This window comes from Clostridium fessum, assembly GCF_027698965.1.
In the GTDB taxonomy this organism is placed as follows: domain Bacteria; phylum Bacillota; class Clostridia; order Lachnospirales; family Lachnospiraceae; genus Otoolea; species Otoolea fessa.
The window spans coordinates 346,030-403,700 of sequence record NZ_JAQEQF010000001.1; the positions used below are offsets into that span (position 1 = coordinate 346,030).

General features: G+C 51.9%; 46 protein-coding genes, 3 tRNA genes, 2 riboswitches and 1 other annotated feature (1 of these 52 running past the window's edge). Of the genes, 12 read left to right on the plus strand and 37 right to left on the minus strand.

Features of this window, described 5'->3' with window-relative positions; translation table 11 throughout:
- Nucleotides 1-66: 66 nt before the first annotated feature.
- Nucleotides 67-1,731, minus strand: coding sequence for a hypothetical protein (locus PG862_RS01700; protein WP_270706255.1), 1,665 nt, complete (start codon nucleotides 1,729-1,731; stop codon nucleotides 67-69).
- A 254-nt stretch (nucleotides 1,732-1,985) separates the two neighbouring features.
- Nucleotides 1,986-2,065, plus strand: a riboswitch (ZMP/ZTP riboswitch).
- A gap of 93 nt (nucleotides 2,066-2,158) precedes the next feature.
- Here PG862_RS01700 and pflB point away from each other — a divergent pair.
- The gene (gene pflB / locus PG862_RS01705) at nucleotides 2,159-4,453 is read left to right on the plus strand and encodes a formate C-acetyltransferase (RefSeq protein ID WP_408639986.1); all 2,295 of its coding nucleotides are present in this window, start codon (nucleotides 2,159-2,161) and stop codon (nucleotides 4,451-4,453) included.
- A 2-nt stretch (nucleotides 4,454-4,455) separates the two neighbouring features.
- On the plus strand, nucleotides 4,456-5,268 hold the full coding sequence (locus PG862_RS01710; protein ID WP_270706258.1) for a radical SAM protein: 813 nt from the start codon (nucleotides 4,456-4,458) through the stop codon (nucleotides 5,266-5,268).
- Nucleotides 5,269-5,604: 336 nt separating this feature from the next.
- On the opposite strand, the gene PG862_RS01715 is transcribed toward PG862_RS01710, so the two are convergent.
- The 19 genes from PG862_RS01715 to PG862_RS01805 form a co-directional block, all read right to left on the minus strand.
- A complete protein-coding gene (locus PG862_RS01715) occupies nucleotides 5,605-6,294 on the minus strand; it encodes a response regulator transcription factor (RefSeq protein ID WP_022359471.1) in 690 nt (229 codons plus the stop codon).
- A gap of 49 nt (nucleotides 6,295-6,343) precedes the next feature.
- Nucleotides 6,344-7,819 carry a sensor histidine kinase gene (locus PG862_RS01720; RefSeq protein ID WP_118569976.1) on the minus strand — a complete coding sequence of 492 codons (1,476 nt, stop codon included), beginning with the start codon at nucleotides 7,817-7,819 and terminating at the stop codon, nucleotides 6,344-6,346.
- A gap of 268 nt (nucleotides 7,820-8,087) precedes the next feature.
- Entirely contained in the window at nucleotides 8,088-9,275 is a 1,188-nt protein-coding gene (gene metK, locus PG862_RS01725) for a methionine adenosyltransferase (RefSeq protein WP_022359473.1), read from the minus strand.
- Between the two features lie 78 nt (nucleotides 9,276-9,353).
- A riboswitch (SAM riboswitch) is annotated at nucleotides 9,354-9,497 on the minus strand.
- A gap of 96 nt (nucleotides 9,498-9,593) precedes the next feature.
- Nucleotides 9,594-10,886: a UDP-N-acetylglucosamine 1-carboxyvinyltransferase gene (locus tag PG862_RS01730; RefSeq protein ID WP_022359474.1), complete on the minus strand. Its 1,293-nt coding sequence runs from the start codon at nucleotides 10,884-10,886 to the stop codon at nucleotides 9,594-9,596.
- Between the two features lie 290 nt (nucleotides 10,887-11,176).
- Nucleotides 11,177-13,657, minus strand: coding sequence for a hypothetical protein (locus PG862_RS01735; protein WP_270706259.1), 2,481 nt, complete (start codon nucleotides 13,655-13,657; stop codon nucleotides 11,177-11,179).
- Nucleotides 13,658-13,992: 335 nt separating this feature from the next.
- On the minus strand, nucleotides 13,993-15,288 hold the full coding sequence (locus PG862_RS01740) for a hypothetical protein (protein ID WP_270706260.1): 1,296 nt from the start codon (nucleotides 15,286-15,288) through the stop codon (nucleotides 13,993-13,995).
- Between the two features lie 195 nt (nucleotides 15,289-15,483).
- Nucleotides 15,484-16,404, minus strand: coding sequence for a nucleotidyltransferase family protein (locus tag PG862_RS01745; protein ID WP_270706261.1), 921 nt, complete (start codon nucleotides 16,402-16,404; stop codon nucleotides 15,484-15,486).
- Between the two features lie 294 nt (nucleotides 16,405-16,698).
- Entirely contained in the window at nucleotides 16,699-17,940 is a 1,242-nt protein-coding gene (locus PG862_RS01750; RefSeq protein ID WP_117796524.1) for a glycoside hydrolase family 10 protein, read from the minus strand.
- 142 nt (nucleotides 17,941-18,082) lie between these two features.
- Nucleotides 18,083-18,754, minus strand: a complete 672-nt coding sequence (locus PG862_RS01755; RefSeq protein ID WP_118637750.1) for a V-type ATP synthase subunit D — start codon at nucleotides 18,752-18,754, stop codon at nucleotides 18,083-18,085.
- Between the two features lie 113 nt (nucleotides 18,755-18,867).
- Nucleotides 18,868-20,241 (minus strand): V-type ATP synthase subunit B, encoded by a 1,374-nt coding sequence (locus PG862_RS01760; protein ID WP_118637748.1) that lies wholly within the window; start codon nucleotides 20,239-20,241, stop codon nucleotides 18,868-18,870.
- Entirely contained in the window at nucleotides 20,242-22,011 is a 1,770-nt protein-coding gene (locus PG862_RS01765) for a V-type ATP synthase subunit A (RefSeq protein WP_270706263.1), read from the minus strand.
- A gap of 24 nt (nucleotides 22,012-22,035) precedes the next feature.
- Entirely contained in the window at nucleotides 22,036-22,356 is a 321-nt protein-coding gene (locus tag PG862_RS01770) for a V-type ATP synthase subunit F (protein ID WP_107000826.1), read from the minus strand.
- Complete coding sequence (locus tag PG862_RS01775; protein WP_270706264.1) at nucleotides 22,349-23,323, minus strand: V0D/AC39 family V-type ATPase subunit; 975 nt, start codon at nucleotides 23,321-23,323, stop codon at nucleotides 22,349-22,351. The genes PG862_RS01770 and PG862_RS01775 overlap by 8 nt, the downstream gene beginning before the upstream one ends.
- Before the next feature lie 27 nt (nucleotides 23,324-23,350).
- The gene (locus PG862_RS01780; protein WP_270706265.1) at nucleotides 23,351-23,944 is read right to left on the minus strand and encodes a V-type ATP synthase subunit E; all 594 of its coding nucleotides are present in this window, start codon (nucleotides 23,942-23,944) and stop codon (nucleotides 23,351-23,353) included.
- A 45-nt stretch (nucleotides 23,945-23,989) separates the two neighbouring features.
- Nucleotides 23,990-24,457 carry a V-type ATP synthase subunit K gene (locus PG862_RS01785; protein ID WP_022358667.1) on the minus strand — a complete coding sequence of 156 codons (468 nt, stop codon included), beginning with the start codon at nucleotides 24,455-24,457 and terminating at the stop codon, nucleotides 23,990-23,992.
- 2 nt (nucleotides 24,458-24,459) lie between these two features.
- On the minus strand, nucleotides 24,460-26,475 hold the full coding sequence (locus PG862_RS01790) for a V-type ATP synthase subunit I (RefSeq protein ID WP_118469032.1): 2,016 nt from the start codon (nucleotides 26,473-26,475) through the stop codon (nucleotides 24,460-24,462).
- Between the two features lie 19 nt (nucleotides 26,476-26,494).
- On the minus strand, nucleotides 26,495-26,866 hold the full coding sequence (locus PG862_RS01795) for an SPFH domain-containing protein (protein WP_270231146.1): 372 nt from the start codon (nucleotides 26,864-26,866) through the stop codon (nucleotides 26,495-26,497).
- A 273-nt stretch (nucleotides 26,867-27,139) separates the two neighbouring features.
- The gene (locus tag PG862_RS01800) at nucleotides 27,140-28,081 is read right to left on the minus strand and encodes an AEC family transporter (protein ID WP_107000831.1); all 942 of its coding nucleotides are present in this window, start codon (nucleotides 28,079-28,081) and stop codon (nucleotides 27,140-27,142) included.
- Nucleotides 28,082-28,504: 423 nt separating this feature from the next.
- A complete protein-coding gene (locus tag PG862_RS01805; protein ID WP_118481960.1) occupies nucleotides 28,505-29,377 on the minus strand; it encodes a methionyl aminopeptidase in 873 nt (290 codons plus the stop codon).
- Between the two features lie 295 nt (nucleotides 29,378-29,672).
- On the opposite strand from PG862_RS01805, the gene PG862_RS01810 reads away from it, so the two are divergent.
- Nucleotides 29,673-30,938: a sensor histidine kinase gene (locus PG862_RS01810; protein WP_118469030.1), complete on the plus strand. Its 1,266-nt coding sequence runs from the start codon at nucleotides 29,673-29,675 to the stop codon at nucleotides 30,936-30,938.
- Nucleotide 30,939: 1 nt separating this feature from the next.
- The gene (locus PG862_RS01815; RefSeq protein ID WP_118469028.1) at nucleotides 30,940-31,650 is read left to right on the plus strand and encodes a response regulator; all 711 of its coding nucleotides are present in this window, start codon (nucleotides 30,940-30,942) and stop codon (nucleotides 31,648-31,650) included.
- 297 nt (nucleotides 31,651-31,947) lie between these two features.
- Here the strand turns inward: PG862_RS01815 and PG862_RS01820 are convergent, their stop codons facing one another.
- The gene (locus PG862_RS01820) at nucleotides 31,948-32,757 is read right to left on the minus strand and encodes a hypothetical protein (RefSeq protein ID WP_107000835.1); all 810 of its coding nucleotides are present in this window, start codon (nucleotides 32,755-32,757) and stop codon (nucleotides 31,948-31,950) included.
- Between the two features lie 206 nt (nucleotides 32,758-32,963).
- Nucleotides 32,964-33,905, minus strand: a complete 942-nt coding sequence (locus PG862_RS01825) for a DMT family transporter (protein ID WP_270706266.1) — start codon at nucleotides 33,903-33,905, stop codon at nucleotides 32,964-32,966.
- A gap of 139 nt (nucleotides 33,906-34,044) precedes the next feature.
- On the opposite strand from PG862_RS01825, the gene PG862_RS01830 reads away from it, so the two are divergent.
- The 3 genes from PG862_RS01830 to PG862_RS01840 all read left to right on the plus strand — a co-directional run bounded on the left by PG862_RS01830 (nucleotide 34,045) and on the right by PG862_RS01840 (nucleotide 36,138).
- Complete coding sequence (locus PG862_RS01830; protein ID WP_270706267.1) at nucleotides 34,045-34,677, plus strand: YitT family protein; 633 nt, start codon at nucleotides 34,045-34,047, stop codon at nucleotides 34,675-34,677.
- Between the two features lie 150 nt (nucleotides 34,678-34,827).
- A tRNA-Gly gene (locus PG862_RS01835) sits at nucleotides 34,828-34,900 on the plus strand.
- Nucleotides 34,901-35,004: 104 nt separating this feature from the next.
- Nucleotides 35,005-36,138, plus strand: a complete 1,134-nt coding sequence (locus PG862_RS01840) for an SLC13 family permease (protein ID WP_118569982.1) — start codon at nucleotides 35,005-35,007, stop codon at nucleotides 36,136-36,138.
- A gap of 334 nt (nucleotides 36,139-36,472) precedes the next feature.
- Here the strand turns inward: PG862_RS01840 and PG862_RS01845 are convergent.
- Nucleotides 36,473-36,543: transfer RNA gene (locus PG862_RS01845), tRNA-Gly, on the minus strand.
- Nucleotides 36,544-36,565: 22 nt separating this feature from the next.
- Nucleotides 36,566-36,638, minus strand: a tRNA-Phe gene (locus PG862_RS01850).
- Between the two features lie 286 nt (nucleotides 36,639-36,924).
- Nucleotides 36,925-37,175: a binding site (T-box leader), on the plus strand.
- Nucleotides 37,176-37,364: 189 nt separating this feature from the next.
- Here PG862_RS01850 and PG862_RS01855 point away from each other — a divergent pair.
- The 3 genes from PG862_RS01855 to PG862_RS01865 all read left to right on the plus strand — a co-directional run bounded on the left by PG862_RS01855 (nucleotide 37,365) and on the right by PG862_RS01865 (nucleotide 40,293).
- Nucleotides 37,365-38,411 (plus strand): ABC transporter substrate-binding protein, encoded by a 1,047-nt coding sequence (locus PG862_RS01855; protein WP_270487331.1) that lies wholly within the window; start codon nucleotides 37,365-37,367, stop codon nucleotides 38,409-38,411.
- A gap of 167 nt (nucleotides 38,412-38,578) precedes the next feature.
- Complete coding sequence (locus tag PG862_RS01860; RefSeq protein ID WP_118691613.1) at nucleotides 38,579-39,499, plus strand: ABC transporter permease; 921 nt, start codon at nucleotides 38,579-38,581, stop codon at nucleotides 39,497-39,499.
- On the plus strand, nucleotides 39,493-40,293 hold the full coding sequence (locus PG862_RS01865) for an ABC transporter ATP-binding protein (protein WP_022358462.1): 801 nt from the start codon (nucleotides 39,493-39,495) through the stop codon (nucleotides 40,291-40,293). The genes PG862_RS01860 and PG862_RS01865 overlap by 7 nt, the downstream gene beginning before the upstream one ends.
- Before the next feature lie 92 nt (nucleotides 40,294-40,385).
- On the opposite strand, the gene rsmA is transcribed toward PG862_RS01865, so the two are convergent.
- From rsmA to metG, 3 genes are all read right to left on the minus strand, one after another.
- On the minus strand, nucleotides 40,386-41,243 hold the full coding sequence (rsmA, locus tag PG862_RS01870) for a 16S rRNA (adenine(1518)-N(6)/adenine(1519)-N(6))-dimethyltransferase RsmA (RefSeq protein WP_118522242.1): 858 nt from the start codon (nucleotides 41,241-41,243) through the stop codon (nucleotides 40,386-40,388).
- A gap of 69 nt (nucleotides 41,244-41,312) precedes the next feature.
- Complete coding sequence (locus tag PG862_RS01875; RefSeq protein ID WP_270706269.1) at nucleotides 41,313-42,080, minus strand: TatD family hydrolase; 768 nt, start codon at nucleotides 42,078-42,080, stop codon at nucleotides 41,313-41,315.
- Between the two features lie 21 nt (nucleotides 42,081-42,101).
- Nucleotides 42,102-44,093, minus strand: coding sequence for a methionine--tRNA ligase (gene metG / locus PG862_RS01880; RefSeq protein ID WP_270706270.1), 1,992 nt, complete (start codon nucleotides 44,091-44,093; stop codon nucleotides 42,102-42,104).
- Between the two features lie 222 nt (nucleotides 44,094-44,315).
- Here metG and PG862_RS01885 point away from each other — a divergent pair, with 222 nt between their 5' ends.
- Nucleotides 44,316-46,160 (plus strand): DUF885 domain-containing protein, encoded by a 1,845-nt coding sequence (locus PG862_RS01885; RefSeq protein ID WP_270706272.1) that lies wholly within the window; start codon nucleotides 44,316-44,318, stop codon nucleotides 46,158-46,160.
- Nucleotides 46,161-46,233: 73 nt separating this feature from the next.
- On the opposite strand, the gene PG862_RS01890 is transcribed toward PG862_RS01885, so the two are convergent.
- From PG862_RS01890 to PG862_RS01905, 4 genes are all read right to left on the minus strand, one after another.
- The gene (locus tag PG862_RS01890; protein WP_270706273.1) at nucleotides 46,234-46,767 is read right to left on the minus strand and encodes a GerMN domain-containing protein; all 534 of its coding nucleotides are present in this window, start codon (nucleotides 46,765-46,767) and stop codon (nucleotides 46,234-46,236) included.
- 111 nt (nucleotides 46,768-46,878) lie between these two features.
- Nucleotides 46,879-47,319 (minus strand): MarR family winged helix-turn-helix transcriptional regulator, encoded by a 441-nt coding sequence (locus PG862_RS01895; RefSeq protein ID WP_408639984.1) that lies wholly within the window; start codon nucleotides 47,317-47,319, stop codon nucleotides 46,879-46,881.
- Between the two features lie 238 nt (nucleotides 47,320-47,557).
- Nucleotides 47,558-48,094 (minus strand): spore maturation protein, encoded by a 537-nt coding sequence (locus PG862_RS01900; protein ID WP_270706275.1) that lies wholly within the window; start codon nucleotides 48,092-48,094, stop codon nucleotides 47,558-47,560.
- A 164-nt stretch (nucleotides 48,095-48,258) separates the two neighbouring features.
- The gene (locus tag PG862_RS01905) at nucleotides 48,259-48,900 is read right to left on the minus strand and encodes a nucleoside recognition domain-containing protein (protein ID WP_117796537.1); all 642 of its coding nucleotides are present in this window, start codon (nucleotides 48,898-48,900) and stop codon (nucleotides 48,259-48,261) included.
- Between the two features lie 280 nt (nucleotides 48,901-49,180).
- Here PG862_RS01905 and PG862_RS01910 point away from each other — a divergent pair, with 280 nt between their 5' ends.
- Nucleotides 49,181-51,055: an ABC-ATPase domain-containing protein gene (locus tag PG862_RS01910; RefSeq protein WP_117796538.1), complete on the plus strand. Its 1,875-nt coding sequence runs from the start codon at nucleotides 49,181-49,183 to the stop codon at nucleotides 51,053-51,055.
- A gap of 117 nt (nucleotides 51,056-51,172) precedes the next feature.
- On the opposite strand, the gene PG862_RS01915 is transcribed toward PG862_RS01910, so the two are convergent.
- The 6 genes from PG862_RS01915 to fabD all read right to left on the minus strand — a co-directional run.
- Nucleotides 51,173-52,279, minus strand: a complete 1,107-nt coding sequence (locus tag PG862_RS01915; RefSeq protein ID WP_107000849.1) for an NAD(P)H-dependent flavin oxidoreductase — start codon at nucleotides 52,277-52,279, stop codon at nucleotides 51,173-51,175.
- Nucleotides 52,280-52,340: 61 nt separating this feature from the next.
- The gene (gene accD / locus PG862_RS01920; protein WP_118651585.1) at nucleotides 52,341-54,233 is read right to left on the minus strand and encodes an acetyl-CoA carboxylase, carboxyltransferase subunit beta; all 1,893 of its coding nucleotides are present in this window, start codon (nucleotides 54,231-54,233) and stop codon (nucleotides 52,341-52,343) included.
- Between the two features lie 20 nt (nucleotides 54,234-54,253).
- The gene (fabZ, locus tag PG862_RS01925) at nucleotides 54,254-54,676 is read right to left on the minus strand and encodes a 3-hydroxyacyl-ACP dehydratase FabZ (RefSeq protein WP_022359380.1); all 423 of its coding nucleotides are present in this window, start codon (nucleotides 54,674-54,676) and stop codon (nucleotides 54,254-54,256) included.
- A gap of 124 nt (nucleotides 54,677-54,800) precedes the next feature.
- On the minus strand, nucleotides 54,801-56,045 hold the full coding sequence (fabF, locus tag PG862_RS01930; protein ID WP_118493605.1) for a beta-ketoacyl-ACP synthase II: 1,245 nt from the start codon (nucleotides 56,043-56,045) through the stop codon (nucleotides 54,801-54,803).
- Between the two features lie 159 nt (nucleotides 56,046-56,204).
- Nucleotides 56,205-56,945 carry a 3-oxoacyl-[acyl-carrier-protein] reductase gene (fabG, locus tag PG862_RS01935; RefSeq protein WP_118538959.1) on the minus strand — a complete coding sequence of 247 codons (741 nt, stop codon included), beginning with the start codon at nucleotides 56,943-56,945 and terminating at the stop codon, nucleotides 56,205-56,207.
- Nucleotides 56,939-57,671: the 3' portion of an ACP S-malonyltransferase gene (gene fabD, locus PG862_RS01940; protein WP_270706279.1), read on the minus strand. The gene runs 200 nt beyond the window's last position; 733 of the gene's 933 nt are visible here — the last part of the coding sequence; the start codon falls outside the window, past its right edge; the stop codon is at nucleotides 56,939-56,941. Before fabD ends, fabG begins: the two co-directional genes overlap by 7 nt.

A 57,671-nucleotide genomic window follows, 5' to 3' on the forward strand; every position in this document is an offset into this window, starting at 1 on the left:
CCATAAAAAAGATACTGAAAACGGCTTATTTCAGGCTGTTCCCAGTATCTTTTTTATCTCAAAACATCATTCTTTCCCGGCACCTGTCACGTCTAAAAACACATCCGCCACTCTTTCCATCCCCAGATACGCATACGGCAGCAGCAGCATAAAATACACCACCGAATACTGCCCCTTCGCCTCCCAGACCAGATGGAACAGGAATCCCCCAATAAACACGATTCCCGGAAGCAGCATCCCCCATCTGTCCGGTTCTCCACGTTCCTGCCTCTCCCAGACCGTTTCCATTCCCTGTTTTTTCACAGCTTTCACAGTTTTTTCTGCCTTTTCTGCTTCTATCCTCTTTTCCCATGTTCGTTTCGTCAGGACATGCTTACTTCGGCTTCCTTTGGCACTCATCCCGGCAATCACCCATACACATGCCATCGCATACACAAACGTCTGCAACAGATTCGCCGCAAAAACATAGAGCCGGTTCAGACTCCCTTCTTCCTTGAAAAGCTCCCATGGCGGGCTTCCCTCCGCCCAGGAGGTATTTCCCACCTCCTGGATCCAGAGACTCTGAAAGGTCGGTTCCGCCCAGATTGACTCGATCTTCCGAACAAAGAAATCAGCGGCTTTCGCCGGTTCCTCTGCCATATCTGAAATCGTTCTCCGCAAATCTGCCTGCGCCCATGCGGCCGCCAGATCCGCATCCCCATCTGCCTTCTGAAAGAGTTTTACCTGATAGCCATTGTACCAGCCCGGTCCACGTTTGCTCTCCTCCAGTCCCATCTGCACCCAGGCAATCATCGGCGCACCGTCCGATACCGTGCGTCCGGTCACGGAAGAAATTCCTGTCTGAATCCCCCGGTTTCCAATCACATACACTGTAATCAGAAGCACCGCTGCCACCAGCAGGCGTGCTTTCCTTCGAAAGACTCCCGAGGATGCCAGATACAAAAACAGCGCCACCAGCACAATCTCATAATTCGACTTGAGGATTACCGCCGCCGCTACTGCTGCCGCACCAATCCAGAAGTCTCTTCCCCGCCCCTCTTCCACATACCGCACCAGACGTTCCATCGCCAGACACGAAAGTCCAAATCCTGGCATCGTGCCGTACACGAAGAGGATATAGAAAGAAAATGGCAGACAGCACGCCATCCACAAAAGCAAGCTGCACCTTTCGTTTCCCCGGACCGTCATCCGCTGCAGGCTCACGATTCCCAGAATAAAAAATCCGATATTTAAAATCTGGAAAACTACATACGCCACATCCCCAAAGAAAAATGCCAGCACTGTCATATAGAGAATCAGCCCGTTCTGAGACGGATAAGTGTACGCATACCCAAGCGGTCCTTCCGCTGTCCCATATGAATACGCCACCGGCTCCCAGGCGCTGAAATCGCCCTGCAGAAGTCCCTGCGCGGACGCCATACACTGATGGGAGTCAGAACCGCCCCAGGACGGGACAAGGAGAATCCAAAAAAGATAGGCAGCAGCAGCAGCAGCTAAAAGAAGCCACTGGTTCTTCCGGCACTTTCGTTCCTTTCTCCGCCTGTAAAACACCGTCAGTCCAATCACACCCGCACCAAAAAACAGGTGCAGAAACAGACTGTCCCTTCCATACTGTACAATCTCAGAACCTCCATAGACCCGGCAGGTCACAACCGCGCTGAGCAGTGTCAGGAAAAAAAGAATTCCTCCCAACAAAATCCGCACCAGCCCGACACAAAATTTTTCCAGCATTTCCTTCCTCTCTTCTGTCATTTCTGTCAAATTCAGGTTTCATCATTACTGTTCAAGCATCGTGCCCAGCAACTTTTTATCCCTTTTTCATTCCCATCTCCCCTAAAACTTCACTCATTTTATCAAGTCATTTGCCAAATGTCCACTCTTTCCGGCACTCTTTTTGTTACTGTGAACAGCTACGGATTTGAACCGTTACCTCTTCCCCAAAATATAGCTTGACATTCCTCTTCGGTTCTGATATATCTTAAACATAGCAGTCATACAACTGACGGATAAGTGGATCAACCACATGAAGTATGACTGGAAATTGCCGACCGTCTGGGCGTCACAGCACAGACCGTGGGTATTTTTTTTACTTTTTTTCACTCTCACTGTCTCTGCTGGGATCGAAATTTTTCAACCAGGAGGGAAACACATGTCTGCTATGTATCAAACATTCCAAAACACACCTATCTTTCAAACGGCCTGGAGAGGTTTTCTGGGCTCCAAATGGAGCGACGAAGTGAACGTCCGCGATTTCATCCAGAACAACTATACGCAATATGATGGCGATGAAAGCTTTCTCGCTGCCCCAACCAGTGCCACTCATCTGCTCTGGGAACGCCTTCAAAAGCTTCAGAAGGAAGAGCACGAAAAGGGCGGTGTGCTCGAATGCGAAACTGAAATCGTATCCAGCCTGACTGCCTATGGTCCGGGATATATCGATCCGGAGCTTAAAGATCTGGAACGCATCATCGGACTTCAGACCGACAAACCACTCAAGCGGGCATTTATGCCATTCGGCGGAATCAAGATGGCGGAGGAAGCCGCCAAAACCTACGGCTACCATGTCAATCCAAAATTTCATAAAATCTTTACCGAATACCATAAAACCCACAACCAGGCCGTCTTCGATGCATATACCCCGGAAATGAAAACCGCCCGCCACTGCCATATCGTCACCGGGCTTCCGGATACCTATGGACGCGGCCGGATCGTAGGCGACTACCGCCGGATCGCCCTGTACGGAATCGATTTCCTAATTCAGGAAAAGAAAAAGGATCTGGAACGCTGTGGAAATGGCGCCATGTTTGATGACATCATCCGCCAGCGGGAAGAGATCGCCGAGCAGATCCGCGCTCTAAAGGGCATTCAGGAGATGGCTGCCATCTATGGTTTTGATATCTCCCGTCCGGCTTCCAATGCCAAAGAAGCCGTCCAGTGGCTCTACTTCGGTTACCTCGCTGCCGTTAAGACCCAGAACGGTGCCGCCATGAGTGTCGGACGCGTTTCCACCTTCCTTGATATCTACATCAACCGGGATTTAACAGAACAAACACTGACCGAAGCCGAGGCGCAGGAATTAATCGACCATATGACAATGAAATTCCGCATGGTAAAATTTGCCCGGATCCCATCCTACAACCAACTTTTCTCCGGCGATCCGGTCTGGGCGACGCTGGAGGTTGCCGGTCTGGGACAAGACGGGCGTCCGATGGTAACGAAAAACGATTTCCGCTTTTTACATACGCTGGAAAATATGGGACCGTCCCCGGAACCAAACCTGACCGTCCTTTACTCTTCCCGCCTGCCAGAGGCATTTAAGAAATATGCTGCCAAAATCTCCATCAACACATCCTCGATCCAGTATGAAAACGACGATGTCATGCGTCCGATCTGGGGGGACGACTACAGCATCTGCTGCTGCGTCTCCGCCACCCAGACAGGCAAGGAAATGCAGCTGTTCGGCGCCCGTGCCAATCTTGCCAAATGCCTTCTCTATGCCATCAACGGAGGCAGAGACGAGAAATACACTACCAAAGACGGACGCCCAATGCAGGTTGGTCCGGCGTATGCGCCGATCACATCCGAATACCTCGATTATCAGGAAGTCATGCATAAATACGATCAGATGCTGGACTGGCTGGCGGGCATTTATGTGAATATCCTCAATTTGATTCACTATATGCACGATAAATATTACTATGAGTCCGCTGAGATGGCGTTGATCGACACGGATGTCCGGCGTACCTTTGCCACCGGAATCGCCGGTTTCTCCCACGTGGTCGATTCTCTCTCCGCGATCCGGTATGCAAAAGTGAAGGTCATCCGTGATGAATACGGCATCGCCCGCAAGTTTGAGACAGAAGGCGATTTTCCACGCTACGGAAATGATGACGACCGCGCCGATGAGATTGCCGTATGGCTGTTAAAAACCTTTTTACATAAAGTAAAAAAATACCACACCTACCGGAATTCCGAGGCAACCACCTCGATCCTCACGATCACCTCCAATGTTGTATATGGCAAGGCAACCGGCGCACTTCCGGACGGACGGACGGCATTCACCCCATTTGCCCCGGGCGCAACTCCTTCCTACGGCGCAGAGCAGAACGGTCTGCTCGCTTCTTTAAACTCGGTCGCAAAGCTTCCATATGAATATGCGCTCGACGGCATCTCCAACACAGAAACGATTGCACCGGGGGCGCTCGGTCACTCCGAGACAGAACGGAAAAACAACCTGGTTCACGTCCTGGACGGATATTTTGATCAGGGCGCGCATCATTTAAATGTAAATGTCTTTGGAATCGAAAAACTGAAAGACGCGATGGAACACCCGGAGAAACCGGAATATGCCAACTTCACCATCCGTGTTTCCGGATATGCCGTTAAATTTATCAATCTGACCAGAGAACAGCAGCTCGACGTGATCGCCCGTACCTGCCATGAGGTGTTGTAACGATGCATACCGGTTATATTCATTCCATCGATACCTTCGGCTCCGTAGACGGTCCCGGTGTCCGCTTCGTGGTATTCATGCAGGGCTGTCTCATGCGCTGCCGCTACTGCCACAATCCGGATACATGGGTACTGCCAAAGGGACTTCCCCTCCCGGACGCCTCCACCCGCACTTCCGGCGCATCCGCTCTTTCCGAAGGTGTTTCTTGTCCATCTAAACACACCGGTTCGCAGGAAATCACCCCGGAAGCACTTCTTCGCCAGGCACTCCGCTACCGGAGTTACTGGCGCGGGGGCGGCGGCATCACCGTCAGCGGCGGAGAACCGCTCCTTCAAGCTGACTTTTTGTGTGAATTTTTCCAGCTTGCCAAAGAACAGCACATTCACACCACACTGGACACCGCGGGACAGCCATTTACCACCGCCGAACCTTTCTTTTCCCGCCTGACCACGCTTTTAGAGCACACCGATCTTGTTATTCTGGATCTGAAACACATCGATCCGGAAAAACATCGTCTTCTGACTGGGCACTCCAACGAATCCATTCTTTCCTTTGCCCGGTTTTTAGACCAGATTCATAAGCCCATGTGGGTCCGGCATGTTTTAGTCCCCGGCATTACCGATGATCCGGCCAACCTGCATGGAATCCGTGCATTTCTGGACACACTTTCAAATGTGGAAAAGGTAGAAATTCTCCCCTACCACACGCTCGGCATCTATAAATGGGAAACGCTTGGCATTCCCTATTCCCTGTCCGACATCCGTATCCCGGACGAGAACGATCTGAAGCGGGCAAACCAAATCCTGTTGGGATGAAAAAGAATGTGCCTTGGCACATTCGGGCGTCTCGCGCGGTCGCTTGCGACATGTTTCTGCTTCGCGCGAGTGCGTATCCTCGCGGAGCATTTTATATGTTACTGTTCACGCATACGTGCCCAGTAACGGAATTTGCCGTGGCTTCGCATTTAAATACGGCAAATTCCTGCTGCCACCACGTTTTCTTACGGCACTTTCGGTTCCAAAAGTGCCTACCCGTGAACAATAACTTTTATATTTCATAGGACGCAATTTCTTATGAAATATAAAACGGCCCTTGGAAAGCGCTCCTGTTTGCGTTTCCCAAGGGTCGTTTTTATGTGGCTTACCCAGTCATCAGACTTTAAACCGGTATCCAACGCCCCATATCGTCTCAATATACTGCGGTTTCGCCGTGTTGAACTCGATCTTCTCACGGATCTTCTTAATATGCACGGTAACCGTCGCGATATCTCCCAACGACTCCATATCCCAGATCTCGCGGAAGAGTTCTTCCTTGGTAAATACATGGTTCGGGTTCTGTGCTAAAAAGGTCAGCAGGTCAAATTCCTTCGTCGTGAAGTTCTTCTCCTCGCCGTTGATGTAAACGCGGCGGGCAGTCTTATCAATCTTGAGTCCCCGGATCTCAATGATCTCGTTTTCCGGCATACCGCTGCCGATCAGGCGCTCATAACGCGCTAGATGCGCCTTGACACGCGCCACCATCTCGCTCGGACTGAATGGTTTCGTGATATAATCGTCCGCGCCCAGTCCCAGACCGCGGATCTTGTCAATATCGTCCTTTTTCGCAGATACCATGATGATCGGTGTGTTTTTTACTTCCCGGATCTTCTTGCAGATCTCGAAGCCATCGACCCCTGGTAGCATCAGATCAAGAATCAGAAGGTCAAAATCTTCCTCCATGCCGCGTTTCAGTCCCGTTTCTCCATTATTTTCTATCTCAACCTCAAAACCAGAAAGCTCCAGATAGTCTTTTTCCAGCTCTGCAATACTCTCCTCGTCTTCTACGATTAATATTCTGCTCATCTGTGAATTCCTCCTGCTGTTTTTATTTAAACGACCAAACTTCAAATCACTATGCCCCGACATACTTGCGCAAAACGAAATGGATCTCCGTTCCGATGCCTTCCTTGCTGGTCGCCCAGATGCGTCCGCCGTGATCTTCGATAATCTTCTTTACGATCGAAAGCCCGATGCCGCTGCCGCCCTTGGACGAATTTCTCGACGAATCCGTCCGGTAGAAACGGTCGAAAATATACGGCAGATCTTTCGCCGCGATTCCCTTTCCGTTGTCCTCGATGATGACCTGGATAAAATCGCCGTCATCCTTGATGCGGATATTTAAAATACCCTTTTTCTTGTCCAGATATTTGAGCGAATTTCCGATAATGTTGTTGATCACTCGCTTCATCTGCTCCGCGTCCGCGATCACGACCACATCCTCGTCCACATAGTTGAAATATCCCAGCTCGATGCCGCGCGTCTCCATATCCAGACCAACTTCCTCAACACAATCACCAAAATATTCCGCCACATTGATCTTTGAAAAGTTGTACGGAATCTTGTTCGTATCAATCTTCGAATAGAACGTCAGCTCGTCAATCAATCGATCCATATCGTTTGCTTTATTATAAATCGTCCGAATATATTTATTCAATTTCTCAGGTGAAGAAGCCACGCCATCCTGAATGCCTTCCACATACCCCTTGATCGCCGTGATCGGAGTCTTCAGATCATGGGAAATATTGCTGATCAGCTCTTTGCTCTCCTTGTCGTACTGGAGTTTTTCTTCCTGCGATTCCTTGAGACGCAGGCGCATCTCCTCGAAATCCTGGCAGAGCATTCCGATCTCATCTTCATCATCCACATCGAGCGTAAAGTCCAGATTTCCATCCCGGATCTGCTTGGTCGCCTCCTGCAGCTTGTGCAGCGGACGCAGCAGAGAACGGTAGATCCACATGATCAGCAGACCGCCCATAAAACTGATGATCAGCACGCCGAGAAGCAGCATCTCTCCGAGCAGCGCCTTGATCTCCGGCACATAATCCCCGACGTTCGTCACGATGAACACACTGCCCTGTGAATCATCTGAAAACCGGAAATCGATCTGTTTGACCAGATGCTGTTCCTCGCCATCCATGTAAATACTGCCTGCCATACTTCCCTGATCACCGTACGGCGCCAGCCGTTCGCAGAGCTCGCGTCCATCCTCGCTTCCGCAGAATGTGATGTCCTTGCCCTTGCGGATGACCAGATACGAATATTTATCGCGCAGTTCTTCATTGACCTTGCTCAAATAAGCCGGTTCTTCAAATAAATCTGTATTTTTCCCGACCGCCTCGCGGATCTCCTCCTGGATTCCCTGCGTCAGCCGGTTAAACACCTGTGTCTGATTGCCGGAGAGCAGATCGATCTGCTCCGACAGCCCGTATGTTTTCTGAAACAGATGCTCCTGATAGTTTACGAGTCCGAACGCCGCCACAAATATGAGCACAATCGGAACGACCGTAATCGTCACAAAAGCAATCGCCAGACGTGTGCGTATCTTCATCCTATTTCCTCCAGTCATTGCCCGGTCTGATACCAGATTGCCCCTACAAAAATCCTCCCGCAAAACTGCGTCGGACTTCTGCGCTTTTGCTCCTGATATCTTCCACAAATAGTGTATCATATTTTGCAGATTACGTCTCTAAAAGTATTATAAATAAAAAAGCATGTGCCTTTTTGTGTAATAAAAGAGACTACCGCAAAAGCGGCAGCCCCCTCGTTCTGATCTTATGATTTTTTACGGGCAGATATCCCTGCAGCGTTTCCTACTTTTACAGATACGCCTTTAATTCATCCACCTTATCCAGCTTCTCCCACGGAAGATCCAGATCGTCGCGGCCGAAATGTCCGTATGCAGCCGTCTGTTTGTAGATCGGGCGGCGCAGGTCAAGCATCTTGATGATGCCAGCCGGACGCAGGTCAAAGTGCTTGCGGATCATCTCAACCAGCTGATCCTCACGCAACTTGCTGGTTCCGAATGTATCTACCATGATGGAGGTCGGCTGTGCAACACCGATCGCATAGGAAAGCTGAATCTCACATCTGTCTGCCAGTCCAGCTGCTACGATGTTTTTCGCAACATAGCGGGCTGCGTATGCAGCAGAACGATCCACTTTTGTGCAGTCTTTTCCGGAGAATGCGCCGCCGCCGTGACGCGCCATGCCGCCGTAGGTGTCCACAATGATCTTACGTCCGGTCAGACCGCTGTCTCCGTGCGGACCGCCGATAACGAAACGTCCGGTCGGATTGATAAAGAATTTTGTATTCTCATCAACCATCTCTGCCGGCAGAATCTCGTCAAATACATATTTTTTAATATCCTTATGGATCTGCTCCTGGGTTACTTCCTCGTCATGCTGGGTGGAAAGAACCACTGCATCCAGACGGGATGGTTTGCCGTTCTCATCGTACTCTACGGTTACCTGTGTCTTGCCGTCCGGGCGCAGGTAGCGCAGGGTTCCGTCTTTGCGGACCTTGGTCAGCTGGCGTGCCAGTTTGTGTGCCAGATAAATCGGATATGGCATATATTCATCCGTTTCGTTGGTCGCATAACCAAACATCATACCCTGATCGCCGGCACCGATTGCCTCCAGCTCCTCGTCGGTCATCTTGTTCTCTTTTGCTTCCAGCGCTTTATCAACTCCCATCGCGATATCCGGGGACTGCTCGTCCAGTGCCACGATCACGCCGCAGGTATCACAGTCAAAACCGTATTTCGCACGGTCATAACCGATCTCACGGACGGTATTGCGGACTACCTTCTGGATATCCACATAGCCTTTCGTTGTGATCTCGCCCATAACCATAACCAGACCGGTTGTCGTCGCCGTCTCACAAGCCACACGGCTCATCGGATCCTGCTCTAAGAGCGCGTCCAGAATCGCATCGGAAATCTGATCACACATTTTATCCGGATGTCCTTCGGTTACTGATTCAGATGTAAAAAGTAATCTCTCCATATTTCCTCCTTTGATAAGTTTGTCGTAAGACATAAAAAAAGTCCGCAGCAACACGGACTTGATTATCTCGATCAAATCCTCTTATTGCTCGATAAACCGATCTCCCGGTTCCTCGCTCAGGCTGGCACCTTCCGTTCCCTGCTGAGACCAATTTTCAGTCCCATGTAACGGGGTTGCCGTGACTTCATAGATCCTTTGTATCTCCATCACTCTGAATAAGGGATATATACGAACTTTTTAATTGTTAAAAGTTTCAACAGTACGATAACATACTCCGCGGTGTCTGTCAAGCAATATGTGACACCGCATTCTTTTTTATCAGCCCACTTTGAGTCTGAACTTCTGCGCCTCTTTCTCGGAATCGACTTTCTCGATCACCGCGCCAAGTCCTTGCAGCTTCTTCTCAAAATGCTCATAGCCTCTCTGGATATAACCGATCTCATCAACGGTCGTATATCCTTCCGCTGCCAGCCCCGCAATGACCAGGGCAGCGCCTGCGCGCAGATCTGGTGCCTCCACCTGTGCTCCGGTCAGCTTCTTCACGCCGGTAATGATCGCGGTATTGCCCTCTACCTTGATGCGTCCACCCATACGGGCAAGTTCGTCCACATATTTAAAACGGTTTTCAAAAATACTCTCGGTCACTACACTGGTTCCCTCTGCCAGTGCCAGTGTCACAGTGATCTGCGGCTGCATATCAGTCGGAAATCCCGGATACGGAAGTGTCTTGATATCGGTATGCACATGGCTCGGGCGTCCCACAACCCGAACCGCCTCATCAAACTCCGTCACCTCACAGCCCATCTCGATAAGCTTCGCAGAAATTGCTTCCAGATGCTTCGGAATGACATTCTGTACCATCACGTCGCCGCGGGTGATCGCTGCCGCACACATAAATGTACCTGCCTCGATCTGGTCCGGGATGATCGAATATTCGGTTCCATGCAGCTTGTGGACGCCGCGGATGCGGATCACGTCGGTTCCGGCACCCTTGACATTGGCTCCCATGCTGTTTAAGAAGTTCGCCACATCGACGACATGCGGTTCTTTCGCCGGATTCTCGATGATCGTCTCGCCCTCTGCCAGCGTCGCTGCCATCATGATATTGATCGTCGCGCCGACCGACACCATATCCAGATAAATATGGGTACCAACTAAATCAATCGCATGTGCGAGCACCGCGCCATTTTCCACCTGCACCTTCGCACCGAGGGCACGGAAGCCCTTTAAATGCTGGTCGATCGGACGGCTGCCGATGTTGCATCCGCCCGGAAGCGGAACCTGTGCGCTTTTGTACTTGCCAAGCAGGGCGCCAATAAAATAGTAGGAAGCTCGGATCCGGCGGATGTACTCGTCATCCACATGGATCGCATGAATCCCCTTCGCATTGATGCGGACAGTGTGCCGGTCAATCCGGTCTACCATCGCGCCAATCTCCGAAACAGCCTCCAGAAACACGTTGATATCACGCACGTCCGGCAGATTTTCTATTAAAACATCCTCGTCAGTCAGAATCGATGCCGCCAAGATTCCCAGCGCCGCATTCTTCGCTCCGCTGATAGTCACTTCGCCTACCAGCGGATTTCCGCCCTTCATAATAAATTGTTCCATTCTGCACCTCAAAATCTATTATCTTACGATACTTACACGCGCCAGACGGCGCCTCAAATCTTTAATATTTTCTTAAATTTATATCATGTTATCTACATGATTATATCATAACATCTCAATTTGTAAAGCACTGGCTTTCCGTTTATTACTGTTCACGCATATGTGCCCAGTAATGGAATTTGCCGTGGCTTCGCATTTTAATACGGCAAATTCCTGCTGCCACCACGTTTTCTTACGGCACTTTCGGTTCCAAAAGTGCCTACCCGTGAACAGTAATTTCCGTTTTTCCCTTAATTGGCAAGGAAACAAATGAAATCATTGCCTCCGTTTCCCTCGAAAAATGCCGCTGCATCGTTGAGTCCCATCTTATCCGTGTAGGCAAATTCCGTGCCCGGATACCATAGACAGGAGATGTTGTACGCGTCGTATCCACAGATCAGACCATAGCTTCCGTCTCCCAGATATGCCACCACCGGCATGCCCGCGTAGACAAAGTAGAGAATCTGGTTCAGCGTCAGCCCGCGTGCGTCGATTAACTCTGTGCCATCCGAAGAGGTCGTCTTTCCGTCCGCCATATCCGACAGATAGCGGCTGACGGTTCCCGCCATATTCTGAACGTCGCGGATCGTCTTCGCGTCGCTCCGGTTTGCTCTCACCCAGACAACCCGGTCATTTTCATCCGTTACGAGTCCCATGCCATCGTAAGCTGCCTGCACCGCGCTGGAAAATTCCGCATATGAGCCTTTCAAGCGTCCCTCGCTGTAGGCACTGTAAATCCGCTGTGCGGCCGCGCCATTGTTCTGAAGCACAATCACATCATTTTCTTCTGCTGCCACCTGCTTCGGAACATGCACCTTCGTGCTCCGTGCCGTCTTGCCTGCATCCAGCTTGACGCAGTAGAGACGCCCCTTTGCACTGTCATTTAACGTAGCGATTCCATCCAGTGGATCTTTCGACACTTCCTCATTACAGACCAGCGTGTCCTCGTCCATCGGCTGATAGCCGCTTCCTATCTGGCGCATCCGTGACAGATGAACCCGGCTGTCCTGAATCCGCACATCCACCAGGCTGACACCCGGCTTCTCATAGCGGGTCTCCATCTCCATATTGCTGCCGACGATCTCGACCGCATACAGCGGAAGCCCCGTCACGCGTCCATCCATCGTAAGCTGCTCGTTCGGATGGGCAAGCCCGTAGACTAAGTCGGTTCCGACAAATCCGATCAGCCGGATCACGGTCTGATCCGGGAAGGAAATCTCATCCTTCTTGCCTGTCTCCAGATTCATGACATGCAGCTTGGTCGAACGGTAAATATCCGCCCCATCCTGCCACGCAATCCGGGAGGCATCCGTGCTGACTGCAAAATTTTCCTCCGTCAGGCCATCTGCCACCACCATGTACTCTTTTCCCGTCAGATCGACACTGTAAACCGCATGGTTCATCAGCACATACAGCGTCTGCCCGCCGCTTAAGTAGCACAGCTGGTTGATATCCTGGCGCAGGTTGCCGTAATCGGTCGATGCCGGCAGATACAGCCGCTCTGTCAGGGCATTTCCCGCAGTCTCATAGCGGTATAGCGCGATTCCCGTCGTTCCCTCGTGGTTACCGCGGCTCATATAGCCGTACACGGCAAAATCAATCTGGCCTGCCTCGCTCACATCCAGAATCTTGATTCCGTAGGTATCATAATTGACCCTCGTATCATTCTCGCTCTTGCGGAACGCAAATACCTTTGTGCTCTCTTTTTTTCCTGTATCATAAATCCAGAGCGCCCGGTTTGCCACAAAGGCACGGTATTTCCCCGCTTCATCCTGCATCGACTGCAGATCCTCCGCATCCGAAACCCCCAGCTGAATCCGGTCGCCAGAATAGGCGCTGCTCTCCCCCGTAAAAATCTGGTCCGCGCGGCGGTCATAATTCATCATGTAGATGCGCTGTGCGCCCAGCTTCATCGTGAAGCTCTCGATCACATCGTAATAAGCAGCCGCCTTGCCATCCTTCATCTCACTTACAACATACTTTAAATCGATCGTCCCAATGATGCCCTGCAGCTCCCGCAGATGAATTTCCGGTTCGCTGACCCGCTCCATCGAAAGCCCTTTCCAGGTCAGCTGGCTGAAATCGCTTTTTAACGTCACATGTCCCAACGAACTGTTATCCGCATTCGGATCCGTCTCCAGATAGGTCGTCAGCTCCCTCGCTGAATCATAATCAAACGTCTTTTCAGAAAAGGACACCGCCAGATCGACCATCTCCTGCACACGGCTCTCCTGCTGCCACATCACGCGCGTGTAAAAATAGATCGCCGGGTGCTTTTCCGTCGCGATCGCAATCGTTAAGCGGTATTCGCTTTCCTCCGTCAGAAGGTTCTGGATCGGAAGCTCCGCAGAAACCTCTTCCCCTGACTGTTCCCAGTGGTCAAGCGTTGTCCGTTCTACCAGACGTTCGCCGTCCAGACTGCGAATCTCATACTGCATCCCCGTAATCTGGGAGTCCAGCTTGTCGATCGTCACCGACAGTTTCCGGTCTGCCGGAAGCAGCGTCAGATCCCCGCGTCCAGCCGCTTTCTGGCTGTCCTCCACGAAACCGTCCAGCTCGTTCATCCGCCGCCCCAGAATATTCACATAAGCGACTGGAAGGTTCGCGTCCTCAATCGAGGTATAGACCGCCCCATCCTCCCGCAGCTGCATCCAGGACCAGGTAAAATAACCGGCTACTGCCAGCACAAATAAGATCAGTAAAATCAGTATCTTTTTCAGGTTTTTCTTCATATATCAAATCAATTCCTTTTATCTCTCCACCATACCAGTTCCGTATCTTCACAGGTACAGGAAAATCTACCCGCCGAACTGTTTCCGTTTTGTCATGCACGCCAAAAACTGCCGCAGGCACCCATCTGTCCCGGCGGCAGCCTTTGTTTCAGTATAACACAAGCAGGCTTCAAATTCCAGAATTTCTATGATTCGTAAGAACTCCGATTGTGTTACTGTTCACGCATACGTGCCCAGTAACCCGATTGTTCTTTTTCCAAATCGGTAAAATTCGTTGTCACACCTGGATGTTACCGCATTTTAATTTAAAAAATTTACACCTGAAAACCGCAATTTCAGCACTTCCGACACCGTCTTCGCTCCTGCAGCTCATTCATTAATAAAACCTGAAGAAAATCCTGAAGCGGCACTCCCCACGGATTCCCCGGTCTCCCCGGACGCGGTTCCGGCGGCGGGGGCGGCGGTCCCCACGGATTTCCTGGTCCTCCCGGGCGCGGTCCCGGCGGCGGGGGCGGCGGTCCCCACGGATTTCCCGGTCCTCCCGGGCGCGGTCCCGGCGGCGGGGGCGGCGGTCCCCACGGATTTCCTGGTCCTCCCGGGCGCGGTCCCGGCGGCGGAGGCGGCGGTCCCCACGGATTTCCCGGTCCTCCCGGGCGCGGTCCCGGCGGCGGGGGCGGCGGTCCCCACGGATTTCCTGGTCCTCCCGGGCGCGGTCCCGGCGGCGGAGGCGGCGGTCCCCACGGATTTCCCGGTCCTCCCGGGCGCGGTCCCGGCGGCGGGGGCGGCGGTCCCCACGGATTTCCTGGTCCTCCCGGGCGCGGTCCCGGCGGCGGAGGCGGCGGTCCCCACGGATTTCCCGGTCCTCCCGGGCGCGGTCCCGGCGGCGGGGGCGGCGGTCCCCACGGATTTCCTGGTCCTCCCGGGCGCGGTCCCGGCGGCGGAGGCGGCGGTCCCCACGGATTTCCCGGTCCTCCCGGGCGCGGTCCCGGCGGCGGGGGCGGCGGTCCCCACGGATTTCCTGGTCCTCCCGGGCGCGGTCCCGGCGGCGGAGGCGGCGGTCCCCACGGATTTCCCGGTCCTCCCGGGCGCGGTCCCGGCGGCGGGGGCGGCGGTCCCCACGGATTTCCTGGTCCTCCCGGGCGCGGTCCCGGCGGCGGACTCCATGGACGGCGCTCCTGCGCGGTCAGATTCGGCTCATCCGCCTCCCACACCATATATCCAGCGTTTCCGCCCTTCTGTTCGCCCCGAAGTGGTCCATACCATACATCATTTCCAGGAAGATGCGGCTGTATGCTGGTTCCCGCCAGATTCTCTTCTCTTTCTCCACCAGGAGAATCTATTTTCAGGGAATTTTCCACCATCGCCGTTCCTTCTTCTGTGGATACGGTACCCACGTCCGCCGCCTTTATATAGGTCGTCAGTGTATCCGTCCTTTCCGTTCCAGCCGGATAAACCTTCTGCCATTTTTCCAGTGCCCGTTTTGTCAGTTTTTCCAGAAAGATCCGATCCGGATATTCATCATAGATGGGACTCCCCTCATACTCCAGCTCATCACAGACCGCTTCCACGCAAAGCTGCATCTGCTTACATGCAGCCGGATAAAGACTCTTAAAATATGCAAAATCCTGCATCGGACTGCCATTCCCCCTTAATTCAAGGCTTACATGGTATCCTATGCAGGATTTATGCGTATCATGTTATTCTCACGTACCGTTTTTCACGTTATCCTCTGCACAGCCAAATCAGCTGTTCCATTTCGCAGTATCGTTCTCATGATGTTTTATCTTTTTAAATAATTCTGTTTCTTTAAACTGTTCTTCAAATTGTCAAAACAGTTTTTCCGGGTACACGCCCTCACGGATCAGCGCCCGGATCGACTCCGTCACGCTCTCCTTATCCTCACGGTAGGTCACGCCAAACCAGCGGTCATGCGTCTCCAGAAGCTTCACCCGTGCGCGTCCGTCGTGGATCATCTGATCGATGATCGTCGGAAGCAGGTACTCCGACTTCACGTCGCCCTCTTTCAGCCCCACAAGAAACTCTGGAAATCCTTTTTCCAGCTCCTCCACAAAGCCCGGTGTGAGTCCCCACATATTCATCGATACATGCTGGTTCTCCTGAACCGAAACCGGACTCCCCTCTTTATCCGTCGCCGTCATGCCGTCCGCTGTCTTCTGGATATTGTAGGTTTCGGTTACGCGTTTTAAAATCTCTCCCTCACCCACCTCACAGACGCCGCGTGTCACGCCGCCGTTCTCGCTGAGCGTATTTGCCAGAATAAAGCCACCCATACAGATATCATACACCGGTGCGTTCACGTCCATCTGTTCCACCATGTATGTATGAATCTTTCGGAACACTTCTTTTCCATAATAATCATCCGCATTGATCACCAGAAATGGCTCTTCGACCAGTCCGCGAATGCTCAAAATCGCCTGTCCGGTTCCCCACGGTTTTTTCCGGTCTGCCGGGACACTGAATCCCTCCGGTACATCCGAAAGCTCCTGAAATGCGTATGTCACCGGCGCAATCTTCTCAATCCGGTTCCCGATCACTTCTTTGAAGTCCTCCTCCAAATCATGGCGGATCACAAAGATAATCCGGTCAAATCCCGCTTCCAGCGCGTCATGGATGGAGTAATCCATAATGATCTCCCCATTCGGACCCACCGGCTCCAGCTGTTTGATCCCTCCGCCAAAACGGCTTCCGATTCCGGCTGCCATAATGACAAGTGCTGTTTTTTTCATCTTCCCTCTCCTCGTCCGTATATTTGCTGCCATCTGAACATTATGTGAACAACAACATTTTTACTGCAATCGTATATCCAGTATAGCACAGAACCCCTGTGGTTGCAATCATCCACAGGGGTTCCCATTTACACAACAAGGTATCATGGTTACCGTTCACGGGTAGGCACTTTTGGAACCGAAAGTGCCGTAAGAAAACGTGGTGGCAGCAGGAATTTGCCGTATTTAAATGCGAAGCCACGGCAAATTCCGTTACTGGGCACGTATGCGTGAACAGTAACTATCATGGAGCACTTAATGGAACAGCGCCGTCACGTTCGCCACTTCCTCCGCTGCCGCCGCACGCGTCAGGGACGATAAATCATAGAAGCAGTAACCGCTCACCTGTCCGGTTGCCCGTCCAGCCTGCACCTCGCGCTTCATGATATCATGATACCGCTGCCACTCCGGCACCTCGTTGCCGTCCACTGCATCTGTTCCGGTCTTATAGAGCGCCAGACCGACATACAGCTTCACATTGCCCTTCTTTTTCAGCGTCACCCACTCATTCAGGCAGTTTGCAAACGCATAGCCCGCTGCCTGGCCGTTCTGCTTCGCCTCAAATCCCCAGTAAATCTGCGGCATCAGGTAATCCACATAGCCGCTCTGGGTCATCCACGCATCCACATCTGTAAACTGGCGGGTATCTTTTCGGAGGTTCTGTAAATATCCCTCCGGGCTGATACCGAACAATGCCTGCGGACGGATCGACTTGACCGCACTGTAAACGCCCCTTACCAGCTCATTGACATTATTCCGTCTCCACGCCGCCACACTCAGCGATGTGCCGCCCGCCTGGTACTCCGGATAATCAAACCATGTTTCCGCCTTGCTGTCATCGAGATTCGGATAGAAATAATCATCAAAATGGATGCCGTCCACCTCATAATTCGTCACGATCTCTTTCACACCGTCAATAATCAGCTGGCGCACCTGCGGAATCGCCGGATTGTAATAATACTCACCATTCTGGCACAATACCCACCGGTCATTCGAACTGTCCCCGTCCTTCGCCCACGCGATCGCCGGATTTGACGCACACAGATCCGAATAACGGTTCAGATACCCCGTGATCCGGTACGGATTGATCCACGCATGAAGCTGCAAGCCCCGCTGATGCGCCGCCTGCACCGCATATGCCAGCGGATCATACCCCGGATTCTTTCCCTGTTTTCCAGAGGCAAATTTCGACCACGGGAAATACTGTGACGGATACATCGCATCTCCATCCGGGCGAACCTGTAGGAAAACCGCATTTAACCCCTTCTGTACACAGAGGTCCAGTGTCTGATCCATCGCTTTCTTATATCCAGCCTCATCCTTCGCCCATCCATTCCAGTCCAGATACGAAACCCAGACACCTCTCATCTCTCCACTTCCAGGACTGCCGCCCGATACCGGACCCGCATACGCCTTCGAAACCGGCAGGAACAACATCCCCACCGCCAAAAGAAATGCTGCCACCCAGCCGATCGCCCTCTGTACCTGCTTTGCCATGCAAAATTCCTCCCCTCATTTCCTCCTATTCTACCAGAAATTTCCATTTTATATCTTACTTTTTTCTGTCCTTTTTATTTTTACAATACACAAAAAGCCTCCCCTGACAGCCCTAAAGCCGCCAGAAGAGGCATTTTCATCATCACGAACAAAGCTCCCGCTTCTCCTTATAATGATGCTTCTCCTCCAGCATCATATCCTTCACCTTCATCAGGCGGATCTGCGTGCTTCTCTCATTTTCATCCAGCTTCATCGTGATATATTTGATATTTTTGCGCGCCTCCGGAATAATTACGTGTTCCAGCGCATTGACTCTCCGGCGCGTTTTCTCGATCTCGGCTGCCATGAGCTGGCAGGCTTTCTCTGTCTCAGACAGCCGCAGCATATCCGGCAGAATGTCCGCCAGCGACTTGACTGCCCCGTCCAGATCGCTCGAAGTAAACGCAAATCCATACGAGTAAATATCGTTCTCATCCGCCGTCCGGGTCTTATAATGGAACACCGGAATATCGACGCTCATTACGTTTTTCTTGTCTGCTTCCAGATAAACCGCCTGTTTCGGCGCGGCAAGCGCGGTATTTAACGCCTGCTCGGACATCCCGGCTTTAGCGATGACGAAATTCACATTCGCACTCCGGATGCCCGACTCCACTTTCTGGCGCAGCGCCATATTTTCCCGGACCAGATCCAGGAACTGGCGCATCAGCTCATCCCGCTTATCCTTCAGCAGTTTATGTCCCCGCGTGGCTGTCGCCAGCTTCTTTTTCAGCCTCGTAAGCTCCATTCGGGTCGGGTTGACCTGTGTCGATGCCATGCGTACCACCTCTCTCCTGCAATCACTTTGTCACGACAGATCCGCCAGCTCCCGCAGCCGCGTTATGACACGCCACTTTCGTTTTCAAGCGCATCCGCCATGCACAGGCATTTTTACTCTTTCCCATAATACAGATCCAGATACTTCTCATCGATACGTTTCAGCTCGCTTCTCGGCAGGATGGAAAGCAGTTTCCAGCCAATCCGCAGCGTCTCCTCGATATCGCGGTCCATATTGTAGCCCTGTGAAACATATTCTTTTTCAAAGGCGTCCGCAAATTTTGCATAGATTAAGTCAACATCGGACAATGCCGCCTCGCCCAGGATCACCATGAGTTCCTTCGCTTCCTTGCCGCGCGCATACGCCGCAAAGAGCTGGTTTAAGGTGTTCGAATGGTCGGCACGCGTCTTGCCCTCGCCGATTCCCTTATCTTTCAGACGGGACAGCGACGGAAGTACGTCAATCGGCGGTGTGATGCCCTTACGGTACAGATCACGGCTTAAGATAATCTGTCCCTCGGTGATATATCCGGTTAAGTCCGGGATCGGGTGCGTCTTGTCATCCTCCGGCATGGTTAAGATCGGAATCATCGTGATCGAACCATTCTTGCCTCTCTGGCGTCCGGCTCTCTCATACAGGGATGCAAGATCCGTGTACATATATCCCGGATAACCACGGCGTCCCGGAACTTCCTTGCGGGCAGCCGAAATTTCTCGCAGTGCATCCGCGTAGTTCGTGATATCCGTCAGGATAACGAGAACGTGCATATTTTTCTCAAATGCCAGATACTCGGCAGCCGTCAGCGCCATACGCGGGGTCGCGATACGCTCAACCGCTGGATCGTTTGCCAGGTTGATAAACAGGACGGTACGGTCGATCGCGCCCGTCTCCTTAAAGCTCTCGGTAAAGAAATGCGCCTCCTCAAAGGTAATACCCATCGCCGCAAAGACAACCGCAAACGGCTCGTCCGTGCCGCGCACCTTCGCCTGTCTCGCAATCTGGGCTGCCAGATTCGCATGCGGCAGACCAGACGCCGAGAAAATCGGCAGTTTCTGACCGCGGACCAGTGTATTCAGACCATCGATCGCGGAAACACCCGTCTGGATAAACTCCTGCGGATAGCTTCTCGCCGCCGGATTCATCGGCAGACCATTGATATCGCGGCGTTCCTCCGGCAGGATCTCCGGACCGCCGTCGATTGGATTGCCCAGACCGTCAAAGACGCGTCCCAGCATATCCTCCGATACGCCAAGTTCCATCGTTCTTCCTAAAAAACGCACCTTACTATTTGAAAGGTTGATACCCGTGGAACTCTCAAAAAGCTGTACCAGCGCATTGCCACCGTCGATCTCCAGCACCTTGCAGCGTCTCTTTTCGCCGCTCGCCAGCTCGATCTCACCCAACTCGTCATAGGTAACATTTTCCACGCCCTGCACCAGCATCAGAGGACCTGCAACCTCCTGTATGGTTCTATATTCTTTCGGCATTTAGAATGCCCCCTTTCCAGCCGCATCGGCAACCTCTTTCGCAAGTTCTTCGAGGACTGCCTGATACTCTTTCTCCACGTCTTCTACCTTCGTATATTTAAAACGTCCGATCTGTTCGCGCACCGGCATCTTGATGAGGTTCTGGATGGACGCGCCGCCTTCCAGTGCCTTCTTCGACTGCTCATAGAACGCCAGCACCAGCTTCATCATGCGGAACTGTTTCTGCAGCGGTGTATACGTGTCAATCTCATGGAAGGAGTTCTGATGCAGGAAATCCTCACGGATCGAGCGCGCCGCTTCCATTTTCAAGCGGTCGATCGGGGACAGTGCATCCATGCCGACCATCTTTACGATCTCTTCCAGCTCTGCCTCCTCCTGCAGAAGGCTCATAAGACCCTGGCGGCAGCTCATCCACTCATCCGATACATTCTCATCAAACCATTTTCCCAGATTGTCCACATACAGGGAATAGCTGGTCAGCCAGTTGATCGCCGGGAAGTGTCGCTTGTACGCCAGCGCCGAATCGAGTCCCCAGAATACCTTGACGATACGCAGCGTCGCCTGAGAAACCGGCTCGGAAATATCGCCGCCTGGCGGGGATACGGCTCCGATTGCGGACAGCGCGCCCTCGCGTCCGTCCCTGCCAAGGCAGATGACATGACCGGCACGCTCATAGAACTGTGCCAGACGGCTTCCTAAGTAGGCCGGATAACCTTCCTCGCCCGGCATCTCTTCCAGACGTCCCGACATCTCTCGCAGCGCCTCCGCCCATCGGGAGGTGGAATCCGCCATCAGTGCCACCGAATAACCCATGTCGCGGAAATACTCTGCGATCGTGATACCCGTGTAAATCGATGCCTCGCGGGCTGCTACCGGCATATCCGAAGTATTGGCAATCAGCACGGTCCGCTGCATCAGGGAGTGCCCGGTCTTTGGATCCTTTAACTCCGGGAACTCATTTAAAACATCCGTCATCTCGTTGCCGCGCTCACCGCAGCCGATGTAAACAACAATGTCCGCCTCTGCCCATTTCGCTAACTGATGCTGGATGACGGTCTTGCCGCTTCCGAACGGTCCCGGCACAGCTGCCACGCCGCCCTTGGCGATCGGGAAAAATGCGTCAACGACACGCTGTCCGGTGATCAGCGGTTTTATCGGCGGCAGCTTCGTCTGGTACGGACGTCCGCGCCGAACCGGCCATTTCTGCATCATCGTAAGCTCTTTTTCGCCGTTTTCCGTCTCAATGAGCGCTACGGTTTCCTCCACCGTAAATTCACCGCTCTTGATCTCTTTGACCGTACCTTTTACACCATACGGCACCATAATTTTATGCTCAATGATCAGCGTCTCCTGCACGGTACCGATGATGTCGCCTGCTTCCACGCTGTCGCCCGCTTTCACGGTCGGCACAAACTGCCATTTCTTATCACGCTTTAAGGACGGAACCTCAACGCCGCGCTTTAAGTTGTTGCTGCCCGTCTCCTTCATGATATCGTCCAGCGGTCGCTGGATTCCATCGTAGATACTCGTCAGGAGTCCCGGTCCCAGTTCAACCGAAAGCGGCACATCCATCGACTCTACCGGCTCGCCAGGTCCTAAACCGGAAGTCTCCTCATATACCTGAATCGACGCTTCATCTCCGTGAATCTCTATGATCTCGCCAATCAGACGTTCGTCGCTGACGCGGACGACGTCAAACATATTGGCATCCCGCATCCCGCTGGCGATAACCAGCGGTCCTGCTACCTTCTTTATCGTTCCTTTGCTCATTGGAAGGTTTCACCCACCTTTCTATCATGCATCTCCAAACAGAATATCCGATCCAACTGCCTGTTCCACCGAATGCTTGACCGACTCCACGCCTTTTCCCGTATTCCCGGAAATCCCCGGAATCAGGATCACGGACGGAAGCGGCTGTTCCCGGTAGCGGTCGATGGCTGTCTCAATCCCGGCAGCCGCCGCCTCGGTGATATAGATCACCGCGTAGGAACCAGAAGCCAGTTCCAGAAATACTTTCTCCGTCTCATTTACATCGGACACCGGAAATGTCTCCAGTCCCAGCGCCGCAAATCCGTAGATGCTGTCGTAATCTCCGACTACTGCAACCTTATACATACATCTCCCTTATCCTTTCCCGAATCTGTTCCTCCTCAAGACCGTTCAGACGGGCGGTCAGGATGATACGGACCGTTTTGATCTCATTTTCCTTCGCCAGCACATAGGCAACCAGCGGTCCCGCCGTAAACGGGTTGTATTTCTGCGGCTTGATCGTCTCGATCAGCTGATTGTCACACCACCGCTCAAACGCCGACGGCGATTCCTTTAATGCCTGCGCGCCGCCCGCATAGCGGGTTCCTTCCAGATACTCGCAGATCGCGCCGGCGCCGCCAAGAGCTGCCTGTGACAGGCGCTCGATATTCAAGCTATCGCACGGTGTCATCGCGCGCCGCATAAAATCCAGATGTTTTCCTGTCTTCTGGGATCGCACCGCTATCTTGATATCCGCCACCGCGACCGTCGTCTCGGCATAATCGCGGATGATCGCGTCGGACGCATTCTTTCCGCACTCATAGATAGCTGTGAGCGCCGCCCGGTCAACGATGATATCGCAGAGCTGCCCGTCGCTCGTGTGCAGAAATGTCTCGCTGGCTTCCTTCGCCGCCTCCCGCATATGTGCCGGAAGCGCCTGCCAGTCCTTCTCCGCCACGATCTTCGCCATCCGCACGCCGTCCACCTCGCAGTCGTCAAAATAGACATTGCCGTGGCTGCCCGGCGCCGCCGCATCCTTGATCGCCGCCTTTAAATTGTGGTAGAGATCCCCGTAGGAAAGCACTGCCAGGATCGCGTCGTCGCCCTTCAAAAGGTCGCGGACCATCTCCCAGGTTTTCGTCTTCTCCCGGGTCAGGATCGCCTCCGCGCTGAGCGGTGTATCTGCATCCCCCCAGCCGTGTTCGGTCAGGAAACGCAGCGCCCCCTCGTAGCTTTTTACGGACAGCAGCTGTTCAATCTGTGCGGAGGAAAAAAGCCCATTTTCCAGTGCCCGGATCCGGGCGACCGCGTAGGCATATTTTGTATCAGACATATAAGCCCTCCTTACCTTCTCCCGCCGTTATCCAAACAGCATCGCATGTACCTTGTCCACCAGCTCATCCCGCTGCGACGCAAACAACGCCCCGGCAGAACAATTTTCCTCGACGCCGCCGTACACCAGAACAAAGCCCCCGTCGATCTCCCTCGGTTCTTTTTTCAGTACCAGGCTTCCGCCTTTTTCCTGCGCCGCCTTCTCTATCTTTGCCGGAAAATCATCCGGCATCCGCTCTAAATCACGTTTTGAAACATAGATTTCTCCTGCCCGATCCGTCACGAACCGGGAAAGAAGCTGCTCCATCCATGCAAAATACGCCTCATCCGGCTTTGCCAGCAGCTCCCTGTGTGCCGCCGCAAGCATTTCCTCGATGATCGCCTGCTTTGCCGCAAGGATCGCCTGGCGCTTCTTTAGCGCCGCCGAAGAACGAAGCCGTTCCTCATAGCTTTTTTCACGCTGCGCCGCCGATTTCGCCTGCTCTTCCTCCAGCTTTTTTACCTTTTCACCGGCTGCCGCAAGGGTCGTCTCCGCTTCACCGGCTGCTTTTTCCTGAATCGCAAGCGATTCCTGCTTTGCATCGTCAAGGATCTGAGCAATAATCTTATCTAATCCATTCATACGCTTCACTCCTTAACTGATTTTGATTCTTTCCGCCGTGCCAGATTACAGTGCATTGATTGCCAGAATCGAAACCAGAAGTGCCAGAATCGCATAGGTCTCAACCATCGCCGGGAACAGCATCGCTTTACCAAACTGTTCCGGTTTCTTCGCTACGATACCGATGGAAGCAACCGACGTTCTTCCCTGATGTCTCGCCGATACCAGACCAACCACGCCGATCGGAAGGCATGCTGCCAGATATAAGAGTCCCTGGGAGATCGACATGCTCATGTCAGCGCCGCCGCCAAGAAGACCAATCTTAGAAAGAGCGATGAAACCAACCAGCAGACCGTAGATACCCTGGGTACCCGGAAGCAGCTGGAGCAGAAGCACCTTCGCGAATTTATCCGGATCCTCGGTTACGACTCCGGCTGCTGCCTGACCTGCCACGCCTACGCCGTAGGCTGAACCCATACCTGCAAGAATAACCGCCACTGCAACTCCCAACAATGCAAATACAATTCCGCTCATATTTAATCCTCCTTGATTTCCACGTATTTTGTTATCTGCTTAAACGGACGGAACGCCTTTCCGCCACCCTCATAGAACTTTCCGAAAAACTCGACGTACTGCAGACGGCAGGTATGCACATACGCGCCGAGCAGGTTGATCGCCAGGTTAAACAGGTGTCCGAAGCAGAATACCAGTATAAATACAATCACGCCAAATACATTATTTCCAACCATACTTCCCATCTGGTTGATAACCGATGCGATAACGCCGGTTGCCAGTCCGAGCGCCAGAAGGCGCGAGTAGGAAAGCACATCCGACACCCATCCGGTAATATTGTACAAATCATATGCGCCAAGCGCCAGCCGCAGGAGCGGATTCTTCTTGTCGCGCGCCGACATCACCAGAATTCCCAGCGCGCCCACGATCGCCATTCCCTTTGCCAGCGAATTAAGCACCGGCGGGAATACGATATTCATCTGCGCGATGGAACCAAACAGTTCCGTCGGAAGCAGCATCAGGATCAGCCCCAGAAGCAGGAGGTACCAGAGTACCACGTCGCAGATAAAATCCACAACCTTGCCATCCTTTAAGAGCATATATCCTTTCAGTCCCAGCCCCAGGAATAAGTGAATCACGCCAAATAACATCGAATAAACCAAAAGCTTCATCGGGTCATTTAGCGGGACAAACCAGAGCGCCGGTATCGTCACCGTATGTCCAAAATATGTCCGGCTCACGATGTCCACCGCATCTCCGAAATAACCGCCGAACATGACGCCCCAGAACAGGGTCGAAAGTCCGCAGTACATAAAGAGCCGCAGTGATTTCCGCAGGTTTTCTTCCATCCTTGGGAATTTCTTAAGTGCCAGGAAGCACATCAAAAATACAATAAATCCGTATGCCGCATCTGAAAGCATCAGACCAAACAAAAATACATAGCACGCTGCCATGATGCCGGTCGGGTCCATCTCCCCCTTCGCCGGTAAGCCAAAGGACGCGGTCACGCCCTCCGCCGACGCCGCGAAGGTTCCGTTGGAGAGAAGCACCGGTGCTTCCTCATCCTCCGGCACATCCGAACTTTCCACTGCAAGTTCAAATCGGCTATTCAGCTTCTCCTCCAGTCCTTTCGCATCGCGCTTCGGGATAAATCCCGTGATCATACACGTTTTTTCCGACTGTAAGATCTCGCCGAGCGCCTCATACTTCTGTGCCCGCAGGCGGTAATAGTCGGATAACAGTTTCAAATCTTCCCTCGCCGGAGCGCACTGTTTCAGTTCTTCTTCCGTCGCCGCCGCGCGTCCCTCATGCTCTGCCGCTTGCGCTTTGAGTTTCTTAGCGTAAGCTGCCGGAACTTCCTCCACCGGACGCGCCGGACGGGCAAATCCAATCGACCGGAGTGCTGTCTCCAGCTTCTCCTCGTCCTCTTTCAGGCAAATTACCGCAATGCAGGTCTGGTCGGCGTCGCTTCCGACAACCTCCAGCTCCCATTTTTCAAGCTGCGGCTCCTGTTTTGCCACCGAAGCGTAAATTTCTTCCTGCGTATAAGCGCCTCCGCCGACCGCGCCGGCTAAGATAGCACACCGTTTCGTCTCCTGATACGCAAGTGGAATCTCCAGCTTCTGCCACGGTTTCAGGCTTTCCGCCTCCGCCAGCAGTCTAAGCGCCGCAGTCTTTTCCTCCGTGATCTGCTTTTGCAGGTTCAAAATGCGTTCCGCCTGACCTAAAAGCGCCTCTGCGTTCGCCTCCGTCTCCCGGTACGCGCCTGCCTTTGCAAGCGGCTTTCCGGCAAGCCCAGCAAGCATCGATGTTTCCTCCGGAACCACCGCGGCAAGCACTTCCAATGCGCGGTCCGCCGTCGCCGCATTCCGCTCAAACTTCTGCCGATCCTCCAGCGTGTCCGTCCGCTTAAATACCTCGTCCGGCTCCGCCTCCGCTGTCAGCTCCAGCACTCCGGCAGCCTGCAGAAACTCCATCAGGGACTTACGGTCCTTCTTCAGGGCACAGATACATAGCTTTTGCATCTGCAATACTGCCATATCTACATCCCTCCATTCACTAGACCAGTTCCGCTATGAGCCGGTCAACCACCTCCGGTTTCCGTCTGTCCGCCGTCTCTCTGAGCGTCTGACACTCCGCCTCGGCTTCTGCCAGTGCCTGTTTTACGTACTCCTCCCCTCTGAGAGTCAGTTCTTCTTCCTGCTTCACAGCTGCTTCTTTCCCCCTTTTCTGTGCATCTGCGAGCATTCGATCCGCTTCTGCCTCCGCCTCCGCCTTAACGCGGCGTGCATCCTCCGAAGCCTGCGCGACCAGTTCCGATGCCTTCGCCTCTGCGTCCTCGACCGCCTGGATCGTCTCCTTGATCATTGAACCACCACCTTTTCCCCTATTTTTTTTCAACAATAATGCAATATCCTTATTATGTTTCACATCCTCCCATTCCATACAATTCGCTGATTCGAAGCATCAAAAGCACATGGAAAATAAATAAGTTTTCTCGCATTTGTATACTATTATAACTTTTTCAATCAGTTTTGTCTATTAAATGTTTTAATTTTGAAAAGATTATACATACATCTTAATTTATGAAAAAAAATTTCGGTTCTCATGAAAAACAGTGTTTGTTTCCACAAAAAAAGCTGCCAGACAATTGTTGCTCTTCCACAAACCACTGTCTGGCAGTCCCCTATTATATATTTATTTTTATGCGAGCCACCCGATCGAATTAAGGAAATAGACCCACAAAAAGATCGTCACAACCGAGGCGACCGTGCTCAACACGACAAACTGTCCCGCCAGCTCGCCGTCGCCGCCCATGTTCTGCGCCATCGCATAGGACGCCGTCGCAACCGGAGTCGCGTACATTTCAAAGTAAACAAAACGTTCCACACCGGAAAAGCCGAGCAGCGTCGCAACCGCCAGAACCACTGCCGGCAGGATCACCATCTTGAAGGTTATCGACGGAACCACATATTTCAGATTGCCGCCGATCGCATTGAAATGCAGCGTTCCGCCCAGTACGAACAGCGCCAGCGGTGTTGTCAGATTGGCAAACTGCTTGATCGGTCCTTCCACGGAAACCGGAAGTTTAATCCCTAATATATGGAAGATAAAGCCCAGGAGCGCGCCGCGGATCATCGGATTTTTCAGGATATTCTTAATCAAAACAGAAACCGGGACCTTGCCGCCCCGGAACAATTCCAGAATCACGACCGCCGTTATGTTGTAGACCGGAATCACGATCGCCACCATCATCGTCGCCAGCAGTGTTCCCTCCTCACCGAACACGCTGGTTGCCAGCGGAATGCCGAACAGGACGAAATTGCTGCGGTAAATCGCCTGGATGATAACGCCGCGCCGCTCATTTTCCTTTACCAGACGCGGAACCACAGCAAGCAGAACCGCCTGCAAAAGCAGCACGCTGATAATGGCGACTGCCACCAGACGCAGATTTAATGTCATTCCCTCCGGAATGGAATACAGGTTGTTAAACATCAGAATCGGAAAGAATGCCTGAAAGATCACTTTATTCAGGCGCTTCATAAAATCCTCATCCGCCAGCCCCGCCATCCTGACTCCATATCCAAATGCGATATAAAGCAGAAACGGAAGGACTGTATTAAGTGCAAATAAAAAATTTTCCATATAATTCCTGCCACTTTCTTCTTAATTGCTTTGTTCTGGACGCGGTTTCTATCCAATCAGACCGCACCCCTTTAATCACCAGATTTATTATATACCCCATCCAAGAAATCGACAAGAAAAATTCAAGCGCGCCGTCCTCATAAACAGTTCCGAAAAAGTTTCGAATTATGTAATACTCGTTTAGATTTATTTTAGATATTGGTCAAAATATGGACACAATTATCCAGTATTATAATGGCATAACATCAATGAGGCAGATGACACTACAAGATGCGCGCAATCGTTATCTGGCTCGACTAACAACAATTTCCTTTATATAGATATTTCTTCGCAGTCTTTTATCCCCCTTCGGCTGTGAAGAACCCCACCTTGGGTACAAAAAAGAGACGGTTTGACGCCGTCTCTTTTTATATACTCTGCAAGCTACCAGGAAAGCACCTCATGGCCATCCTCAGTTACCAGCACCTGGATCTCCCACTGGGCGGATGCTTTTCCATCCTTCGTGTATACACTCCAGTCGTCGTCGCCATCCACGAATACCTCCTCGGTTCCCTCGTTGATCATCGGCTCGATCGTGAACATCATGCCCGGTGCAAACATCATGCCGGTGCCTCTCTGACCAATATAGCCAACCCACGGATCCTCATGGAACTCGATACCAACGCCGTGACCGCCGATCTCTCGAACCACAGAATAACCATTTTCTTCCGCATGCTTCTGGACCGCTTCCGCCATATCGCCCATGAAGCCCCACGGTTTTACCTGCTCCAGACCTAATTCCACGCACTCTTTGACAACATCCACCAGTTTTTTATATTCCGGGCTGACATTTCCGATGCAGAACATACGGGAAGAATCCGCATAATAGCCGTGATAAATGGTCGAAACATCCACGTTGATGATATCGCCATCCTTTAATACGACATCTGCTGACGGAATGCCGTGGCAGACCTGATCATTGATGGATGTGCACACGCTCTTCGGGAATCCTTCATAGCCAAGCGGCGCCGGGATTCCGCCCATGCGGGTCGTCTCATTATATACCCACTGATCGATCTCCTCGGTTGTGACGCCAGCCTTGATATGCTCAGCCACATAATCCAGAACTGCCACATTGATTTTGCAGCTCTCGCGGATCCCCTCGATCTGCTCCGGGGTCTTGATCATGTCGTGATCCGGAATCTGGTGTCCGGCATCCGCCGCCTCCATCAGCTTCTCGTCAAACGCCTCATGGCAATGTTTGTACTTCTTTCCACTTCCACACCAGCACAGATCATTTCTTCCTAATTTTTTCATCTTACTTTCATTCCTTTCGTCCTGCACTCCGGCAGCCCGTTTGTCACTTTCTAACAGGCGGGTCAGCCTGCTTCCCTCATTCGGGAGACTGTTTGGAGTTTAACACACCGACGCTGAAAATGCAATGAAATCGCCCTTATCCAGCCAGATTCTCAATAATTGTGTTACTGTTTTTATCCCAAATTTTCACGATTTTTTCAACTTTTTAACAGTCTTCCTCTCTATTTTTCAGAAGAAACATTGTATAATAGAAGCATCCATATGAATTTTTTGAAAGGAGACTTTCTTTATTTAAATGAAACATTCAAGTAAACCTTCTGTTTCTGGAACTTCCAATGAAACTTTCCTGAAAACAGAATCAGCCAGCAGCCTTCAAGGTTCAGCCGAACCCAACTCTCCGGATACCAGCACTTCCAATGGCAGCGAAACATATCCACACAAAATTGACGCCTTAAAAAATTGGTTCCGGACCCGCCCGATCGTTGAAAAATTCTGTGCACTTCCGACATACATACAGAGCTGGGGACTTACCCTGTTTTTCATGGGTACCGCCACGATCATCGCGTTCTGCTTTTTTCATGCGCTCAAAAATCCGACTGCCAACATCGCGCTAACATACATTCTGGCGGTCTTTTTGGTAGCGCGTTTTACGGACGGATACAGCTTCGGTCTGTTCTCCTCCTTTGTCGGCGTTGTCTGCGTCAATTTTCTGTTCACGTATCCGTATTTCGCGCTGGATTTCACGATGGCCGGCTATCCGATTACCTTCGTGGCAATGTTTTCAATTTCCAGCATTACAAGCGCCATCACAAGCAACATGAAAACACAGGCGCGCGTGCTGGCAGAACGTGAAAAGATGCTGATGGAAGCGGAAAAAGAAAAGATGCGGGCGAACCTGCTGCGGGCAATCTCCCATGATCTCCGCACCCCGCTTACCAGCATCATCGGTTCCAGTACCGTATATCTGGAAAATGGAAGCAGCCTCCCGGAGGTTGAGAAAAATGCGCTGGTGCGCCATATTCTTGAGGACTCTAACTGGCTCTTAAACATGGTTGAAAACCTGCTCTCCGTCACGCGTATCAACAATGAGACGGCAAAGGTAACTAAGACCTCAGAACCGGTCGAGGAAGTTCTCTCCGAGGCGATGATCCGCTTAAAAAAGAGACTTCCAGATGCCAATATCCATGTGCGCGTGCCGGAGGAATTCCTGATGGTCCCGATGGACGCCGTCCTCATCGAACAGGTTCTCATCAACCTGCTGGAAAATGCCGTTGTCCATGCTGAAAGCACCGAGCCGATCGAGTGCTATGTGGAATCACTTTCCGACTATGCGATTTTCCACGTGCGCGATTACGGCGTCGGCATCCCGCCGGAGAAGCTGGCAACCATCTTTGACGGCTCTTCTTCGACGACCAGCACTTCGCCGGATGGACGAAAGGGCATGGGAATCGGGCTTTCCATCTGTAAAACGATCATTCTCGCCCACGGCGGCGAAATCAAGGCAATCAACCACACGCGCGGTGCCGAATTTTACTTTACCCTTCCAAAGGAGGACAAATAACATGACACATAAACTTTCTATTTTATTAGTAGAAGATGAAAAAAACATCTGCGACTTCATCTCCACCTCCCTGTCCGCACAGGATTACCGCATTTCCACCGCACACACGGGAAAAGAAGCACTTCCGATCATCACGTCCCAGTGCCCGGATCTGATTCTCCTCGACCTGGGGCTTCCAGACATGGACGGCATAGAGATCATCCGCCAGGTCCGCACCTGGTCCAGCGTCCCGATCATCGTCCTCTCCGCCCGCACGCAGGAACAGGAAAAGGTACGTGCGCTCGACCTTGGCGCGGATGATTATCTGACCAAGCCGATCGGCACCTCCGAGCTTCTCGCGCGCATCCGGACTGCCCTGCGCCACAGCAACCGCTTAAACACAGCTTCTCCGCTTTATAAGCGCCCATTCCATGCAAAGGGACTGACGATCGATTTTGAAAAACATCTGGTATCGGTTGATGGAAGGGATGTCCATCTGACGCAGATCGAGTTTAAGATTATCTCCCTGCTGGCACAGAATTCCGGCAGAGTCATGACGTATGATACGATTATTTCGAATATCTGGGGGCCGTATGCGGACGATGATAACAGTATTCTGCGCGTGAATATGGCACATATTCGAAGGAAACTGGAGCAGAATCCAGCGGAACCGCAGTATGTGTTTACGGAGATCGGGATTGGGTATCGGATGATTGAGGATGAGATGCAGTAATAGATAGATTGATTGATTGTCGTGATGCAAAAAGAGGCGTCCGGGAATCTGCGCCGCCTGCGTCTCCAATTATCATTGTTCGCTTGCTTTCGCTACATCTGTTCGTCTGGATCGGACAAAAATGTCCGCCCCAGCCGGACAGCTGGCGTGGGATGCGTACAATCGATAATTGGAACGCTGGCTCTACAGATTCCCGGACGCCACTTTCCTCTTGTTATGTTATGGATCGCTTTTGCCTGCCAGCCTTTGCTTTGCTCGGCTGGCTTTTGATTGTCTATTTTTGTTTTTGTCTGTTTTTTATTCTACTTCGCTTTCAATGACTCCATCGTATAAACCAATTAAGTCTTCATAGCCATCCGTGGATGGAAGTGTCACTACGACCGGCTCGCCCGGGTTCTGGACTTCGGTCTCCATCAGAGTAATGCAGGTCATCGGCTGGTCGAGGACTTCCATGTTGTATACGATATAGTTTGTCATATAGATAATGTAATCGTTGTCATCCAGCACGTAAGCGCCTTTCATTTCCTGGATGTTCATGTCCAGATTGACATCGGTGCCGAGTGTGTTCATCACGGTTCCGAGGGCTTCTTTGACGTTCTTGTTTAGCTTCTTTGGATTTGCCTCATATGCCAGCACACGTTTTCCATTGACCTCGTTTAAGGAAATGCCCTTCATATAGCTGGATTCCATATTGCTGGTGTTGACTCCGGTCTGGACGGAGGATATGATCTGCTCTAATGGCATCGGGTATTTCAGTTTGACACCGTTGGCATCTACGTAATAGTAGCCGTCCGTATAAAAAACCTGTGAATAGCTGTCCTGTCCCAGAATCGAGGAAGCGACCTGTGCCAGGTACTTGAGATCGGTGGTATCCTGCATATCCATCTCTGCATGCATCGCCATATCAACTTTCATCTGACCGTCCGGAATGACATCCTTTGCAAGTATGACCGAATGGACGCCGCTCTGAATCTCCGCGGACTGAATCGTATTGTTCTTCTCCATCACCCGGTCAAATACCTCCGCCGGATTTTCGGCTGCAAATGCGGTTGTTGACATTGTCATAATGGCTGCTGCACTCACAAGTGCGGTTGCTAATTTTTTCATCCCTGTTTCCTCCTGTCTGCTGTCGGGCTTATGTCGTATTTCCCTATATAACTTTCTGCCCTATCTATAACCCATTTTCGAGCTGTGTCGGCAACCCAGCTTTTGTTCCTGAAGTTCACGTTTCTGGACACGAAAACCACTCCGACTTTATCTTCAGTATATATAATTTGGCATCGCTTGTAAACTATATCGGCGGATACTTTCCCTTACATTTTTATTACATCTGACAGCTCTTTCGATTCCAAAAGTGCCTGCTTTTGAATATTCTTTCTTTTCCGGTTATTATATACAAACATGGAAATTGCCATCAGGCAGATAATTCCATATCCGAGGAAACTCCAGCCGTCCGGCACCTGCCCGAAGATGAAGAAACCGAGCATCGTCGAGAAGATCAGCTGCGAATAATCGTAGATGGAAATACGGCTCGCCGGGGCATAGCGGTATGCCGCCGTGATCGCAAACTGTCCGCCCGCCGCCGCGCAGCCCGCCAAAAGCAGGATCCCCATCTGCTGCCAGGTCATCGGATGATAGTCAAAAATCAGCCACGGCAGCACAACCACACAGGAAAATACCGAGAAAAACAGCACGATCACCGGTCCCTTTTCTCCTGCCTCTCCCAGTTTCCGCACCATCGTGTACGCCGCGCCCGCGCAGATGCCGCCGAAAAAGCCCAGCAGCGACGGCACAAGTGCCAGATTGGAGAATGTCGGCTTTACCACGAATATACTGCCGAGAAACGCACCGAAGATCAGCGAAAGCTGAATTGGCATAACTTTTTCCTTTAAGATCAGCCAGCTGAACAGCACTGTAAAAAACGGCGACATTTTATTTAGAATCGATGCGTCCGCCAGCACCAGATGATCCACCGCATAAAAGTTACACAGCACTCCCATCGTGCCGAAAATTGACCGCATCAGAAAATACGGCAGATTTTCCCTGCGGATACGAAACGGCTCTCCCACCCGCAAAAGCAAAACAACCGCTGCCAGCGCCGCCACAAGATTGCGGAAAAAACTCTTCTGCATCGACGGCAGATCGCCCGCCAAATGTACAAACATACTCATCAGCGCAAAACAGAACGCAGACAGCACCAGGCAAGCAATTCCGCGGTATTCCTGCTTCCGGGTGTCCGGATGATTTTCTACCATGTTTTCATTCCCCTTTCCGTCTTCCTATCTTCCAGTATACGCACATCCCACATTTTTGTCTATTCTTGACACAAATTTGTTTCCATACTAAAATAGAGAAACCATTAACAACACTATCATTTGTAAGGAGCCTGTTATTTTGCTGAAATTATTCCATTCCCTCGATTTAAAACTAAAATCCTGCCTGATTGCACTGTTTGGAAGTGCATTTCTGGCATTTGGCCTGTACCATGTCCATTCCTTTTCCGGTGTCACCGAGGGCGGTGTCTTAGGAATGACGCTTCTGCTTGATCACTGGTTCCATATCTCCCCATCCGTGTCCGGCTTCATCATGAACCTCGCCTGCTACGCGATGGGATGGAAACTTCTGGGGCGGCAGTTCATCGCCTACTCCATTCTTTCCAGCGCCAGCTTCTCCCTGTCTTACCGGATCTGTGAGCAGTTTCCGCCCCTGTGGCCGCAGCTTGCCGATATGCCGCTTGCCGCATCCCTACTCGGCGCAATCTTTGTCGGCATCGGTGCCGGGCTCTGCGTGCGGATCGGCGGTGCTCCGGGCGGGGACGATGCGCTTGCGATGAGCCTTTCTCACGTGACGCACATCAAAATCCAGTGGATCTACCTCCTGTCCGATTTTGCTGTACTGGGGCTTTCACTGAGCTACATTCCGTTAAACCGCATGGCATACTCCATCCTCACTGTGCTTCTGTCCGGACAGATCATCGGGTTTGTGCAAACCGTGGGAACACATCCAGTGAACAATATGGAAACTTGATCGGTTTCATACGGCTCTCTTGGTTCCAAAAGTACCTGACCTATAGAGCAACAAGAATTTTCTATATTTTTTGATTTTTTTCAAAAAAACCCTTGCCAAATCAACCGACCTGTGATAATATATAACTCGTTGAAGCGATGCTTCAGAAATGCGCGAGTGGCTCAGTTGGTGGAGCGCGACCTTGCCAAGGTCGAGGCCGCGGGTTCGAGTCCCGTCTCGCGCTCTTTTTATTTTATAGCGGAAACCTTTTTCATTTTCATGAGGGTTTCCGCTATTTTCGTTACTGGTCACAGTTACACTTTTTCTTTTTCAAGGGAGTATTTTACCATGATACAAAAAGTAAGTTCTTTTCTCAAAAAGGATACCGTTTTAACCATCGCCCTGGCTCTGGCTGTCCTTTCCATGTTTATCATACCACCGTCTGCCGGATACCTAGGATATCTGGATCTGCACACACTGATCCTGCTCTTTGGCCTGATGACAGCAACCACAGGCCTCCAAAACATCGGTTTCTTTCGACAGCTCGGGGAATTACTGCTGCTTCGAATCCATTCACTCAGGCAGCTGGAACAGCTTCTGATTCTTCTGTGTTTCTTTTCCAGCATGCTGATTACCAACGATGTGGCCTTAATTACCTTCGTTCCATTTGCTCTGGAACTACTGCGGATGGTAAACCGCAAAGACCGGATCGTTCCGGTTGTCGTCTGCCAGACACTGGCAGCCAATCTCGGCAGCATGACAACTCCGGTGGGGAATCCCCAGAACCTGTATCTGTATTCCCACTTTGAGCTTTCACTTGATACATTTATCCGGAGCATCGGTCCATTTTCGCTGCTTTCATTGGTTTTGCTGCTGCTCGTCACAATGTTTACACCAAGGGAGACTATCTCACTAGATACTGCCGGTAGAGATACAACCTCCGATGAGACCTTTCCTAAACGCTGCCTTTTCTGCTGTCTGGGAATGTTTTTCCTGTGCCTTTGCACCGTAGCCGGTCTTCTGCCGCTTCCAATCCTGTTTATCTGCATTCTGGCGATTGGCTGTCTGGCAGACCCGAAGATCTTCTGTCAGGTAGATTACTCTCTCATCCTGACTTTTATCGGATTCTTCATCTTCATCGGGAATCTGAAACACATTCCTGCGGTAAGCTCCCTGCTTTCCAGTATGATCACGGGACACGAAGTGATAGTCTCCGTTCTGGCCAGCCAGGTAATCAGCAACGTTCCAGCCGCCATCCTGTTGTCCGGATTTACCGAAAAAGGAGTTTCCCTTCTGATCGGAACTAACCTCGGCGGTCTCGGCACCCTGATCGCATCCATGGCGAGTCTTATTTCTTACAAATATATCGTCCGCTCCTGCCCAGAGAAAAAAGGAATCTACTTCCGCTGGTTCACGATTGCAAATGCGGGATTTCTAGCAGTCCTGATGGCGGTATATTTTCTGGTTTTTTATAGCATCTGATAAAAAAGAATGCGGCTTGTCACATTCTCGCGCCGAGCGTGGTCGCTTGCGACATGTTTCTGCTTCGCGCGAGTGCGCATCCTCGCGGAGCGTTTTTTGTTTCATGGGACGTAATTTCCTATGAAACAAGAAAGCCCCCAGAGCGGCAACTCTGGGGGCTTTCGTTTTTGCTGCGTAGAATCTTCTCACATTCCTTAGCTAGCCACGTCTTATTCTATTTCTGACAAAATATCAATATTTACACATCCATCTCAAACGATATTTTATCACTAAATAGAATTCTCCATGGTACAAAAAAACACATCCCGCAAGAACGAAACGTGACAAAAGAAAAAGCGGGTGATGGGAATCGAACCCACGTATCCAGCTTGGAAGGCTGGTGTTCTACCATTGAACTACACCCGCATGATAAATTATGAAATTGTAATGCCCAGAACCGGAATCGAACCAGTGACACGAGGATTTTCAGTCCTCTGCTCTACCAACTGAGCTATCTGGGCATCCTGAGGAATCCTGTGATTCTCATGTTCGCTCTTGTTCAGCGACATGAGTTATTATACTAGAGAGTCTTTTAAATGTCAACTATTTTTTTCTACTTTTCTAAATTTTTTCAAAAACTTTTTCAACTTGCTGTTCCTGCCGCACAGCCAGCGTCCACATCTTCATCTCCAAATTTTCCGTAAACAATGGAAAAACCGACTCTTTTTCATTTTCCTGCATCTTTTTGATTTTGATGGTTGACAAATCCTTTTGGGTGTGTTTATAATGCATGTAACGAAGAACACAGATAAACCGATGAGGAAGAGGAGTATCTGACCTATGTATCGCCACAGAGAGTTCCGGATGGTGGAAACGGAACGCCTTACCGTCAGTGAATGGACTTCCGAGGGCAGCCTTGAACGATTGTTTCAGTAGGGGCTGACGGGACCCCACCCGTTATCCATCGGGGCACGTATGATGGTACGTGTAAGCGAGTGGACATTTTCACAAATGTCAATTTGGGTGGTATCGCAGAAGTTTACGCTTTTGTCCCATGTATGGGGACAGAGGCGTTTTTTAGTTTCTGGAAACATTCTCAGTAAAATCTTTCATCACGGCGCGCGGCGCCAAACCAAAGAGAATCTTCTTTCCAGACACATTCTTTACTCTGCTCCGGCAAGGCAGACTGATACATCTGCCATCCAAAACAAATATCAAAATAAGAATAAAGAATGGAGAAAATGACTATGAAAAAGAATCTGAAAAAATTATTTGCACTTGGATGCACCGCAGCCCTGACACTGACAACCGCAGGATGCTCTTCCAGCACATCCAGCAACGCTTCCGAAGCAGACACCACCGCTGAAACCTCTCAGGAAGCTTCCGCGGACAAAGAAATTTATAATGTAGCGATTGTCAAACAGCTCGACCACGCTTCCCTTGATGAGATTGCAAATGCAGTCGAGGCAGAGTTAGATAAAATCGCCGAGGATAACAATGTAACCATTCACTACGAGCTGTACTCCGGCCAGAATGACCAGACAACCTTAAAGCAGATTGGTGATCAGGCGGTTGCTGACGGTGTTGACGCCATCATCCCGATTGCGACCCTGGCTGCACAGGTAGCGACCGTATCCGCACAGCAGACCCAGACACCGGTTGTCTACGCCGCTGTTTCCGATCCGGAAGCCGCTGAGCTGACCGGCATCGACTATGTAACCGGTACCAGCGATGCGCTGAACACCGAGAAAATCATGGATATGATTTTTGCCGCAAACCCAGATGTTAAAAATGTGGGGCTTTTATATTCCTTATCCGAGGCAAACTCAACCAAACCGATCGCGGATGCAAAGGCATACTTAGACGAAAAAGGCATCTCCTACACCGAGCAGACTGCAAATACCAACGACGAAGTAATTACCGCTGCCTCCTCCCTGGTTGCTGACAAAGTAGACGCTGTCTTCACTCCTACCGACAATGTCATCATGGCAGCTGAGCTGGCTATCTTCAAGGATCTGGCCGATGCAGGCATCCCGCACTATGCCGGCGCTGATTCCTTCGTCCGCAATGGTGCATTTGCCACCTGCGGCGTCAACTACACGGCTCTTGGTACACAGACCGCTGACCTTGCTTATCAGGCAATCACCGAAGGCATGGACGGCATGGAAGACTACTACACCGCAGAAGGCGGCATCGTAACCGTAAATACCGAGACTGCCAAAGCCCTGAATATCGACACAGCTGTATTCAAAGATTTTGGCGATGTTGTAGAGGTTACGACCACCGAGGACTAATACCCCTCATCCGGCGGCACTTTGATTTTCATTTGACTGACTTTCATGTACTCTCAGAACCGTAAGACAGACCAGACGCCAGCCGCATCCCCCGCTTACCACGCGGCTGGCGCATCTGCCTTATGAACGCTCTGGGAGTACAAATCATTCTACGGAGGTAATTTCCCATGCTTCATATTTTACAAACCGCTCTGGAACTGGGATTTCTGTATGCGCTGGTGCCGATGGCGCTGTTCTTGAGTTTCCGCATACTGGACATCGCGGATATGACGACGGACGGCTGTTTCGTCCTCGGCACAGCGGTATCCGTCACAATGGCTGCGGCAGGGCATCCATTCCTCGCGGTTCCGGCTGCCATGCTTGCAGGCATCTGCGCCGGATTTGTTACCGCATTTCAGCAGACCCGTCTCGGCGTGCCGTCCATTCTCGCCGGTATCATCACCAATATGGGACTCTACACCATCAATCTGATGGTAATGGGCTGGAGTGCCAACGTGAGTCTTTTAAAGACAGAGACCATCTTTTCCCTGCTTCAGAAAACCGGTATCGGGGGTGACTGGTATGAAGCACTTCTGGCAATCTGCGTAACTGTGCTTGCGGGCGCACTGCTCGTCTATTTTCTCGGTACCCGTCTGGGACTCTCCATCCGGGCAACCGGCAACAACATTGACATGGTGCGCGCCTCCTCGATCAACCCGACATTTACCATTACGGTCGGCTTATGCATCGCCAATGCGCTGACCGCACTCTCCGGCGCAATGGTCGGTCAGTACCAGAATACCGCCGACATCAACGGCGGCACGGGTATCGTCGTGATCGGTCTTGCCTGCCTGATCATCGGTGAAACCGTCCTCGGACGCCGCGGCGTGGCAAGAGGTGTCATCGCCACCGTCATCGGTTCGATTATTTACCGTTTTATCTACGCTATCGTCCTGTATACAAAAATCATGCCTGTACAGGGGCTGAAACTGATCACCGCTGTGATCGTAGCGCTGGCAATCGCATTTCCGACGATCCGGAAATGGGCGGCATTCCAGACACGTAAAAATGCAGCGGCACGCCGGAAGGGAGGACACGGAGCATGTTAAATATTCAGTCGATATCAAAAACCTTTAATCCGGGAACTGTCAACGCCAAACAGGCGCTCTCCGGGCTGTCCCTGCATCTGGATCACGGAGATTTCGTGACAATCATTGGCTCCAACGGCGCCGGAAAATCGACCCTGTTCAATGCGATTGCCGGCAGCTTCTACGTCGATGACGGCTTTATCGAGCTGGACGGCGAGGACATCACCTATATGCCGGAGCACAAGCGCAGCCTGATGGTCGGCCGCCTCTTCCAGGACCCGTTAAAGGGAACGGCGCCGGGCATGACGATCGAAGAAAATCTTGCCCTCGCCTATCTGCGGACTGCAAAGGGGAAATCTCCATTTTCCCGCATTTCCAAGAAAGATAAAGATGCGTTCCGCGAACGCCTCTCCCTCTTAAATATGGGGCTTGAAGACCGGATGACCCAGCCGGTCGGACTTCTCTCCGGCGGTCAGCGCCAGGCGCTCACCCTGCTCATGGCAACCCTCATCACGCCGAAGCTTCTGCTGCTCGATGAGCACACTGCCGCCCTCGATCCGGGAACAGCTGAAAAAGTACTGGAGCTGACGAAAAATATCGTTGCTGAGGAGAAAATCACCTGCCTGATGATCACCCACAATATGAACCAGGCTCTGGAGCTCGGAAACCGCACGCTCATGATGGCAAACGGAAATATCGTGCTCGACGTCGGCGGCGCAGAGCGCGCTTCCATGACTGTCGAGGATCTGATCGCCCGCTTCAAGACCGGCGCAGGCCACGCGCTGGATAATGACCGGATTTTATTATCGGAATAATTTTAAAAAAGCAAAAAATTCAAAAAGTCCCATCCTTTCAGATTTGAATCTGCATAAGGATGGGACTTTTTTATATTTCTCTTATCCAATTTCTATTTCCCAAGCACATCCGAAAGCGCTGCAAACTGCGCCAGCGTCAGCGTCTCGCCGCGCACGGACGGGGAAAGTCCCAGCGACTCGATTGCGGCTGCGATCTCTTCCTTGCTAAAGGAGAGATCCTGCGCGTTGGAAAGCCCGTTCTGCAGGGTTTTCCGGCGCTGGTTGAAGGACGCGCGGATGAGACGGAACATTAAATCTTTATCCTTTACCTCCACCGGCGGCTTCGCATGGCGGGTCAGACGGATGACCGCTGAGCCGACATTCGGACGCGGAATGAAACAGTTCGGCGGCACATTTGCCACGATGTATGGCTCGGCATAATACTGAACCGCCAGCGACAGCGCGCCGTAATCCTTCGAGCCCGGACCAACCTGCATCCGGTCTGCGACCTCTTTCTGCACCATAACCGTAATATTGTCGATCGGCGCGCCGCTCTCAAACAGCCCCATGATGATCGGGGTCGTGATATAGTACGGCAGGTTCGCCACGACCTTAACCGGACGTCCGCCGCCTTTTTCTTCCGCCATTTTTTTTATGTCAATCTTTAAAATATCTTCATTGATAACAGTTACATTTTCGCAGTCCTGAAGCGTATCTTTTAAGATCGGAATCAGATTTGTGTCGATCTCCACGGCGATGACCTGTCCTGCCGCCTGTGAAAGGCGCTGTGTCATCGTACCGATGCCAGGACCGACTTCCAGGACGGTGTCCTCCTTGGTCATGCCCGCCGCTGAGATAATCTTGTCCAGCACGTGCGTATCAATCAGAAAATTCTGACCGAATTTTTTCTGGAAAGCAAAATTGTATTTCTGTATTACTTCGATTGTATTCTTCGGGTTTCCAAGATCCATTCCGAAAATCCTTTCCCGGAGTCCGGAACCTGACCGAGACACCACCCAGCCAGATTCCTCCTCTCTTCTTTACATTAACCGGTACAGCCTCCGCGCATTCTCTTCAGTCGCACGGACGATCTCTTCCGGTGTACATTTCTTGATTTCTGCCAGCTTTTCCGCCACATATGGCAGGTTCAGTGAGGAGTTGCGTTTGCCGCGGTTGGGAACCGGAGCGAGGTAGGGGCAGTCGGTTTCGAGTACCAGACGGTCGAGCGGCGCCATCTCGGCTACTTCCAGAAGCTTTTTCGCGTTCTTGAAGGTCAGTACGCCGCCGATGCCTAAGTAAAAGCCCATCTTTAAATACTCTGCCGCCATCTCTTTTCCATAGGAGAAGCAATGAATCACACCGCCTATCTCCCCGGAGTGCTCTTCCTTCATGATATCGAGCGTATCCTTCGCCGCGTCGCGGCTGTGGATGATGACTGGAAGCTTTAATTCCCGCGCCAGATTTAACTGGCGGTGGAACCATTTCTTCTGGGTCTCATGATCCGGCTCTTCCCAGTAATAGTCGAGACCGATCTCGCCGATCGCCACGATCTTCCCGGACTGTGCCAGCACACGGAGTTCGGCAAATTTTTCCTCGTCAAGCTCCGCCGTGCTGCTCGGATGGACACCTGCTGCCCCATAGATAAACGGATATTTTTCCGTCAGGGCAATCGTCGTCTTCGTGCTTTCCATATCCGCGCCGACATTGACGACCGTGCCGATCCCGCCTGCTGCCAGACCGGAAAGCAGTTCTTCCCGGTCCCCGTCAAACGCCTCATCATCGTAATGAGCGTGTGTATCAAATATCATATAAGTTATATTCCTTTTTTCTTAGCAGATCTCCGCACCCGCCGGCATCTCTTTCTCCGTTGTCATCAGGGACAGCTTTCCGTCTGCATCCTCGGCACACAAAATCATGCCCTCGGAGAGCAGACCTGCCAATTTCGCCGGTTTTAAGTTGGTCACAACCATGACTCTCTTGCCGACCATCTCCTCCGGGGAGTAGGAATGCTTGATGCCGCTGATGATCTGGCGCACTTTGCTTCCGACCTGAACCTGGGAGCAGAGAAGCTTCTTGGACTTCGGAACTGCCTCGCAGGAGAGGATCACGCCAACCTGGAACTGCAGTTTTGCAAAATCATCGTAGGTAATCTCTGCTTTCGGCTCGATATCGATGCCCTCGGCTTTCTCGTCCTCTTCCTTCTCCGGCTCTGCCTTTGCAGCAACTGCCTTCTTCTGCTCTTCCTGGATAACTTTGACTTTCTTCATCACATCGTCGAGTTTCAGGCGGGCAAAGAGAACCTCCGGCTCCTCAGTCACCTTATTTCCGGACGGATAACGGCCAAATTCATCCATCTGTGGCAGTTCACGTTTTACGGTATTTAATTCTTTTAAGATCTTCTCCGAGGTCTCCGGCATGAAGGATTCAAGCAGGGACGCACCGATCGTGATAGACTCAACCAGGTTGTAGAGAACCGTTGCAAGACGATCCTGCTTGTCCTCTTCCTTTGCCAGAATCCACGGGGTTGTCTCGTCAATGTATTTGTTGCTGCGGCGGAAAATATTGAAGATCTCGGTGATCGCATCGGCAACGCGCAGCTTATCCATTTTCTCATCGACCTTGCGGACTGCTTCCAGCACTACCTTCTTCAGATCCTCGTCCACCGGCTCCGTCACGCCCTTGTCGTCTACCACGCCGCCAAAGTACTGGTTCGTCATCGATACCGTTCTCTTTACGAGGTTGCCGAGGATATTTGCCAGATCCGAGTTCAGTCTCTCTACCATCAGCTCCCAGGTAATAACGCCGTCGTTCTCAAACGGCATCTCATGCAGAACGAAGTAGCGGACTGCATCCACGCCAAAGAAATCAACCAGTGTATCGGCGTAAATCACATTTCCCTTGGATTTACTCATCTTGCCGTCGCCCTGTAACAGCCACGGATGACCAAATACCTGCTTTGGAAGCGGCAGGTCGAGTGCCATCAAAAAGATCGGCCAGTAAATGGTATGGAAACGGATAATATCCTTACCAATCAGATGCAGGTCTGCCGGCCAGTATTTCTTGAACAACTCGCCGCTCTCGCCGTCGCAGTCATATCCAAGACCGGTGATATAATTGGTCAGTGCATCCAGCCATACATATACAACGTGCTTCGGGTCGAAATCAACCGGAATCCCCCATTTAAAGGAAGTACGGGAAACACACAGATCCTGCAGGCCCGGAAGCAGGAAGTTGTTCATCATCTCATTTTTACGGGAAACCGGCTGGATGAACTCCGGGTGCTCATTGATATAATCGATAAGTCTCTGCGCATATTTGCTCATACGGAAGAAATATGCCTCTTCCTTCGCCGGCTGTACCGGGCGTCCGCAGTCCGGGCATTTGCCGTCTACGACCTGGGACTGGGTCCAGAAGGACTCGCACGGGGTACAGTAAAGTCCCTCGTAGCAGCTCTTGTAAATATCGCCCTGATCATAGAGCTTCTTGAAAATCTTCTTTACCTGCGCCTCATGATCCTCGTCGGTGGTGCGGATAAATTTGTCGTAGGATGTATTCATCAGATCCCAGATCGTCTTGATCTCACCCGCCACGTTATCGACAAACTGCTTCGGCGTGATGCCAGCCTCAGCTGCCTTTAACTCGATCTTCTGACCATGCTCATCGGTGCCCGTCTGGAAACGCACATCGTAGCCCTGCGCTCTCTTGTAGCGCGCAATGCTGTCCGCCAGCACGATCTCATAGGTATTTCCGATATGCGGTTTGCCCGATGTATAGGCAATCGCAGTTGTTATATAGTAAGGTTTCTTACAGTTCTGACACATTTATCATGCCCTCCTTATTAAAATTGCGCTTTAAATTGTGTTCTTCACAAAAAAAGCCTCTAACCGCCCATGGTTTTCCATCTGCGATTAAAGGCAAGCCACCTTCTTTTCTCTGCCTTTTCTTCATATATAAATATATAGATTAAGTCTATCTGTTTTGCATCCCTTTGTCAAGTATGGTATACTTGCAGACATATATATTTGTTTTGGAGGTATTATATTATGCAGAAACGCTTTTCCTTCCCGCCCCTGCCGCGCACAGCGCTCGCGATCGCTGCAGCTGCTGCCCTGGCGCTCTCCGGATGCGCTGGTTCTTCCGGCTCAGGAACCCCCGCCGAATCCTACGCCGCTTCCGGGCAGACTGGTTCTCCTTCCAATGCATCGTCCGATGCTGCCAGCGAACAGGCGCGTTTTGATGCGTTTCTGGCACACCAGTTTCAAGAAAGCGTGCAGGATGATCCGCTCTCCCTTCATTTTCTTGTCCGGAATCCGGAAAATTACGGTATCACCGAACCGGAGATGAAATTTCCAGAATATTCCCTGGAACAGCTTCAAAAAGATTCCGAGGAAAACGCGGCCATTCTTGAGGAACTTTCTTCCTTCGATACCTCTCTCTTGACCTCCGACCAGCTCTTCACCTACCGGATGATGAAGGACACACTGGAGACGGAAGCCGGCTCGAAGGGACTGGAACTCTACAATCAGCCGTTAAGCGCCCTGATCGGCACGCAGGCGGAACTTCCGACCTTATTAGCCGAATATACATTTTACAACCGTGCCGACATCGACCATTACCTGGCACTGCTTTCGCAGATCGACACATATTACAAGCAGCTCGCAGCGTATGAACAGGCGCAGGCAGACGCCGGTCTCGCACCGTCCGACGACACTATCGACCGGATTTTAAAATCCTGTAAAAGCTACCTCATCCGCCCGGAAAACAGCCTGCTGACGGAAACATTTGCCTCCCGCTTAAATGCGGTTGAGGGCTTAAGCAATGCAGAAAAGGCGTCCTACAAAGCAAAACATCTGACCATTTTAAAGGAACACTTTATCCCGGCATATACAAACCTCTCTAAAGCACTGGAATCGCTCAAGGGCTCCCATCCGGAGGCAGGAGGACTTAGCACCTACGAACACGGCAGGGAGTATTATGCCTATCTTGCGGCGGCGCTGACCGGCACAGATTCTTCGGTCGATGCGCTCAAAACGCGGATTGAGAAGCAGATGCAGGCAGATTTATCCGAAATCCGCGTCCGCTTAAAGGAACATCCGGAACTCGTCCGGCAGATGACCGACTCTGCCATCACACTCTCCGATCCGGATGAGATCCTTCAGAATTTACAGACGCAGATTCAGGATGATTTCCCGGCGCTTACAGATACCTCCTACGCGATCAAATACGTCCCGGAAGCGCTGGAATCTTCCCTGTCCCCGGCGTTTTTCCTCGTACCGCCGATCGATTCCGACGGTTCCAACACCATTTACATCAACGAAAAAGCAAGCACTGAGCAGAACCTCTACACCATGCTGGCGCACGAGGGCTATCCGGGGCATCTCTACCAGTCGGCTTATTTCAATGACCGGGAGCCGGTTCCGGTACGGCGGCTTCTTGCCTGCGGCGGCTACAACGAAGGCTGGGGACTCTACAGCGAACTGTACGCCTACTCCTTCGACAACGGACTGCCGGAAGCGGTCAAACCGCTGATGCGCTGCAGCGAAGCCAGCAGCTACGGGCTGTACGCGCTTCTCGACATCTGCATCCACTATGATGGCTGGGATCTCGCCACAACCACCAGTTATCTGGAAAATTCCTACGGATTTACGGATCCGGAATCCGCGCGCGAGATATACCTGGCAATCATTGATAATCCGGGCAATTACCTGAAATACTATACCGGCTATCTGGAAATCCTGACCATGCGCCAGGAAGCCGAGGAGGTACTTGGAAACAAATTCAACACCAAGAGCTTCCACCAGTTCATCCTGAACATGGACGGCGCTTCCTTCCGGGTCATCAAACCGTATTTTCAAACATGGCTGATGACGGAGAAATTACACGTATAAGAGAAAAAGAGCGGTATCTCCCTGTATGCATCCGCAGACTTCAGGGATCCCGCTCTTTTCGCATTTTCATGCTTTAGTTTACTTTCTTGTAATTCTTCTCAAAGCTCATCGGACCGTCGCCGATCTTCTCGCCTGCTACGCTCAACTCCAGCGTCTTTGCCTCGTAGTTCTGGATAAATGTATTGGCAATGGCCATGACAACCAGCTTGTCAGAGGACTCCTTTAAGGAGGAGAGATCCAGCGTCAGGGCGCCGTCCTTCTGCTCAAATTTATCCACGGTGATTCCCTCTTCAATGACGCCCACCTCTGCCATCTTATCAAGCAGTTCCTGTGCATCCAGCTCATCGCCGTCAATGCCATCCATATTCTGTTTTAAGCCGCTCTTATCAGATTTTACAGAATATACGCAAACAGTTACCGTCGGATCTGCATCCGTTACCACCATGCTTTCTTTCTCAGCCACGCCGTCTACAGTCTCCTGCTGCGCCGCACCTGCCGGGGCAGTTCCATGTTCGCTGGTTTCTCCTGTATTTCTTGCCGTCGGCGCACATGCGCCCAGAGCAGCTGCCATCATAAGACCAGCTGCCATTACCATAAATTTCTTCATAATGTACCTCCTTGTATTCTCCTCGCAGCAGTTGCTTCACGGTTTTCGCAACCGTTTTTGTCTTTCACACCTGTTTCCATCCAGTGCAGACTACATCCATTCTTTTTACCGCTACCCATCCTTACTCCTAAACCACTGATTCAGCTTCATCAGCGCCTTTACCAACGTCTGCATCTCATCTTCCGACAGATCGCTTGTCAGGCTCTCGATCATCTCCCGGTGGAACCGGGCGTGATGCCCATACGCTTTTCTGCCCCGCTCTGAAAGAGAAATATATACGACCCGCCGATCCTCGAGTCCCCGGCTTCGTTCCACATAGCCTTTTTTGACCAGGCTGTTCATGGCAATTGTGAGCGTTCCCACCGTAACGGACAGTTCTCTGGCAATCGATGACATATTTTTCGGTTCACCAATCCCGATCGCTTCGATCACATGCATATCGTTATTCGTGATGTCTTTAAACTCCGGCGTAATGATTACCTTCTGTTCTATGTCCATCACATCGCGGAACAGCGTCACCAGAAGCTCATTCAGCGTCTCATAATTTCCCACAGTTTTCCCTCTCATCCTTGGTTTCAGCGCGCAAAACGGCAATTTACCCTACCGATTATACAATATTCTGTGCGGCAAGACAACTAGCAAATTTCTTACATCTTCTCTTATACCATAGCACTTGTTACTGTTCACGCACACGTGCCCAGTAACGGAATTTGCCGTGGCTTCGCATTTAAATACGGCAAATTCCTGCTGCCACCACGTTTTCTTACGGCACTTTCGGTTCCAAAAGTGCCTACCCGTGAACAGTTACCATAGCACTACATAAGATACTCGCCACAAGCCCCGCGAACGTTGCAATCAGCGCCCCCGCAAGCGTCCATCGCGTCTTTGAGATCCGCACGGTCAGATAGTAGACACTCATCGTATAAAAAACCGTCTCCGTGCAGCTCTCAAGAACCGACACCATCATGCCGAGCCGCGAATCGGGTCCATACGTTTTAAAAACATCTAAGAGCAGCCCCGTCGCCGCCGAACTGGACACCAGACGCACCAGAAGCAGCGGAACCACCTGTGCCGGTATATGCAGTAATGCCGCCGGTTCCGCCAGCACCCCGGAGAGGAAATCGAGAAAACCGGAGGTCCGAAGCACGCCGACCGCCGCCATCAGTCCCACCAGCGTCGGCAGGATTCCAGCCACCGTTTTAAGCCCCGCAAGCGCCCCTTCGATAAAATCATCAAAAACCGGGCGTTTCTGAAGCACCGCAAACCCAACGATATAAAACAAAACAACCGGAACCAGGTATTCAGAGAGGTAATTGATGCAGCGCATTTGACGGCTCCCGTGTCTATACTTGTTTTATATGTATGGTTTGAATCCGCGTTCTATGATAACGGATCTGTTTCCAGAGTCCCTTATTTTAACAAGGGCATTATAGGGGATAAATTTGTTTTTTGTGTGAAATTTTCCCCCTACATGACGCCAAATTGCGTTTTCTATTTCCAGCCATCCTTTTTTATTGATTTATATTGCTTTCTCCTGCACATCACGCGGCACACCGCCACTCCTGCCAGCGTGCTGACACAGGTCGCCAGGAACGCCGGACCGGCCACTGCCAGCGGATGCGCCGATCCGTACTGGCTCCGGTAGGCGATCATATTGATAGGAATGAGCTGCAGCGATGAAATATTTACGACCAGAAACGTACACATTTCATCGCTCGCCGTTCCCTGTGTGACCGCCGCCGGATCCCCCGCCGCTCTCCGTTCCTCCTCCAATTCTTCCAGCTCCTTCATCGCCGTAAGCCCCGCCGGGGTCGCCGCCCAGCCAAGCCCCAGCATATTGGCAATCATATTGGCGGCCATCGAAGAAAGCGCCGGATGACCCGCTGGAATGCGTGGAAAGAGGAAATGAAGCACCGGCCGCATCCCCGCCGACAACTGCTCAATCAGCCCCGCCCGCCGTCCGATCTCCAAAATTCCCGTCCAGAATGCCATCACCCCCAGCATCGTGATTCCCAGCGAGACTGCATCCCCCGCCGCTGCAAGCATTCCCTCCGTCACCGCCCCCAGCGTCCCATGCACCGCCGCCCAGCCAAGCCCCGTAAGCATCATAAACGCCCAGAGTGCATTTAACATGCATCTACCTCCCTGCTGTCATATGGTACGCTCAGAACATTTTATACTCAGACAAGTATAAAAAGACGCCAAATATACACCATCATAAATAGATACAATTATATCGTTTCTTTTCGTCCATTCCGCTTGCATTTCAGAATTTGGATCTTTAAAATAAGAACTATCATCTCCTTCACATGACAGACATTCTTTGAAAAAGGTCATTTTATATGGATTCTCCTGCCAAAAACCGTGAAGGCATTGAAATATGATTTAATATTATGAAAACGAGGTATTCAGAATGAAACAATCCGCAGATTTAAAGCGTCTCCTCACCTCCATCGATCACAAAAGCTATCCGGCTTACAAGGATGTGCGCGGCGCTTATGATTTTAATACGTATATTTTATCCATCGACCATGTACAGGGTGACCCGTTTGCATCTCCTTCCAAGGTCAGTGTCCAGGTCCGCCACGCGAAAGCCGGATTTCCGGCAGAACTCTTTGATACGCCATGGAAAAAAACAGCGCTTGAAGATTACCTGCTCCGCTGTTTTTCCCGTGAAATCGGTCGTCTTTCTTTCAAGGCAAAAGGTTCTGGAAAAAGTGGTCTGATCGCCACCAGCCGCCCCGGTCAGGAGGTCCTCTCCCGGACCGCCTGCGAGATCGGGAGAAATGAGATTACAGCCCGTTTTGAGGTTGGTTTCCCGGCATTCGGGCGCACCATCAACTCAGGTGAACTGATCCGGATTTTCTTTGATTTTCTTCCAGGCTGTGTCGAAAACGTCTTTTTCTACCGCCGCCAGAACAACGCCGAAATCAAAAAACGCATCACGCTGGCAGACGACCAGCAATTTATCCGCAATGAGCTGAAACGCTTGGACCTCGTCTCCTTCGTCGCAGACGGCTCAATCCTGCCGCGTGAAACCGGCGTCTCCGACCGTCCGATGAAGGGCAGTGTGGCGTTCCATTCTCCAGATTCCTTAAGAATCACTCTGAATCTTCCGGGACACGGTCCGATCTCCGGCATGGCAATCCACCGCGGCATCACCCTGATCGTAGGCGGCGGCTACCACGGCAAATCCACACTGCTAAAAGCGCTGGAATCCGGCGTATACAACCATATTCCGGGGGATGGACGTGAATATGTCATCACCGATGAAACCGCAGTCAAGCTGCGCGCCGAGGATGGACGCAGCATCAACCACGTTGATATTTCCCTCTTTATCCGGGATCTGCCGAACAAAAAAGACACCACCTGCTTTTCCACCGCCGATGCCAGCGGCAGTACCTCCCAGGCGGCAGCCGTGATCGAAAGCATTGAAGCAGGAACCCGCGCTTTCCTGATCGACGAGGACACCTCCGCTACCAACTTCATGCTGCGGGACGACCTGATGCAGCGCATCGTCAGCCGCGATAAAGAGCCGATCACCCCGTTCATCGAACGCGCCCGCGATCTCTACAAGCAGGCAGGCATCTCCACCGTCCTCGTAGCTGGAAGCTCCGGCGCCTACTTCTTCATCGCAGACACTATTATCCAGATGGATGCATACCGCCCGTTTGATATCACGGAGATGGTAAAAAATGCCTGCGAACAGGGGGCTTCCAAACCCGCCATCCAGGCGCCTGGGTTCAAGCTCCCGACGGCTGGACGGAAGCTGGCGGCTGGCGGAACAGGACGGGCTGTGGGCGCGATGGCGCTGGATTTTGGCGACAGCCGCGCAGAAGCTGGCGGTGAATCTCAGGAAGAGGGCGAAAACAGCGGTCGTTCTGGATGGTTTGGCAATCGCGGCGGCAGCGCCTCCGATGCAGGTCGCTTTGAACGCGGTCGCGGAGGACGCCGCGAAGCTGACCGAAATTCCGACCGGAACACGCGTATCAAAGTCCGTGTCCACGACAAACACTCTTTCCAGGTTGCCAAAGAGCCGGTCGATCTGCGCTTCGTCGAACAGCTTGCCGACAGCGAGCAGACCGCCGCACTTGCCCAGATGGTGCGCTACTGCCTGGAAAAAGGGCTTCTGGAGCGCTGCACCGTACAGGAAACGGTTGCCACACTCTTAAAAGCCTATGAAGCAGACGGGCTCTCTGTGTTCAGCGATGCTTCATATGCCGCCATGGGACTGGCAATGCCGCGCGTGCAGGAGATTTATGCTTGTTTAAATCGTTTTAGGGGATGATTGGATACACAAAAGAGGGCTGCATTTTGCAAGCCCTCTCTTTATATTTTTGCATTTTACACTGAACTATTTGCAAATTTCATCTTGGCTCATCCCTGAACCCTGCCAAAATCTATCCTACCCTTCGCACAGCGCCCGCATCACGCCCTCAACCGTCTCTATCTTCTCTGCTCTCCACGCGTTTCCGCCGCAGAAAATCAGAGCATGATCTTCATCACCGCGGGCGGCATTGACGAGTGCCTGCGTGATGCAGTATGGGATCTTCGCCGGATCACAGTGTTCCAGACACTGGTAACAGTGTGTCACTGCCTGTCTTCCTTTTTCCAGTTCTTTTAAGAACGCATTCTTGATCGCACGTCCCGGCATGCCGACCGGACTTTTGACAATCACGATGTCCTCTTCCTTCGCATCCAGATATGCCTGCTTATATGCCATCGGTGCATCGCATTCCTCGGTTGTCACAAAACGGGTTGCCACCTGCACGCCGTCCGCGCCAAGCTCCATCTGGTGCATCACATCCGCATGGTCGTAGATGCCGCCAGCCGTCACAACCGGAATCGATTTGCCATATTTCTGCGCGTATTTTTTAACCAGCGCGATAATTCCCCGCACTTCCTCGTCATATTCCGCCTGATGGAATGTCTCGGCTGCGTGCGGCGTGTCTACCTCCAGCTCGGTCAGCTTCTCACGGTCAAATCCCAGATGTCCGCCCGCCAGAGGTCCCTCAACGACCACCAGATCCGGTGCGGTCTGGTACTTGCGGTCCCACATCCGACAGATGACCGTCGCCGCCTTAACGGAGGAAACGATCGGCGCAATCTTCGTCGCCGTCCCTTTCACATACTCCGGCAGGGAAACAGGAAGTCCTGCGCCCGATATGATCAGGTCAGCGCCCGCCTTGACCGCCGTTTTAACGTACTCCGCATAGTTTTTCGTTGCCACCATGATATTAAAGCCCACGATGCCGCCCTTCGCGATCGCGCGCGCCTTCTGTAACTCTGAACCGATCGCGCGCAGGTTTGCCTCCTGAGGATGTTCGGCAAAATCCGGCTCCCGGAAACCGATCTGGGCAGTGGAAATAATGCCGATGCCGCCAGCCCCCGCCACGGCTCCTGCCAGCGAGGACAGGCTGATGCCAACCCCCATACCGCCCTGGATGATCGGAAGCTTCGCCGTCAGATCACCAATTTTCAGCGGTTTTAACTGTGATAAAATTGTACTCATACGATCTCCTATATTCACAAAGGGGACCGCCGCGCGGCAACCCCCTTTCAATATCTATTTTTTAGATTTTTCTAAAACGTTCATACCGCTGCTCCGCGATCTCATCCGGTGTCTTTTCCGCGCAGGACTGGAAGAACTCACGCATATGGCGGTCGATGATGCGTCCGATCTCCTCGATGTTGTCATCAGTTGCCGGCTCATCCTCGCAGATAATGCGCTCGATCATGCCAAGCTCATACAGATCCTCTGCCGTCATCTTCATGACCTTCGCCGCCTCGCTGGCTCTCTTGGCATCTTTCCACAGAATCGAAGCAAAGCCCTCCGGAGAAAGGATCGAGTAGGTCGCATTCTCCATCATCCATACCTCGTTGGAAACCGCCAGCGCCAGTGCGCCGCCGCTGCCGCCCTGACCGGTGATAATCGCCAGAATCGGCACCTTCATATCCGACATCTCAAAGAGGTTGCGGGCAATCGCCTCGCCCTGGCCTCTCTCCTCTGCCTCCATACCCGGGAATGCACCTGGCGTATCGACAAAACAGATGATCGGACGGTTAAATTTCGCCGCCTGTTTCATCAGACGGAGCGCCTTTCTGTATCCTTCCGGAGACGGCATGCCGAAGTTGTGCTTCATGCTGTCTTTCGGGGATTTACCTCTCTCCTGTCCAATGACTGTGACCGGCATTCCATAGAAGGATGCCACACCGCCGATGACCGCCATATCATCGCCATAATACCGGTCGCCGTGGAACTCGGTAAAATCGTCAAACAGGATCCGGATATAATCGCTGGCGTTCAGACGTCCGGCGCTACGGGACTGGCGTACTGCCTCCCAAGCGTCTCTCTCTCGGCCTGCGATCTTATTTAAGGTCTTCTGGCGCATGATACCGGAGAACGGTGCTTTCCGGCTCTTTAACTTGCCTTCCTCCACAGAAGCTGCTTTTTCTGCCCTGGATGCAGATGCCGCTTCTGTGTGGTTCTCCGCCTCGTCGTTCCATTTCTCCCAGCCATGCTCCTGGCTGTGAAGCTTCAAAATCTGTCCCAGAACACGCTTCTGATCTTTTCTTTCCACGATCTGATCCACAAAACCGTGTGTCAGCTGGAACTCGGCTCTCTGGAAGCCCTCCGGGAGCTTCTGGCCGATCGTCTGCTCGATGACACGCGGACCCGCAAATCCAATCAGCGCTCCCGGCTCTGCCAGGATGATATCGCCCAGGGACGCAAAGCTTGCCGTTACGCCGCCGGTGGTCGGATCCGTCATAAAGCTTATGTAGAGAAGTCCCGCCTCGGAATGACGTTTTAAGGCTGCGGAAGTTTTCGCCATCTGCATCAGGGAGATCATGCCCTCCTGCATTCTCGCGCCGCCGGAGGCCGCGTAGATGATAACCGGAAGCCGTTCCTCGGTCGCACGCTCTACCGCACGGGCAATCTTCTCTCCCATGTTGTGACCCATGCTGCTCATCAGGAAACGGGAGTCGCAGACCGCAATCACAGTCTCATAACCGTGAATCTTTCCTTTACCAGTGACAACCGCCTCATTTAACTCGGTTTTCTCTCTGGCTGCCTCAACCTTGCCCTCATAGCCCGGAAATGCAAGCGGATTGACCACAGACATCTCCTTATCCCACTCTTCAAATGTGCCATCATCGATCAGCATCTCAATCCGGCGGTACGCATGCATCCGGAAATATCCGCCGCAGCGCGGGCACACATACAGGTTGTCCTTGACATCCTGCACCAGAATTGGTTTCTCACATTTATTACACTTACGCCATAAAGAACGCAGACTTTCCGGCGTCATCGCCGTCGGACGGCTCGGAATCTTCTCCGGTTTTTCCTGTGCTGCCTCTGCCGCCCTTTTATCTGCTTTCGCGCTCTCCGCACGGCTTACGCCGGCAGAACCGTGGTCGTTTGTATTGATCGAAGTATACGATTTCTTAAACAGATTTTTAAACATCTCTTATTCAACCTCACTTATTAGCCAATCATAAACGTCAGCTCTGCGGAAACAGCCAGCTTGCCATCGACGGTTGCCGTCGCACTTCCGATGCCGACCGGTCCTTTTCTCTTGATGATATGGCACTCCAGCTTTAACTTGTCGCCCGGAACTACCTTTTTCTTGAATTTTGCGTTGTTGATTGCCCCGAAATATGCCGTCCTGCCCTTATTTCCTTCTTCACTTAAAATCGCAACCGCGCCGACCTGCGCCAGCGCCTCCACGATCAGGACGCCCGGCATGACCGGCTCCTGCGGAAAATGACCTGCAAACCACGGCTCGTTGTATGTTACATTTTTATATCCAACCGCGCCCTCGCCCGGTGTCACTTCCTCGATACAGTCGATCAAAAGAAACGGATGACGGTGCGGGATGATCTCCTGGATCTCTTTAATTCCCATCATAATTTCAGTTACCTCTTTCGCTTTCCCAGACATCATTTTTGTATGCTGCAAGTCTCTTCCGCCAGCTCCAGTGCGCTGCTTCCAATCATTCAATCATCCACACAAAAACGTCCTCAAATTATATTTAGTCCTCAAATTTCTTGATTACCAGGCTGGCATTGACACCACCAAATCCCAGGGAGTTGGTCAGGGCATAGTGGATATCCATCGGAACACCCTCGCCCATCGTGTAATCCAGATCGCAGCCCTCGCCTGCCTCTTTTAAACCTGCGGTTGCGTGTACAAATCCATCCTCAATGGATTTCACGCAGGCGATAAACTCAACACCGCCCGCTGCACCTAAAAGATGTCCAATCATCGACTTAGTGGAGTTAATTTTTACCTTGTAAGCGTGGTCGCCCAGCGCTTTTTTCACTGCCATCGTCTCGAAGAGATCGTTATGGTGTGTACTGGTTCCATGTGCATTGATGTAATCAATCTTCTCCGGTGCGATACCTGCATCCTTGAGCGCCATCTCCATCGCATACGCTGCGCCGCTTCCATCCTCTGCCGGGGAAGTGATGTGGAATGCATCGTTGCTTCCGCCGTAGCCGACTACCTCTGCCAGAATCTTTGCGCCACGCTTCTGCGCGTGCTCTAAGGACTCCAGAACTACGATACCAGCGCCCTCGCCCATGACGAAACCATCGCGGTCCTTATCAAACGGACGGGATGCCGTCTCCGGGTCATCATTGGTAGAAAGAGCCGTCAGAGCCGCGAAACCTGCCATACCGAGCGGTGTGATCGCAGACTCGGTACCACCGGCTACCATCACGTCTGCCTCGCCGTACTGGATCGAGCGGAACGCCTCACCGATAGAGTTCGTACCGGTCGCACAGGCAGTTACCACGTTGATGGATTTGCCCTTTAAACCATACTGCATTGCCACATTGCCGACTGCCATGTTGCTGATCATCATCGGAACGAGCAGCGGGTTCACGCGGTTCGGTCCTTTTTCCAGCATTTTTTTGTGCTCACGTTCCATCGCCTGTAAGCTTCCGATACCGGAACCGATGCTGGTTCCCACGCGGAACGGATCCTCTTTTTCCATATCCAGGCCCGCCTGTGCGATCGCCTCACCGGCTGCCGCTACCGCATACTGGGAAAACGGCTCCATACGTCTCGCTGCCTTCGGATCCATGTATTTCTTCGGATCAAAATCCTTCACCTCGCCTGCCAGCTTTGCCTTATAATCGGTTGTATCAAAATATGTAATCGGCGCGATACCGACTTTTTTATCCTTTAATCCCTGCCAGAAGCTTGCTACGTCATTTCCAATCGGAGTGATCGCTCCCAGACCGGTTACTACTACACGTGTCTTATTTCCCATCTAAAAACCTGCCTTTCTATCGTCACAGTTCACACGTTGTGCAAACTGCGACACGATTTTGCCGATGCTTCGCATTCCAAATCGGCAAAATCTGCTGCCACTACGTTATCGTACGCCACTTTCGGTTCCAAAAGTGCCTATCTGTAAAGCACCCTTTCCCTACATCGCCATTCCGCCGTCCACGCACAGAACCTGTCCTGTGATGTAAGCTGCGCGGTCAGAAGCCAGAAATACGGCTGCCTGCGCTACATCCTCGGTCGTACCGAAGCGTTTTAACGGAATCTGCTCGCCCATCGCCTTCTTCACATCCTCCGGAAGAACGGCGGTCATCTCCGTATCAATAAATCCCGGTGCAATCGCGTTGACTGTGATGCCGCGGCTTCCGATCTCTCTTGCCACGGACTTGGTCAGTCCGATCACGCCCGCCTTGGACGCACAGTAATTGGCCTGTCCCGCATTTCCCATCACGCCGGAAACGGAGGAAATATTGATGATGCGTCCGCCCTTCTGCTTTAACATCTGGCGGGATACGTGCTTAATGCAGTTAAATGCGCCCTTTAAGTTCGTATCGATAACAGCATCAAACTCTTCCTCGCTCATCTTCATCAGAAGATTGTCACGGGTGATACCCGCATTGTTTACCAGAATATCAATTCTCTTATAGCGGCTGATAATGTCCTTTAAGAACGCCTCTGCCGCGCTGTAATCCGAAACATTGCACTGAACGGCTTCCGCCTGTCCGCCTGCCTCGGTAATTTCCTTTACGACATCCTCTGCTTTTGCCGCAGAGCCATTATAATTGACGATCACCACAGCGCCCTCTTTCGCCATCGAAATAGCGATCTGACGGCCAATGCCGCGGCTGGCACCTGTCACAACTGCTACTTTTCCATTTAACATCCAAGCGCCTCCTTTACTTTGTCGATATCTTCCAGTTTCTCTATATTGAACGCCTTCGCGTTTTTGTCGATTTTACGCATGAAACCAGTCAGGGTCTTACCCGGTCCGATCTCAATAAATGTGTCCACACCGTCTGCCAACATCTTCCGGATCGTCTGCTCCCAGCGGACGGAGGAAGAAACCTGCTTCATCAGAAGCGGCTTTACATCGGCTGCATCGGTCACATAATCTGCCGTCACATTCGCAATATACGGAATCTCCGGTGTATGAATCTCAACGGTATCGAGTACCTTTCCAAGCTTCTCGCCAGCTCCCACTAACATCTTGGAATGAAACGGTCCGCTTACCTTTAACGGAAGAACGCGTTTTGCGCCCGCTTCCTTCAATTTCTCTCCTGCCTCGGCAACCGCCTCTGTCTTACCAGAGATAACAATCTGTCCCGGGCAGTTATAGTTGGCAATCTGCACGCCCTCGATCGGCGCGATCACCTCTTCGATCTTCTCTGCATCCATCGCCAGTACGGCAGACATAGCGCCCTGACCAACCGGGACTTCGCCCTGCATCAGGATACCTCTCTGCCGCACGGTACGGATGGCATCTTCGTCAGACATAACGCCTGCAGCCGCCATTGCAGGATACTCTCCCAGGCTCAGGCCCGCAGCCACATCCGGGCGGATTCCAGTACGTTCCATAAATACACGCATCATCGCAAGGCTGGCGGTTACC

Coding starts and splice junctions, on each gene's coding strand:
- PG862_RS01700 (WP_270706255.1), bottom strand. CDS start 1,731: ATGCTGGAAAAATTTTGTGTCGGGCTGGTGCGGATTTTGTTGGGAGGA.
- pflB (WP_408639986.1), top strand. CDS start 2,159: ATGTATCAAACATTCCAAAACACACCTATCTTTCAAACGGCCTGGAGA.
- PG862_RS01710 (WP_270706258.1), top strand. CDS start 4,456: ATGCATACCGGTTATATTCATTCCATCGATACCTTCGGCTCCGTAGAC.
- PG862_RS01715 (WP_022359471.1), bottom strand. CDS start 6,294: ATGAGCAGAATATTAATCGTAGAAGACGAGGAGAGTATTGCAGAGCTG.
- PG862_RS01720 (WP_118569976.1), bottom strand. CDS start 7,819: ATGAAGATACGCACACGTCTGGCGATTGCTTTTGTGACGATTACGGTC.
- metK (WP_022359473.1), bottom strand. CDS start 9,275: ATGGAGAGATTACTTTTTACATCTGAATCAGTAACCGAAGGACATCCG.
- PG862_RS01730 (WP_022359474.1), bottom strand. CDS start 10,886: ATGGAACAATTTATTATGAAGGGCGGAAATCCGCTGGTAGGCGAAGTG.
- PG862_RS01735 (WP_270706259.1), bottom strand. CDS start 13,657: ATGAAGAAAAACCTGAAAAAGATACTGATTTTACTGATCTTATTTGTG.
- PG862_RS01740 (WP_270706260.1), bottom strand. CDS start 15,288: ATGCAGGATTTTGCATATTTTAAGAGTCTTTATCCGGCTGCATGTAAG.
- PG862_RS01745 (WP_270706261.1), bottom strand. CDS start 16,404: ATGAAAAAAACAGCACTTGTCATTATGGCAGCCGGAATCGGAAGCCGT.
- PG862_RS01750 (WP_117796524.1), bottom strand. CDS start 17,940: ATGGCAAAGCAGGTACAGAGGGCGATCGGCTGGGTGGCAGCATTTCTT.
- PG862_RS01755 (WP_118637750.1), bottom strand. CDS start 18,754: ATGGCATCGACACAGGTCAACCCGACCCGAATGGAGCTTACGAGGCTG.
- PG862_RS01760 (WP_118637748.1), bottom strand. CDS start 20,241: ATGCCGAAAGAATATAGAACCATACAGGAGGTTGCAGGTCCTCTGATG.
- PG862_RS01765 (WP_270706263.1), bottom strand. CDS start 22,011: ATGAGCAAAGGAACGATAAAGAAGGTAGCAGGACCGCTGGTTATCGCC.
- PG862_RS01770 (WP_107000826.1), bottom strand. CDS start 22,356: ATGTATAAGGTTGCAGTAGTCGGAGATTACGACAGCATCTACGGATTT.
- PG862_RS01775 (WP_270706264.1), bottom strand. CDS start 23,323: ATGTCTGATACAAAATATGCCTACGCGGTCGCCCGGATCCGGGCACTG.
- PG862_RS01780 (WP_270706265.1), bottom strand. CDS start 23,944: ATGAATGGATTAGATAAGATTATTGCTCAGATCCTTGACGATGCAAAG.
- PG862_RS01785 (WP_022358667.1), bottom strand. CDS start 24,457: ATGAGCGGAATTGTATTTGCATTGTTGGGAGTTGCAGTGGCGGTTATT.
- PG862_RS01790 (WP_118469032.1), bottom strand. CDS start 26,475: ATGGCAGTATTGCAGATGCAAAAGCTATGTATCTGTGCCCTGAAGAAG.
- PG862_RS01800 (WP_107000831.1), bottom strand. CDS start 28,081: ATGGAAAATTTTTTATTTGCACTTAATACAGTCCTTCCGTTTCTGCTT.
- PG862_RS01805 (WP_118481960.1), bottom strand. CDS start 29,377: ATGAAAAAATTAGGAAGAAATGATCTGTGCTGGTGTGGAAGTGGAAAG.
- PG862_RS01810 (WP_118469030.1), top strand. CDS start 29,673: ATGAAACATTCAAGTAAACCTTCTGTTTCTGGAACTTCCAATGAAACT.
- PG862_RS01815 (WP_118469028.1), top strand. CDS start 30,940: ATGACACATAAACTTTCTATTTTATTAGTAGAAGATGAAAAAAACATC.
- PG862_RS01820 (WP_107000835.1), bottom strand. CDS start 32,757: ATGAAAAAATTAGCAACCGCACTTGTGAGTGCAGCAGCCATTATGACA.
- PG862_RS01825 (WP_270706266.1), bottom strand. CDS start 33,905: ATGGTAGAAAATCATCCGGACACCCGGAAGCAGGAATACCGCGGAATT.
- PG862_RS01840 (WP_118569982.1), top strand. CDS start 35,005: ATGATACAAAAAGTAAGTTCTTTTCTCAAAAAGGATACCGTTTTAACC.
- PG862_RS01855 (WP_270487331.1), top strand. CDS start 37,365: ATGAAAAAGAATCTGAAAAAATTATTTGCACTTGGATGCACCGCAGCC.
- PG862_RS01860 (WP_118691613.1), top strand. CDS start 38,579: ATGCTTCATATTTTACAAACCGCTCTGGAACTGGGATTTCTGTATGCG.
- PG862_RS01865 (WP_022358462.1), top strand. CDS start 39,493: ATGTTAAATATTCAGTCGATATCAAAAACCTTTAATCCGGGAACTGTC.
- rsmA (WP_118522242.1), bottom strand. CDS start 41,243: ATGGATCTTGGAAACCCGAAGAATACAATCGAAGTAATACAGAAATAC.
- PG862_RS01875 (WP_270706269.1), bottom strand. CDS start 42,080: ATGATATTTGATACACACGCTCATTACGATGATGAGGCGTTTGACGGG.
- metG (WP_270706270.1), bottom strand. CDS start 44,093: ATGTGTCAGAACTGTAAGAAACCTTACTATATAACAACTGCGATTGCC.
- PG862_RS01885 (WP_270706272.1), top strand. CDS start 44,316: ATGCAGAAACGCTTTTCCTTCCCGCCCCTGCCGCGCACAGCGCTCGCG.
- PG862_RS01890 (WP_270706273.1), bottom strand. CDS start 46,767: ATGAAGAAATTTATGGTAATGGCAGCTGGTCTTATGATGGCAGCTGCT.
- PG862_RS01900 (WP_270706275.1), bottom strand. CDS start 48,094: ATGCGCTGCATCAATTACCTCTCTGAATACCTGGTTCCGGTTGTTTTG.
- PG862_RS01905 (WP_117796537.1), bottom strand. CDS start 48,900: ATGTTAAATGCACTCTGGGCGTTTATGATGCTTACGGGGCTTGGCTGG.
- PG862_RS01910 (WP_117796538.1), top strand. CDS start 49,181: ATGAAACAATCCGCAGATTTAAAGCGTCTCCTCACCTCCATCGATCAC.
- PG862_RS01915 (WP_107000849.1), bottom strand. CDS start 52,279: ATGAGTACAATTTTATCACAGTTAAAACCGCTGAAAATTGGTGATCTG.
- accD (WP_118651585.1), bottom strand. CDS start 54,233: ATGTTTAAAAATCTGTTTAAGAAATCGTATACTTCGATCAATACAAAC.
- fabZ (WP_022359380.1), bottom strand. CDS start 54,676: ATGATGGGAATTAAAGAGATCCAGGAGATCATCCCGCACCGTCATCCG.
- fabF (WP_118493605.1), bottom strand. CDS start 56,045: ATGGGAAATAAGACACGTGTAGTAGTAACCGGTCTGGGAGCGATCACT.
- fabG (WP_118538959.1), bottom strand. CDS start 56,945: ATGTTAAATGGAAAAGTAGCAGTTGTGACAGGTGCCAGCCGCGGCATT.